The following is a 56,501-nucleotide window of genomic DNA, read 5'->3' on the forward strand; positions in this document are numbered from 1 at the left end:
AACAGCGCCGGGATGCCAAAGATGCGGCGAATGATTGCCCAAACAAAAATCGTCAGGAGCATCAATAGGATCAAGGCGAACAAGACGACGCCCAGGCTGGGCTGCATTTGATAGCCAAAGCCGGTGATGGCCACACTGCCGGGCACCGACATGATGAAGCTAGCGCCCCACGCAACGGCCAGCGAAAAGGCGACGATGATAAAGATGCGGATCATTGCGCGTCTCCTTCGGCTGGGGCGTTTTGGTTCAATAGCGCCGCGCGCATGTCAGTTTGCCACTGCTCAACCACCAGATGGGCGTTGATTTGTTCAATCAGCGGTGTTGCCACCTGCTGTATTTGCGGCGGCAATTTTTGCAAATGGCTTTGGGCAGCGCGCAGGTTTTGGGCGGCAAGTGCGGCTTCTGCTTCATCGAGCAGCACCAGCGGGTCATCGCCTTCGGCATCGAGAGGGCGCAGATTGACGGCGTCTTTGACGGCCCCCAGCAGTTTATCCTGCCACGGCGCGTCGGCAGCAATGCCTGGGCGCGCTGCCAAAAATTGGGGGCGCAGATCTTCAAATTGTGCCTTAAGGGTGTTTGCGGGGGTTAGGCCATTTTGTGCGATGACCAACACATCATCAGCGGGGGTGGCATTGGTGACGCTGGCCAATTCTTGCAAGCGCGTGGCAAAAGGCTGCCCGCTGTTGATGGCGGCATCAATCTCGCTCATCAAAATCGGCAATCGCGCCGCGGCTAACGCGCTATTGGCGGCCTGGCGAGCTGATTGGTCTTCTTCCAAAGTGGCGATTTGAACGCGAAGCGCGGCCAAATTTTCTTTGAGATCGGCGATCTGTGCATTTTGCGCGGCGATGCGCTCTTCAAACTCAACCAGTGTTGTTGCTTGCGTCGAAATCTGCGCCTCAAGCGGCGCCAGATCCACAGTCGGTGCTGCGGCCGGGGGCACGTTCACCTCCGGGTTTGCTGTCGCCCGTTCCGCAAGTTCGATTTGTGTTTGCTTTAAATTGGCCACATCTTGCTCAAGGGCCGTAAGTGCGTTTTCGATGGGTCCAAGATCGATCGGTGTCGGTTCATCCGCAGGTGTGCTTATGCTTTCCAGCTGTTGCTCAATATTTGCAATTGCCTGGTTGATGCGGTCGGTATCAATCGCTTCGATTTCACTTTGCAACGCGCCCAAATCATCGACCGTGGCAAAAGGTGTAAGGTCCACCTCTTGTGCATTTTCCAAATCAAAGATGCGCTTTTGCAGCTTGGCAATCTCCGGCTCGAGTGTTGATTGCTCAGCCCATTGGTTGAAGGGAAAGACCTTATAATAGGCCAGTCCGGCGGTGCCCGCGATGCCAAGTGCAGCGCTTAAAACAATGGCAGCGATAAAGGTGCCGGTGCCGCTGCCCTCGTCGACTGGCGCCGTTGATTTTGTCGGCTCAGAAGGCTTTCTGTTCGAATCCTTTGGAGGTGCGGATTTAGTCGACTCTGGGGCGGCAGATGTCGCTTTTTTGTCGGCGGGGTTGCCGTCAGTTGGTTTTGGTTTTTCACTTTCGGCTTGGCTTTTGGTCGAGCGCTCAGACGATGAAGCACTTTTCTTGGCTTCTGCATCCAAAATCGGCGGCCGCACGGGACCCTTTTTATTATCTTCGACCATAAAAAACCTTTTTAGCCAGTGTTTTGGTGTTTGGTTTTGGAACTTAATCTAAGAGTTCAAACAAAGTGTTTTCATTTGGTGCTTTTGCAACAAATCCGTTTTTGGCACCTTCTGCCTCAAGTGTCGCCCAGATGCTGGGTGAAAGGCAATAAAACGGCAAATCACCTATTTCTATATTATGCTTGGCACATAGATTTGCAAATTGTGTGGCGGCCCGCGCGGAATAGATCAGGACCCCGTCAATTTCCCCTTGCTTCAATTGCGTCACCACAGGTGGCGGCAAATCCTTAATGGGGATCATTTCATAGGCGGGATTTGGTTGAATGTTGACGCCGGTGTCGCGGAAATGATCTTCAAGATCTGGCTTCCGATCAATGGCGCAAGGGTAAAAATAGTTGCCGGTGAGTTCCATTTTCTCGATCAGCGCGATCAGTTCTTTTACATCACCTTTGGCGGAAAGCAGATTTGTGAAACCCGCATGAGTTGCGGCCTGGGCCGTTGTGTCGCCCACGGTGAAACAGGGCAGCAATTGATGGCCAATTTCAATATCGTCCCGCGAAAGTGCGCGCACGCTGTTGGCGGATGTGAAAATCGTTGCGGTGATTTGAAATGGTGAAGGCATATCAAGCGGCAAGATGCGCTTGGAAAAAAGCGGCACCGCCATGGGGCGGTGGCCCAAAGCCATCAGGCCGGCAACTGTTTTTTGCCCGCCGGGGAAAGGGCGGGTGACCAAAAGAGATTTACCGGCTTCGCTCATATGTCACCTTTAGGGTCACTATCTAATCTTCGCGCTTTTCGAATGTTTCAAAAAACTTGTCGCCTGCAGCGCTTTTGATGATGCTGGCCAATTCCTTGCCAATTTCTTCTGCGTCGGCAGCATGGCCAGACACCTCGGCCTCATAGACCGTTTGTCCATCCAAGGATAGAACTTGCCCAAAGATATGCAACTCATCATTTTCCAATGTGGAATAGGCGGCGATTGGGGTGCGGCAAGAGCCATCCAAACCATGCAGATAGTGGCGCTCGGCAACCATTTTGGCAGCCGTTGGCGCGTGGTTGAGCTTGCGCACCCATTCGTTTACCTGATCATCGTCTGCCCGAGTCTCGATTGCCAATGCGCCTTGGCCCGGGGCGGGGGGCATAATGGTGGGGTCGATCAATTGCTTGGCAATGTGGCTCATATCTAATCGCTTCAAGCCGGAATAGGCCAACAAGGTGGCTTCGGCCACCCCATCTTCCAGCTTTTTCATGCGGGTTTGCACATTGCCACGAAATTCAACAATCTGCAGGTCAGGCCGCTGGCGCAAAATTTGCGCGCCGCGCCGGATTGAGGAGGTGCCGAATTTGGCGCCTTGGGGAACATCGTCCAGGCTTTTGTGTCGCAGAGAAACAAAAGCATCGCGGGTGTCTTCGCGTTCCAAAAAAGCGGGCAGGATCATGCCGTCAGGCAGAATCGTTGCCACGTCTTTGGCGGAATGAACGGCCAAGTCGATCCGCTTGTCAAACAATGCCACTTCAATTTCTTTGGTGAACAAGCCCTTGCCGCCCACCTCTGATAATGGCCGGTCCAAAATGATATCACCACTGGTTTTGATCACTTCGATGGCGATCTCATCGGGGTTTAAACCGTTCTTTTGGGCCAATTCGCGACGGACCTGTTTGGCCTGCGCCAAGGCCAGCAACGAGCCGCGGGTGCCGATGGTGAGAATAGGTTTTGTGGCGGGTTCTGTTTGCAATGTTCAATCCACTTGATATAGGGCTTTAATCAATCATTTAGTGAAGGCTTAGCGAAATCAGAGCTATGGGGCAAGCAACGACCATTCTGGGCATCGAAACCAGCTGCGATGAAACTGCGGCAGCGGTTGTGCGCCGCCACGGCAATGGCCGCGCCGAGATTTTGGCCAATATGGTGCGCTCCCAGTTTGATGAGCATAAAGCCTTTGGCGGGGTTGTACCGGAAATCGCTGCCCGTTCCCATGTGCAATATATGGATCATATTGTCGCGCAAGCCCTTGCCGAGGCGCAGTTGAGCTTTGCTGATCTGGATGGGATTGCTGCGACAGCCGGGCCGGGTTTGATCGGCGGCGTGCTGGTGGGGCTGACCAGCGCCAAGGCCATGGCCTATGCCCATGATTTGCCGCTGTTGGCGATCAATCACCTAGAAGGTCACGCGCTGACACCACGTCTAACGGACGGTCTGGCATTTCCCTATCTCCTGTTGTTGGTGTCTGGGGGGCACAGCCAATTTGTGTTGGTGAAAGGCGTTGGCCAATATGAACGGTGGGGCACGACCATTGATGATGCGTTGGGCGAAGCGTTCGATAAGGTGGCCAAAATGCTTGATTTGGGCATGCCCGGCGGCCCCTTGGTGGAAGAATGGGCGCAAAAGGGTGATCCAGATCGCTTTTCTTTCCCCAAGCCATTGTTGAAAGAAAAGCGGCTCGACTTCTCTTTTTCTGGTCTGAAAACAGCCGTGCGCTTGGCCGCGGAAAAACTGGCGCCCTTAAGCGATCAGGATGTGGCTGATATTTGCGCCAGCTTCCAGGCGACGATTTTAAAAATATTGGACAATAGGTGCCGTTTGGCACTGGCGCGCTTTGAAGCAGAATTTCCTGATCAAAGGCCGCGCTTTGTGGTGGCTGGTGGTGTGGCGGCCAATAAGGCCATTGGCCAATTGCTGAAGGATTTGGCGATTGAATATGAGGCGCAAATGGTGGTGCCGCCGATTAAACTGTGTACGGACAATGGCGCCATGATTGCATGGGCGGGCATTGAACGGTTTAATCTGGGCGAGCGCGACGGCCCGGATTTTCAAGCGCGGCCGCGATGGCCTTTGGATTCTGAAGATATGGCGCTGACAGAAAAAGGGGATGCAGAGTGAGCGAGAAACCCATATTTGTGGTTGGTGCCGGGGCGTGGGGCAGCGCGTTGGCGCATATGCTCGGTCTGGGTGGCAATCGGGTGGTGTTATGTGGTCGCGACGACGTGGCCATTCGCACGATCAATGAAGAGCGCCGCAATCCGCATTATCTGAAAACCGTTGAGATGGATGCCCATGTGCAGGCGCAATTGGGCTATGAGGGCATAGAGGCGGCACTGGCCGTTTTGCTGGTGGTGCCCGCACAGGCCAGCCGCGCCGTTTTGGCGGAAATTGGAGCCGACCGCTTGGCCGGTATGCCCGTGGTTCTATGCGCCAAGGGGCTAGAGAAACAGACCTTAGAGCGCCAGAGTGAAATTTTGGCTGAAGCGTGTCCGAAAGCGGTGCCATTTGTGCTGTCGGGGCCCAGTTTTGCCGTGGATGTGGCGCAGGGCAAGCCGACGGCGGTAACGCTCGCGGGACCAAATATTGAGGCCGCGCGGCAGATCGTTGATGTGTTGGCAGGGCCAACCTTTCGCCCCTATTCCAGCGACGACATTGTAGGCGTTGAGTTGGCTGGGGCGCTCAAAAACATTTACGCCTTGGCCTGTGGGGCTGTTGACGGGGCGCAGCTTGGTTTGTCGGCGCGGTCATCGATTATGGCGCGCGCCTTTGCTGAAATGGGGCCGCTGATTGCAGCGATGGGCGGGCAACGCGAAAGCCTGAACAGTCTGGCTGGGCTGGGCGATTTGACCCTAAGTTGTACAGCGCGGGAATCACGCAATTTCGATTTCGGTTTCCGCTTGGGCGCGGGTGAAACAGTTGAGCAAATCGTAAAGAGCGGCGCGAAACTGGCCGAAGGCGTGCATTCCAGCCCGGTTGGTTTGGAACTGGCGAGAAAATATCAGGTTGAGGCGCCGATCATTGCGGCGGTGAATGCGCTATTGCGAGGCGAGGCGCCAATTGAGAGCCTGGTGGCGCAATTGATGACACGGCCCTTGCGGTCTGAATAAGATGGAGAACTAAATGTATTTTGTGGTTTCAGGACGGGATCGACCCGATGCGTTGGAATTGCGCAAGGAGACTCGTGCGGCTCACCTTGCTTACTGGAAAGATTTGGGAGATCAGTTGAAGCTGGCGGGGCCCTATCTCGACGAAGATGGCAACCCGACGGGCAGTTTAATCATTATTGATGTGCCGTCTTTAACCGCAGCGCGAACTTATGCCGAGGCCGACCCTTACGTGACACAGGGGGTTTTTGAATCCGTTGGTGTGACGGAGTGGGCCTGGGCCATCAATCCACCCGAGGAGAATGCATAATGGCCTATTGGTTGTTTAAAAGCGAACCCAACACATGGGGTTGGGATGATCAGGTGAAAAAAGGCGCGCCGGAAGAGTGGGATGGTGTGCGCAACTATCAGGCCCGCAACAATATGCGTGAGATGAAAGTGGGCGACAAAGGTTTCTTCTATCATTCCGTGAATGAAAAGCGCATTGTTGGTGTGGTGAAGGTGGCTGCGGAAGCGCACCCTGACAGCACCACAGATGACCCGCGTTGGGAGTGTGTGGACATAGAAGCCGTAGAAAGCTTTAAAACCCCCATCACGCTTGAAAATGTAAAACAGCACCCTGATCTGGAAGACATGGTATTGGTCAATAATTCACGTCTTTCTGTGCAACCCGTTACTGAGAAAGAATGGGAAATTATTTGCAAACTGGGGGGCGTAAAGCCATAATTACTCACGGGTATTAAATCGTGCTCGTCTCATCTTTTGGGGAGGAAAGAAGATGACACATTTTGTAGGTGTGAATTGGCTGGCAGTTTTGCTGGCCGCGCTGGGGAGCATGGTGCTCGGCATGGGCTGGTACTCAGCCTTGGGCAAGCAGTGGATGAATGCACTGGGCAAAACCAGAGAAGACTTGATGCCTGACGGCAAGGCATCACCAATGCCGTTTGTGGTTGCCGCCGTCTGTCAGCTCATTATGGCGTATTTTTTATTGCTGCTCACGCGCACGATTTTGGACAGCAGTGCCACGGATATCCAGATTTGGGATGCGGTCATGATTGGGGGGCACATGTGGATTGGATTTATCATGACTTCGATGGTGCTAAACCATGCCTATCAGGGCCAAAAATATACACTCACGCTGATTGATGGCGGGTATCTATTGGGTGTAATGATCGTTCAAGGCGTGATTCTGGGGCTGCTGGCATAGTTCAGCCGTCCATCTAAAAAATTTTCATAGCGATTTGAATTACTTACCGTCACGGGCCGAAGTCGTGGCGGTTTTTTTAATGATTCTTTAAAAGTATCAGATGTAACCATGAAGACGAATTTACGATTCTGTGTCGTTGTGTGATCTTCCTGCAGTCTAAATGTGTAACCAAAACGCTGTTTTCAAGAAAAATAAGTAAATGAACTGCATTCATCGAATGTTAATTGGATGGTGTAAGTATAACTTTGCTTTGATTTTCGTTATATTTTAGGTTGTAGAATTTATTTTAATTAGAGGTGCTTATGCTTGCTGTTGAAGGCGCGCAGCGGTCTTTCGATCCTGAGCGGATTGTTGTTTCAAAGACCAATCTTAAAGGTCACATCCAATATGCAAACCGAGTGTTTCTCGATCTTGCTGAATATAGTGAGCAGGAATTGCTGGGAAAACCCCACAGCATCATTCGGTCAGATGCCATGCCCCGCTGTGTGTTTAAGCTTTTGTGGGACAGGTTGCTCGCCGGGCGTGAGGTATTCGCCTATGTGGTGAATGGCACCAAAAATGGCAATCATTATTGGGTGTTCGCACATGTTACGCCAAGCCGAAATGGCAAGGGCGAAATCACTTCATTTCATTCAAATCGACGCTATGCCCGCCCAGAAGCGATTGCGCAAATCAGTTCGATTTATGAGTTGCTTCTGAATGAAGAGAAAAGTCACAAAAATCGCAAGGCAGGGCTGCAGGCCTCTTCCGAGAAATTAGATGCTATTTTGGCCGAGAAGGGCATGGATTATGATGAATTCGTATTCACTCTCTAGAGTTATTGCGGCCTCCAGTGCCTTGTTTGTGCTTTTTGTGGCCAATCTCGTATGCAGCGTGCTCAGCGCGCCGCTTTTCTTGGAGCTCACAATTGGGGCCCTGTCACTGGTTGTTCTTGCCTATTTGACGCATCAGTTTATTCGCTTACGGCGGTTTATCCGGCGCATTAAGACAACAGGCGAGGCGCTTCGCCGTGGTGATTTTGACGTGCGGCTTGTTGCCGTTGGTGCGCACGGCGAGTGCAGTGATGTTAAAGACACATTCAACGACATGATCGATGTGGCCGATGCGTTTGTGCGCGAAAGCTATTTGGCGATGCAAGCCGCCAGCGAAGGGCGCTATTATCGCAAAATTCGCAAGGAAGGCATGTTGGGTTCATACGCGCACGCCGTTGACGGGGTGAATGCGGGTATTGATCGCATGGGTGACTTTGCGGGCATGTTGGAAAGCTTGCGCAGCGAAATCGGTGAAGTTGTTGACGCGGCAGTAAGAGGCGATTTGAGCAAACGGGTTAATGCTGATTTCGGCGATGAAGGCCTTAACCAACTGGGGCAGAATGTGAATCTGTTGATGTCCACGATTGATCAGGGCATTTCCGACACGGGGACGGTGTTGTCGCATCTGGCCAAAGCGGACCTCTCCAAGCGAGTTGAAGGCAATTACCAAGGCGCATTTGCGCGATTGCAAGGGGACACCAACAAGGTGGCGGAAGAATTGACCAACATTATTGGCAGCTTGCGGTCGACTTCAGGTGCGTTGAAATCTGCCACGGGTGAAATTTTGACCGGTTCGGATGATTTGGCTGAGCGCACCATGCGCCAGGCGGCGACGCTTGAGCACACTTCTGCGGCCATGCAGGAAATTGCCGAGATGGTCGAGACCAATGCCCAGCGGGCGCAAGAAGGCTATGCGGGGTCACAACGGGCGCAAGACATCGCGCAACGGGGTGGCGATGTTATGCGTGAAGCCAATGATGCCATGGGCCGGATCAGCGACAGCTCGAAGCAAATCTCCAAAGTGATCGAGATGATCGACAATATTGCCTTTCAAACCAACCTGCTGGCGCTGAACGCCTCGGTGGAGGCCGCGCGAGCTGGCGAGGCGGGCAAAGGCTTTGCGGTTGTCGCCGTTGAAGTGCGGCGATTGGCGCAGAGCGCTGCCGATGCCTCGAATGAGGTGAAGGTCTTGATTGAAAAAAGCACAGGCGAAGTGGAAAACGGCAGCGAACTTGTTGCCCGGGCTGGCCAATCCCTTGAAGAGATTGTTCAGGCTGTCGCCAGTTTTTCAACTTTGGTGCAGGGTTTTGCAAAAGACAGTCGCACGCAAGCAGACAAAATTGAAACATTGCATGCGTCGGTACGCGAGATGGACGAAACGACCCAGCACAATGCGGCCCTGGTGGAAGAAACCAATGCAGCGATTGAGCAAACAGAGGGTCGAGCAAGCGATTTGGACTCTGTTGTGAAACGGTTCAAAACCGACAAAGAAGACATTTCTTTGCCAGAGCTACCTCAACGCACCAGCAATGTCGCTTAAAACCTGAAAAATGCCTCTAGGTATTTGATCTGATGATGGCCCTCATGCGTTTGTTTTAAAACAGGTGCGTGAGGGTTTATTTTGAGTAAGACAAAGCAAAAAGTTGTCATTTGCTGGTTTCGGCGAGATTTGAGATTGGCCGACAATCCGGCACTTTGTGCGGCCCATGAGGCCAAACTGCCTGTATTGCCCCTTTATATCGACGATCAGGGTTTTGGCGATCAGCCCAAAGCGGGCGGGGCGTCCAATGTTTGGCTGCATCATGCCCTATCGGCGCTGGACGGCAGCATGGATGGGCGGCTGGTGTTGTTTAAAGGCAGTGCCCAGTCGGTCTTCGAAACGCTTGCAGATCAATTTGACATTGCCGCTGTGCACTGGAACCGCATGTATGAGCCTGCAGCGATTGCGCGGGACAAGGCGCTAAAGAGTTGGCTGACAGAACGTGATATTGAGGTGCGCAGCCACAATGCAAGCTTGCTTTTTGAACCATGGACGATTGAGAAAAAAGATGGCGGCCCCTACAAGGTTTTTACCCCCTTTTACAAAAAAGGCTGCCTGAATGCGGATCCGCCGCGCAAGCCGATCGCCGCACCTGCGGACCTCAATCTTTGTTCAGTGCAGCCTGAGAATGCGGTCAAACTAGACGACCTTAAGCTGTTGCCTGATCGTGATTGGGGGGCGAAAATTACCAAAGGCTGGGACATCAGCGAAGCGGGTGCACGGGCCATGTGGGACACTTTCGTCGATGAAGGCTTATTCAATTATAAGCAGGGCCGTGATTTCCCGGCAAAGCCTTATGTTTCGCGGCTGTCGCCCTATTTGCATTTCGGGCAAATCTCGCCGCACCAATTGTGGGCGGCGTTAGATCACTACGATCAAGATCGGAATGTCGAACATTATCGCTCTGAACTTGGTTGGCGTGAATTCTCAGCCTATTTGCTCTATCATTTCCCCAGCTTGCCGCAAAAAAACTTTCAACCGCAATTTGAAGGGTTTAGATGGACCCCAAATGAGACATATTTGAAGCGATGGCAGCGCGGGCAGACCGGGGTGCCGATTGTCGATGCGGGGATGCGTGAGCTTTGGCGTACGGGTTATATGCATAACCGGGTGCGCATGATTGTCGCGTCCTATCTGACCAAAAATCTGCGGCAGGATTGGCGGGACGGCATGGCCTGGTTTGAAGATTGCTTGTTTGATGCAGATTTGGCCAGCAACAGTGCTTCTTGGCAGTGGGTTGCCGGCACGGGGGCTGATGCTGCGCCCTATTTTCGTGTGTTTAACCCGGCCTTGCAGGGGCAAAAATTTGATGCGGAGGGCGAGTATATTCGCACTTATGTGCCGGAATTGCGCGATGTGCCGACGCGCTATTTGTTTGCGCCGTGGGAAGCGCCGGATGATGAGCGCAAAAAATATGGGCTCGACGGCTCTAAATACCCCGAACCCATGGTGAATTTGAAAGAATCACGCAAAGCGGCGTTGGCCGCTTATGAAAAGCACAAGGATGAGCGCGCCGCTCAAATGGAATCAGAAATCTGAGGCGATGCCCTTGTTTTCCCAATCGCCATAACGTGCTGGGTCTGGTCCCTTTTTGCCGTTGATTTCTTTGGGGGCGTATTTTTGCTTCTGGTCAATTTCAGCGCGGCGGGCCTGGGCCTCAGCTAAAGCTTGCTCAGCGATTTTTGGGTCTGGTTTTTTATCCATTGTCGATCCCCTTAAATGTGGGCGGAGTTTATCAAGTGCGACCTAGGGTGCAAGCAAAATTGTGTTCAGCTTTATGTCCCATGGTTGCGGAAAGATGGTTTGGATTTGGCAGAATTCGGCCCCAATACCGATCGTGTGGGCATTTGGGCGACGCGCCAATGTCCGGTCGTAATAGCCGCCGCCATTGCCCAGCCGATATTGTGCCGCATCAACACCTAAGAGCGGCACAACAATGATGTCAGGGTCGAGCGGGGCTGAGGCGGCGGGAATGGGAATGTTGAAATGCCCCATTTGCATTTCGCTTCGCGGCGTCCAATGGTGAAATTCGAGCGGTTGATGTTTGGCGGGCATAACAGGCAGCGAAAGGATTGCGCCACGTTTATGCATATTGGCCATCCAATCGCGGAGATCTAGTTCGCCGCGAATGGGCCAGTAGGCCGCGATAACCTTGTCCTTGGGGTCACCTATGGCTTCATTTAACAGCGTACCAATTGCTGTGGCCGTGGCGCGTCGTGCGTCTAACGAAACTGCTTTGCGTTTGGCATAGAGCTCTTGGCGGGTGGCGTTGCGAAAACGGGTGACATCGCGCACTGTATCCAGGTCCACCACATGCCCATCCACCAATTGATGGCTCATGCAGCTATTTGAACCGGAAGGTGAAGGTCGGTCTGTCATATGAAGGTGTAGTCCTTTGAGATGAGTGCCGCAGTTTGGGCACAATAGGGCGGGTATCATAGCAAGGCAAATTTTCCCCCCGGGGCACTTGCCACAAGGCGTAAACATGCCCATTTAAAGGTCTGAAAGGAATTTCGAATGGTGAATGCGATCAGAACGACATTTTTGTTGGCCGTGTTGACGGGCTTGTTTATGGCAATTGGTTTTGTCATTGGCGGGCGTGGCGGCATGATGCTGGCCCTGTTGATGGCGTTGATGATGAATATGTTTTCATTTTGGAATTCCGACAAGATCGTTCTGCGGATGCAAAACGCCAAGGCGATCAGCTTTCAACAATCACCAGATTTGCACGAAATGGTGGCGCGCCTGTCGGAAAATGCAGGTATTCCTGCGCCACAAATCTATCTGATTGAAAGTGACCAGCCCAATGCGTTTGCCACCGGACGCAACCCGGAAAATGCGGCAGTGGCCGTGTCGACGGGTTTGATCAAACGGCTCAGTTACGATGAGATTGAAGGCGTGGTGGCGCATGAGTTGGCGCACATTCGCTCACGCGATACATTGACCATGACCATTACTGCAACATTGGCCGGTGCCATTTCCATGTTGGCGCAGTTTGGTCTGTTCTTCGGCGCGCGGAACAGCAATTCGCCGATCGGGCCAATTGGGTCCATCCTGATGGTCATCGTGGCGCCAATTGCGGCATTGTTGGTGCAGATGGCCGTTAGCCGTGTGCGCGAATATGAAGCGGACCGCGATGGGGCCGAGATCACCGGCAATCCAGAAGCGCTGGCGCGGGCGCTGGATAAGATTGCCAATCATGCGAAACAAATCAGCAATGTGTATGCTCGTCGCTCGCCGGGCATGGCGCATATGTACATCATCAACCCGCTTGCGGGCAAACGGGGGGACAATTGGTTCTCCACCCACCCGAATGTGAAAAACCGGGTGGCGGCGTTGATGGAAATGGCAAAAGAGCAACAGCTGTCACAAAATGAGTCGTGGCCCCGTTCTCGCCATAATGCGGCGCAACAAACGGGCCACGCACAAAGCGCACCGCGATCTGCGGGTTGGCGGGTGCCAAAAACAGCGCGAGATCAGCGCGACAATAACGACACGTCTAAAGGGCCTTGGGGTTAAATCAATATGTCAGCAAAAAGCAATACCGCCGGATTAGACGTTCGGCGGGCAGCGGCGCAGCGCCTACAATTGGTTTTGACCGGTGCGCCGTTTATTCCGTTTGGTGCCGACGATTTTGAAGATGGGCGCGAGCGGGCGCTAGCCAATCGGTTGGTGACCACTGCGTTGCGCCGACATGGCCAAATCAATCAGGTTTTGGTCAGTGTGTTGGATAAGGGCATGCCAAAGCGGGCCGGCCTTTTTGAGCCAGCCATGCGCATTGGCATTGCTCAATTGCTGTTTATGCCCGAGCAGGGTGCTCATGCGGCGTTGCATTTGGCGGTGGAAACCATCAAACGTGATCGCCGCGCCTCGCGTTTTGCAAAGCTGGCCAATGCGGCCTTGCGCTCGGTGCAACGACAGGCTGATGATTGGCCATTGCGGGTGCAAGATTTGGTGCCTGAATGGATGTTTAAGCGCTGGACCAAGCAATATGGTGAGACGCAAGCGCATAAAATGGCGGAACTGCTATTGGCGCAGCCGCCACTTGATCTGGTGTTCAAATCGGGCGTGGAACCGCAGACGGGGGCCAACGGATTTGACGGCCTTGCGGCACTGTTGCCCCAAAGTTTCCGCTTGGCGACGCGGGATGCCAGTGTTGCCGATTTGCCCGACTATGCCGATGGTCAATGGTGGGTGCAGGATTTAAGTTCAACATTGCCCGCGCGACTTGCCGGGTCGCTGGTTGGCAAGAAGGTGCTGGACTTATGTGCGGCGCCTGGCGGCAAGACGGCCCAATTGTGCGATATGGGCGGGCTTGTGACGGCTGTGGAAATTGAACCAGATCGGTTGTCACGGTTGAAAGAAAATTTGGAACGTTTGAACTTCCACGCTGAAATGCTTGAAGCGGATGCGACACAGTTGGACGGCTTGGATGAGTTTGATGTGGTCATGCTCGATGCACCGTGCAGCGCCACAGGTACGTTTCGCCGGCATCCAGAAGTGCTATGGCATCGCAAAGAAAGCGATTTTGCACATCGGGCTGCTTTACAGTCCGAAATGTTGGGGTCTGCGGCAAAAAAAGTGGCCAAAGGTGGTCAACTGATATACTGCACCTGTTCGTTGGAGCCTGAAGAGGGCGAGAATCAGATTGAGCAGTTTTTGAAACAGCATAGTGAATTTGCGCTGGCACCTATTAAAAGCGACGAGCTCGCAGGGTGGGCAGGGCCGATTGATTTAAATGGCTATGTGCGTGCATTGCCGTGTGTCGAACTGCCAAATGGCTGCACTGGCGGCACGGATGGTTTCTTCGCAGCACGTTTGCAGCGTGTGGCATAATCGCGCCGATTTTTTAAAAATTGTTCGAAATGCATTTAAGGGGTCCATTGGATGGGCCGCAAATGCTATCCTATCACCATAGAGTAAAGTTCGGGGTTTTCGATTTGGTCATTGCGGCGGGGCAAATTTCGAAGCGTATATATACGGCTGTGATGGATTCGTTCGTCACCAGCCCGCTATTTCGGTGGACATGGGCCAACGACCATATTGGCGTGGTTTCATCCAAGTTTGTGGAAGTGCGGGCGGCCGATCATTTCAGCATCAAAGACATGATGGCCGGTCGTTATGTGCTGGGCAATAAGCATGTAGACACGCAGGGCATTAGCCCCTTTGCGGTGGAACATGCATCGCCGAAATGGTCTGACGAATTGCACCGCTTTTCTTGGCTTTATCATTTTGCGGCGGCGCGGGACGAGGGCGAAAAGCGCTTCGCCATGACTTTGGCGTTGGACTGGGTGGCCCGATATGGTGCTTTTGATCCCATGGTTTGGGGGCGCGAAACCACTGCCCAACGGGTGATCAACTGGATCAAGCATTTCGATGTGTTGACCTATGGCGCAAATGAGAGCCAGCGGGATGCCATTGTGCAATCCTTATCGCGCCAGATCCAATCGCTTGAGATGCGCCAGAATTTTGAACTGCATCCCCATATTCAGGCCTTGATCCAAATGGCCCTGCTGGGCGCAGCCATTTCCTTGGGGCGCGACACCAAAGATGTTCACGAACGCATTAGCCGCCTTAATCAAACGCTGGACGCCCAACTTAGTGATTTTGGCATGCATTTGTCACGGTCAGGAGCGGTTCATTTCAATTTGTTGTTGAACCTGGTGAGTTTGCGCCAGGGCTTGGCAACTTTTTCCCCGGATGGCGCCAAGAAATTTATCGCCATCACGCGCAAAATGTATGCAGCGCTTGGCGGTTTAACCTTGAGCAATGGCGATCTGGCTTATTTCAACATGACGGGTCAAATCCCGCATGAAGACAGTTTGGCGCTTGCGGCGCGGAGTGCCACTAAAGCTGTTTTTGGCGAATCGCGCATGTTGGCCGGTTATGGCGTTTTGTTGGGTGATGAATCGAAGCTGATCGCAGATAGCGGCAAGCGGCCACCCGCGAATATGAATGATTTTATGATGGCGGGCGCGGGCAGCTTTGAATATTCCCACCGCAATGATTTGATCGTCGGCAATTGTGGCCCCGGTGATGCTGATTTGGGGGGCGATGCGCAATTGTTTAGCCTGCCTGCCGCGCACTCCGCGTTGGAGTTGGATTATCAGGGCACCCCGCCTATCAGCACGAAGAAACTTATTGATCATTTTATTGCTGCCAATGGCGAAGGGCCGATGCGGTTGGACAGCGCTGAAAACAGCCTGATTTTTGATAATAACGGCTATGAAGCGATCACGGGTGTGCAGCACAAGCGGGTTTTGACCGTGTTGCCAAATCACGGCGATGCGTTGGTGGGGCAGGATATTTTGACCTGTGATTTGTCGCACAATAATGCGCCGGATCAATTTTTGCTGCGATTCCATTTGGGCTTGGGCGTGGAAGCGCAGTTTAATGATGCAGAAAACATGATTGAGCTGACATTGCGGTCAAAGTCGAAATGGCTGTTTTTGTTTGAAGGCGCGTCAGCCATGATTGAAGACAGTGCGCGCCAAAATTTACGTACTGGGTTGGCACCAATTCAACAAATTGTGCTCTATGGCACCGTGCAGCCGAATATCGATGTGGCATGGTCTTTTGTGCCCGAAGGGCAATAATTGGTGTGTTTGGCGGGTCGTTTTTTGAAAATGGCCGAAAATGGTTTTAAATTAGCCCAGACCGTGCTAGCGAAATCCTGAATTTTGAGGCGTTGCGCCATCGGCGGCGATGCCAATTCTGACCACGCGCACAAGATTGGGGGTCGAAAAAGTGACCATGAAACGCGCCTTACTTTCTGTTTCCGACAAAACTGGTATTGCTGAATTTGCCCGCGGGCTTGTGGCTCAAGGCATTGAGCTGATTTCAACTGGCGGCACTCGCAAATTGTTGGAAGAGGAGCAAATCCCGGTTATCGACATTGCTGAGTTGACCGGGTTCCCCGAAATGATGGACGGACGTGTGAAAACGCTTCACCCGAAAGTTCATGGTGGCCTGTTGGGGCGTCGGGATAACGACAATCACAAAAGTGCGATGCGCATTCACCAGATCTCCCCGATCGATTTGGTGGTGGTCAATCTTTACCCCTTTGCGGAAACCGTAAAGTCGGGCGCGGATTACGAGACGGTCATTGAGAATATCGATATTGGTGGCCCCGCGATGATCCGCTCTGCCGCGAAAAACCATGCGTTTGTGACGGTCGTGGTTGATCCTACCGATTATGACGATGTGTTGGATCAAATCAGCTCTACTGAAGGCATGAATTTGGCCACCCGTAAAAAGCTTGCCGCTAAAGCTTATGCGCGCACGGCCGCCTATGATTCAGCAATTTCCAATTGGTTCGCCAAGGTGCTGGAAAATGACGACATGGCCTATCGCAGTTTTGCAGGCAAGCTCGATCAGGTGATGCGCTATGGTGAAAACCCGCATCAGTGGGCCGCGTTTTATAAAGATGGTTCTGACCGGTGTGGTGTGGCCAGTGCCGAGCAGGTGCAAGGCAAAGCACTTTCTTACAACAATATCAATGATACGGATGCGGCGTTTGAGCTGGTGTCTGAGTTTGATCCGAAAGTGAGTGCCGCGGTTGCGATCATCAAGCATGCCAACCCTTGCGGTGTCGGTTTGGGCGGCGATTTGTCCGAAGCTTACGATAAGGCTTTGGCCTGCGATCCGGTGTCGGCCTTTGGTGGCATTGTGGCGCTGAACAAAGAGATCGATGAAGACGTCGCGAAAAAGATCATTGAGGTGTTTACCGAGGTGATTATTGCGCCATCGGCTACGCCGCAGGCTTTGGCGATCTTTGAAAAGAAAAAGAATTTGCGCTTGTTGTTGACGGGCGGCTTGGCTGACGTGAAGGCCGAAGGTTTGACCGTCAAATCTGTCTCAGGCGGTATGCTGGTGCAATCGCGCGACAATAAAAACGTGCTTGATTGCGATATGAAGATTGTGACGAAACGCAAACCGACAGACGCCGAAATGGCTGATTTGAAGGTCGCGGCGATTGTGGCCAAGCATGTGAAATCCAACGCGATTATTTATGCTAAGGACGGCGCAACAGTGGGCATCGGTGCGGGCCAAATGAGCCGTGTTGATTCGGCGCGGATTGCACACCGTAAATCCAAGGATGCGGCCAAAGCGCTGAAAATCAAAGGTGCCCTGACCAAAGATTCAGTTGTCGCCTCAGATGCATTTTTCCCGTTTGCTGATGGCTTGCTGTCAGCTGTGGAAGCGGGCGCCACGGCAGTGATTCAGCCAGGTGGTTCCATCCGTGATGATGAAGTGATTGCAGCTGCGGATGCAGCAGGCATCGCCATGGTCTTTACGGGTATGCGCCACTTCCGGCACTAGGTGCTCGGCTAGATAGATATAGATGGCGGCACATTGTTTGTGCCGCCATTCGTTTGTTGCACACGCGATCCCAGTCACACTGACCAACTGCTCAGGAGTGCGCGAAAATCAAGGCCGGTATTCAATTGGCTGGTTTGTACAATCAAAATCGATGGCCAGCTCGTCGGCCAGATTGCGGGCAATTTCATTGGCATTGCTATATTTGCGGGCATCGACGTGCGCCACTTGGCAGGTTGCGCCCTGTTCGATCTTGGTGACCACTAAGGTTTGGCCCTCAGGGCCGCCTTCATTGTCGGTGTAATAGCGCAAGATGGTGGCATAAGGCCGCCAATCGCCGGTGCGGTTGGTGATGCGCCACTCGATTTTGGCGCCGATCGTGTTGAATTGGGGCAGCGTTTGTTGTGCGGCCACTTCATTGACCGCATTGAGGCCATAGCTGACGAAAAAACGCAGATCGCCTTCGGCAATCATAACCGGGATGCCGCGCCAGCCGGGGCAGGCGAAGGTGGCGCCAAAATCATCTGCATTGATGATGGTGCACTCGTTCAGGTCTGTATCGGTGTAGGCCACATCAATATCAGCGGCCAACGCGCTGCCAGCTAGAGTGAGCCCGCAGAGGGCAGAAAGGGCCACACCCCACAATCGTTTTCGCGCCATTATTTCCTCCAAAATATCGTCAAAGCACTTGTGTGCGCTGATTATGGCTTGCAATCACGGCGAGGGCTAGGCATTAGTGCAGGCAAAGTTTCAATATGACCAATGGAGACCGTGATGGACTTGAACGCAATTGGAGCGGGCAAAAACCCACCTGAAGAAATCAATGTGGTGATTGAAGTGCCTGTTGGTGGCGAGCCAATCAAATATGAATTTGAGAAAGAGAGCGGTGCGATTTTTGTTGATCGCTTTTTGCACACGCCAATGCGCTATCCGGGCAATTATGGTTTTGTGCCCAACACGTTGTGTGGTGATGGTGACCCGCTGGATGTTGTGGTGATGAACTCCCGTCCGATTATGCCTGGTGCGGTGATCAAATGTCGTCCAATCGGCGTGTTGATCATGGAAGATGATGGCGGCATGGACGAAAAACTGCTCGCCTTGCCGATTTCAAAGCTCACCAAATCCTATGAGCATATCAAAGACATTTCCGATATGCCTGAGATTGAAGTGCAAAAAGTTGAACATTTTTTCACGCACTACAAAGACCTTGAGCCAGGTAAATGGGCCAAGATTGAAGGCATTAAGGGCATTGAAGAGGCCCGCAAAGTGATCATGGATTCAGTGGCACTGGCGAAAAAAGAAGGCTAAGGCCTTTTCGCTGTTTTTTGATGAGAAGGCGGGCTTTGGGGCCCGCCTTTTTTGTTGGGTAGAGTTGCTCGGCAGTGGCACTTTTTCTTGCCGCCACCGGTCGCTTCGCTCCCGTCCCCGGCACCCCCGCCGATTGGTGCGTCCGCGCAAGTAATGTGCTCGAGAGCGAAAATAAGCCTATTTTCTTGTCACGAAAATGAGGCCCACGGCGCCCATGGCAAAGAGCGCGATGATCGGGGTGATGCCGACTTGTTGCGATTGGCTCAGGCTGGTCATAACCCCCACGCTCAAAGGAGCGATAAAACTTGTCGCGCGCCCGGTGAGGGCGAAAAGCCCAAACGCCTCTGCCACTTCTGTTTTTGGCACCTGCCGGATCAGCAATGTGCGCGATGCAGCCTGCAACGCGCCGCCTGCTGCGCCAATAAGTGCGCCTGCTATGTAGAAGATGAGCAATGGGGTGGAGCTGCCGTCCTCAAGGGGCAAGATGAAGAACGCTGTTTTTGTTGTTGTCGACACCACCAAAAGACAGGTCAATATCAATATATTGCAGCACAGCGTGACGACGAATTTGGGGCCCATCTTTTTGTCAGCAAAAGCACCCGCGGTGGCGCCAAGAGCGCCAGCCGCGGCGGCAATAATGCCAAAAACACCAATTTGAATGATGGAAAGGCCTAAGACACCGCCGGCATAAATGCCACCGAAGGCGTAAAGTCCATTCAAGCCATCGCGGTAAAACATGGACGATAATAAATAGGCAAAATAGCTCTTGCGTTGGGGCAGGGTTTTGAGGGTGGTGCGCAATTTGAGTAGGCCGTTGCGTACGGCATTTTTCACCGGGGCGATGCGCGGTACATCGGGGGTGAACATAAACATCGGGATCACAAAGATCACATACCATATGGCGGTTAGCGGCCCAGAGGCGCGATCGCCTTCATGTGTCATTGGGTCAAGGCCAAGGATCGGTGTGAGCCCGAAAAGTGTTGTGCCTGTCTCTGGCGAGGCGGACATCAGGGCCAGCACCACAACCAAGGCCAATACACCGCCGACATAGCCAAGCGCCCAGCCAAAGCCGGACAGGAGGCCGATATTCTCGTCCTCCGCCAGATTGGCCATCATCGCATTGTTGAACACGGTGGCAAATTCAAAGCCGATAATGGCAAGAAAGACGCCGATGACGGCATAAAACACCCCGGATTCAGTGCCGGGGGCAGCGAAATACATTAAGCAACTGCCGAGTATCGCGAATATTGAAAAGAAGGCGATGTAGGGTTTGCGTGGCCCCGTCGCGTCAGACATGGCGCCCAAAATGGGGGCCATGATGGCAATAACGAAGCCACCAATGCCAATGGCATAGCCCCACATGGCTTGGCCATCCACAGCATTTGCGCTGAGTTTGGTGGCGAAATAGGGGGCAAAAATGAAGGTGAGGATGAGGGTGTGAAACGGCTGGGCCGCAAAATCAAACAACATCCATGCGAACTGCCCGACACGTGTTCGTGCCGGGCCTTGCTCGATATTGTGCTGTATCGCCATTAGCCTTTTGCCAGATCAGAGAGCAGACCAGCCGCAACGGACAATTTTGACACGCCAAGTGTCGTGTCGGTGATGTTCTCAACCATCTCGCGGGTGCGCGAAATGTCCGCCGAACGGGCATTGTTCCAATCGGCAAAGGCCTTTTTCATGTCATCGGCATCGAAGGCCAACACATCAAGGGTGATGTCGCGTTGGGCGCGCATCAAGTTGGCCAAGGCGCGATCGAGAGCCAGGCGGTCGTAATAGTCATGCACCGCAATGGTATCAACTTGTTCGGTGATGCGCCCCAGTTTGAAGTTTGCCAATATGGCAAAATAAGCGCGCGCTGCGTTTTCAACGCTTGTATCCGCGCGCTCGGCGATGAGCACAATTTCTGTCGCCAAAGTGAGCGCAGAAAGCTGTGCGACACGTTTCGCCAATGCACTAGGCGTCCCGCCATCTTCAAAGCCCTTGGTCTGGGTTTTGACGCTTTGAGTAATAAATTCAGGCAACAATTCATCCAGCATGTCGCGGATAATATTGATCCCTTCGGCGTAGCGTTCGACCACTTTGGACAAACCATCTTCCAAGTTGACATTGCGGATAAACCAAGCGGTTTGTTGCAGCAACAGACTGCGCAGCTCATCGTAGAGCGCCAATTGGGTTTGTCCGGACATTTTGTTGTCCAGCTCATCGATCGCGGCGTTCATATCCGTTAAGCCAAAGCTGTCGCGGGCGGCGGCGTATGCAGCGGCCACTTGTGCGGGATCAGACCCTGTAGCAGAGGCCACCCGGTGCACAAAGTCAGGCCCGCCGCGATTGATCATAGCGTTTGACAATACGGTGGCAATCACTTCGCGCCGCAAGCGGTGGTTGGTGATGGTATCGGGATATGTTGCGGTGAGCGTTTCGGGGAAATAGCGGAACAGCTCCTTACCCAAATAAGGGTCATCCGGCACATCCGATTCCAGCAATTTGGCATAGAGGGTGTTTTTGGCGTAGGCCAAAATCACCGCCAATTCTGGTCGGGTCAGGCCGCGATTGTGACTTTCCCGCTCCATCAGATCGACATGTTTGGGCAAATATTCAACCTTGCGGTTCAATTGCCCTGCCGTTTCCAAGGATTTAATGAAATCTGCATGGTAGGGCAAATCGGCCACATCGCGTCGTTCAGCCAAGGAAATGGCCAGCGTTTGCAAATAGTTGTTGCGCAAGCATAATTCGGCTACTTCGTCGGTCATCCCGGCCAAGAAGCTGTTGCGTTTGGCCATATCGATGTCGCCATCGCGGACCAAGCTGCCCAACGCAATCTTGATGTTGACCTCAAGGTCAGATGAGTTCACCCCAGCGGAGTTGTCGATGGCATCGGTATTAATGCGTCCACCATTTTGGTCAAATTCAACCCGGGCCAATTGGGTGATGCCCAAATTCGCACCTTCGCCAATCACTTTGGCGCCGACTTCCTTGCCCGTGATGCGAATAGCGTCATTGGCGCGGTCGCCCGCGTCAGCATTGCTTTCGGTGGTGGCGCGGACATAGGTGCCGATGCCGCCGAACCAGAGCAGGTCCGCTTTTGCTTTCAATATGGACTGCATCAAATCATTGGGGCTGATTTCATTTTGTTCGACGCCCAGTGCGGCTTTGGCTTCGACCGATAAGGTGATCGACTTTGAGGAGCGGGGATAAATGCCACCACCTGCTGAAAGCTTGGATTGATCGTAATCCTGCCAAGATGACCGTCCCATTTCAAACAGCCGTTTCCGCTCGGCGTAAGAACTGGCCGGATCTGGATTTGGATCGATGAAAATATCGCGGTGATCAAATGCTGCGATCAGCTTGGTTTGGTCGGACAAAAGCATGCCATTGCCAAACACGTCGCCGGACATGTCGCCCACGCCGACTGCGGTGAAAGGCTGGGTTTGAATGTCATGGTCCATTTCGCGGAAATGACGCTTCACTGCTTCCCAGCCACCACGGGCGGTAATGCCCATTTTTTTGTGGTCATAGCCGACGGACCCGCCGGAGGCGAAGGCATCGCCGAGCCAGAAATTGCGTTCTTCAGAAATGGCGTTGGCGGTGTCGGAGAAAGTTGCTGTGCCTTTATCTGCTGCCACCACAAGGTAGGGATCATCGCCATCGAGCCTATTGACGTTTTCAGGCGGCACAATCTCATCCACATCGAGATTGTCCGTGATGTCGAGCAGGGAGCCGATAAAGATTTTATAACTCGCTGTGCCTTCGGCCATAAATTCTTCGCGGCTTGGGTTGGTGGGCATTTGCTTGGGCACAAATCCACCCTTTGCCCCCACGGGCACGATCACCGCATTTTTAACCATTTGCGCTTTCACAAGGCCCAGCACTTCGGTGCGGAAATCTTCTGGTCTGTCGGACCAGCGCAGGCCGCCGCGAGCGATCATGCCGCCACGCAAATGCACGCCTTCAACGCGCGGGCTATAGACGAAAATTTCGCGGAAGGGACGCGGGTCAGGCAAACCCTTGACCTTGGACGCGTCGAACTTGATGGCCAGTGCCGGGCGGCGTTCGCCATTGGGGCGCTGGAAGAAGTTGGTGCGTAAGCTTGAATCAACGAGATTGACGAAACGGCGGAAAATAGTGTCGTCGTCGAGGCTGGTGATTTGCTCGAGCGTTGCGCGAATGGTCTCACGCGCTTTTTGCTCAACCAATTGCGCGTCGCCGTTAAAGTTCGGGTTGTGCCGAGCATGGAACAGATCCACGATCGCTTTGGCGGTCAGTGGGTGTTTCGACAATGTTTCCCACATATAGCGCTGGGAATAGGTGATGTCGGTTTGCTTCAAATAGCGCGACAAAGCACGGATAATAGCGATATTGTCCCACGACATTGCGGCGAATAATGCCAGTCGGTTATAGCCATCATTTTCGGCTTCTTTATACCAGACCGCTTTGATCGCCCGCTCAATGTTGGCCGCGATCTCTGTCAAATCGCCTTCAAACTCTGCCACTTTCAGGGTCATGTCATGCAGCACACGTTCTTCTTCGTCTTCCGGACTGACCGTGTAGGTGCGTTCGTTGACCACGGTGAAGCCGAAATTCTCGAGCAAGGGAACGCGGGCGCTTAGAGGGATTGCTGTTGATCGGTGATAAATCTTGAGGGAATAGGCGTTTTCGCGGCGGGCATGTTTGTCTAGGCGCACGCCGATTTTGACGTCATCATCAAGCTGTTTGAAGTGCTCAATATCGTTGAGCGCGGCAGCATAAGGATATTTTTCCTGATAGGCGATGGTGAACGCATTCACATAGGGTGCGATCGAGCGTGGATCATCGACCAAAGAGGCAAGCCAGTCGCCATAAGAGCGGGTGAGGTTGGTGATGTGTTCTTCCAACTCATCGCGATCCGGTTGGGGTGTTTTGCCGCCATTGCGCCCCAGAATAAAATGAACCGATGCCAATTCACCTTCAGGGAAATTGGGATAGAAGGCGGAGACCCTTGCGTCATACTTTTCGGCCAAATATTCGCCCACTTGGCGGCGAATGTGCGAATTATATTTGTCGCGGGCCATAAACAGCAACACCGACACAAAGTTGTCGAACGGGTCAATGCGCGGCAACACGCGAACACGCGGACGGTCTGCCAATTCCGAAATGGTGGTGGCAAACTCGTACAGCAGTTTCTCGTCAATTTGGAATAGTTCTTCACGCGGATAATTGTCCAACGCATTCATAAGCGCTTTGCCAGAATGCGAGTTTGGCGAGTGGCCAGAACGTTGCATCACGTGCATCACCTTACGGCGCAGCAAGGGCACTGAGGTGTGAGGCGTGGCCAAGGACATCGATGTGAACAAGCCGAGAATGCGCAACTCACCGCTGAGTTCGCCTTCGTCATTATATAATTTTACGCCGACATAATCCATGTGCACGCGACGGTGCACAACGGATTTGATATTGGCCTTGGTCACCATCAAGGGATCGGCTTTTTGCAAAAAGGCCACGTGCTGATCGGTCATTTCCACATAGTCGGAACCATGGCGCAAGAAATAGAGGTCGGGGTCTTTTAAGATGCCGAGCCCGCTTTCGCGCAATGGTTCAAGATGGGGTGCGCCGTTTTCGTTTATCAGGCGATATTCGCGCATGCCCAAAAACGTGAAATTATGGTCCGCAAGCCAGCCGAGAAAGTGCATGCTTTCGGCCAAAACGGCTTCTTCGATTTTGGGTGGGTTGTCGCGATAATGGCGGACGGTTTCACCCAGTTTTTCCAGCATGGGCCGCCAGCCATTCACAGCGTGGCGCACTTGCGTGAGGGTGTTGTCCAGTTCTTCTACCAGCACTTCCTGGTTGTTGGCGCTCAGCCCGGGCCGATAATGAACGTGCAAGAGGCTTTCTTTTTGACCGCCTTCTTCAAATTTTTCGAGCACCTCGATGCCCTGCTCAGTTTTGCGCACGGGCAAAATGGGGTGGGCAAACAAGATGATATCCGCGCCCGAAGATCGAATAGCGGCCAAGCCACTATCGACAATAAAGGGCATGTCCGCATTGAAGACATCAACAATATGGTCACGGTGCAGGTCTTCTGGCACCCAATTGGAGATATGATGGCCGTTTGTTTCGCGTCGGCCGAGATGTTCATAGGCCCTGATCGCCGCATCCAGCAGTTCCGACAAATCTTTGTTCTTCAAATCGCCATCTTCGATCGAGTCCACCAGATGGCCCAAAAAGTTGAGAAAGCTTTGATCGGTGAGACTTCTAGAGTGAGCAAGTTCGATGAGCTGAGACTTGTAAGCGCTCGTGGCCTGCGCCATTTGGGTATCCCCTTTTTGATTTTAATTATGTTGAGTTTAAACAGGGATAGTAAAGAATGTCAGTAGTCTTTTTGGAGGGGTCAAAGAGAAATTGTTTGCGCGTGTGCAGACCAATTGACTGCAGCGGATGGACGATTCTCCCCGGATCGTGACTTGACCGCGCTTTGCGCGGGTTTTAGAAACGGTTTACTCAGGCAATTTTTGAACGAAAGACCGTGTAAAATGGGTAATCCTCGTACACTTTATGACAAGATTTGGGACGATCACTTGGTGGCCAATAATGAAGATGGCACGAGCCTTCTTTATATTGATCGTCACCTTGTGCATGAGGTCACGAGCCCACAGGCTTTTGAAGGGCTGCGCATGGCCAGCCGCAAAGTGCGGGCGCCGCAGCGCACCTTGGCCGTGGTGGATCATAATGTGCCGACAACTGACCGCTCTCAGGGCATTGATGATCCGGACAGCAAAATCCAGGTGGATACGCTGGCGAAAAACGCTGCCGATTTTGGCGTTGAATATTTCAACGAGTTGGATAAGCGCCAGGGCGTTGTGCACATTGTGGGGCCAGAGCAAGGCTTCACCCTGCCGGGCATGACCATTGTTTGTGGCGACAGCCACACTTCCACCCATGGTGCATTCGGCGCGTTGGCGCATGGCATTGGCACCTCGGAAGTGGAGCATGTGCTGGCCACTCAGACCCTGATTCAATCCAAAGCCAAAAATATGCGCGTGACCGTGAACGGCAAATTGCCCAAAGGCGTGACCGCGAAAGATATCGTCTTGACCATCATTGGTGAGATCGGCACCGCGGGCGGCACTGGCCATGTGATTGAATATGCCGGCGAGGCCATCCAGGAGCTTTCTATGGAAGGCCGGATGACTGTTTGTAACATGTCGATCGAAGCGGGCGCCCGTGCTGGTTTGATCGCGCCGGATGAAAAGACCTTTGAATATATTGAGGGCCGTCCGCGCGCGCCAAAAGGTGAAGCCTTTGAAATGGCCAAAGCCTATTGGAAAACACTGCACACGGATGAAGGCGCAAAGTTCGACAAGGAAATTACCCTTGATGCATCTGACTTGCCTCCAATCGTGACCTGGGGCTCAAGCCCAGAGGACGTGGTTTCCATTAATGGCGAAGTGCCGAACCCCGATGATATTGAAAATGAAAACAAGCGGGATTCAAAATGGCGTGCGCTTGATTATATGGGCCTGAAGCCGGGCACCAAGATCACCGACATCACCATTGATCGCGTGTTTATCGGCTCGTGCACCAATGGCCGGATCGAAGATTTCCGCGCTGCTGCTGAAGTGCTGAAGGGCAAAAAGGTCGCTGAAGGCGTGAATGTGATGATCGTGCCGGGCTCTGGTTTGGTGAAAGCACAGGCCGAAGAAGAAGGCTTGGACAAAATCTTCCTCGACGCGGGTTGTGAATGGCGCGAGCCGGGTTGTTCCATGTGCTTGGCAATGAATGCCGACAAACTGAAGCCAGAAGAGCGCTGTGCCTCTACCTCAAACCGTAACTTTGAGGGTCGCCAAGGCTTTAAGGGCCGGACGCACCTCGTGTCGCCGTCTATGGCTGCGGCTGCTGCAGTTGCGGGGCGGTTTGTGGATGTGCGCGACCTTTAAGCGCTGGCACCGCCACCCTAATTGACAAGAAAGCCCCTGATCAGCTTTGCTGGTGAGGGGCTTTTTGTTGGAGGGCATGGTGCAGATCACGACAACCCGTATCGGGATCATCCTGATGGCGCTGACCATGGTGGTTGGCCCTTGGTTCAGTCCACCTGGTTTTGATTGGGTGCGCCACACCACCTCCGAACAGGCCGGACAGCTCACCGCCGGGGCCTATTTGATGCGGTTTGGCTTTGTGGCGCTGGGGCTGGGCATTTTTATCGACGCGCTGGAAGTGGCAAAGCGGCGCCAATGGGCAAACAGCCTGTTTCTGGTGTTCGGCCTGGCGATGATTTTGGTGGCCGCCTTTTCAACGCGGCCGATTGATCTCACGCTCACCTATGATCTGACCGATGATTGGCTGCACAGCTTTTTCGCCACGCTGATGGGCTTTGCTTTTGGCTTTGGGGTGGGGTGGCGGATGATTTATATGCGTGCGCCGCTTGAATTGACCCTTAGCGGCTTGGCCGCGTTGGCCTCCATCGTCTTGCCGCTTCTAATGTGGCAGATGCCGGACTATGCCGGGGTTTGGCAACGCTTGATGTTTGGGATCAGTTTTGTCTGGTTTTGGCTCTATCTGCCGCCTGCACCGTCAGCCGTTAATCGCTGATCAGGGTCGCCAATTTATAGGCTTTAGCCTCTTCAGGCGTGAAATAATAAAGTCGTTGTGGCGGGGTTTCGAGGGCATGTACCCATAGGGCGCTATCCACCCCCATATCGGCCAGATGTTTGGTGATCAGCGCCGTGATGGATTGGGCGTCGGACATGGCCTGCGCCGGATTGCGGGTGGCGTTGGGATCGTTGGCGGGCACATAGATTTGATGCACGCCAAGATTGGCGCGCTGGTGCATATCGCGCTTGATGCCGGCGGCAAAAATAAGCGGGCAGGATGAGGCACAATAGCCGCCTGCCGGCACGCGCATATTCAGTTTCAACTCGCGCACCAATTTAGCTAGGGCCAGCGCATCATCAACTGAACCGCCGGGGGAGCTGATGTCCACCCAATCCACATATTCCGCCATGCGCTTGAGGTCCGGCTCCAGCCGCGCAAAGGCCCCCACATCAATCGAGCCCTGCAAGGTCAGTCGGTTGCCCGACTCGAGGGTGGCGGTCAGCGGTTGTTGCAAGGTTTCGCGTGGCAATTCCACCCGTTCGCTGGGGGAAAATTGCGGATTGTTGGGGTTGATTTCGGGCCGGTCCACTGCGGGCAGGATGGGCGTATCACCCTGTTGCGGGTTATAGGGGGCGGCGGACTGCTGGTTATAGAGCTGATCAAAATCGAGCCATAGGACCACGCCGCTGGCAAAGAGCAGCACAAAAAACACCGCCCGCATTAAGCGGCCATCATCCAGCCAAAATCGGGTTTTGGTTTTCGTGCTCATCGCCTAATGCTTTTTGTCCCTGAGGGGCGTGATATTGTCGTCGCGCTTGTCTTTTGGATCGTCCGAATCCGTTGACGTTTTGTCGTCTTCAGCATTGCTGTCCGGCTCGGGCGCTTCATCCGTGGGCAGTTTTTCGCTGGCGGCATGTTCGATGGCCTTTTGCACCTGCTCGGGCGGCAAATCTGCATTCATGTCGCGGAACAAGGCCACGGCGCGCATCATTTCTGCCGCCGTGATTTTGTCGGCCACATCAAGCGTCCGCGCTTCGCGGCGAGAGGCGGAATGCACCACCGAAAGGATCAGCACCAAGACCATAGGCAGCAAGTCGATGGAGATCGCCCCGGCCCAGGAGGGCAGGAAGTCGCGGGCATAGAGCAACACCGCTTCCGGGGTGGAGAGCGGCACAAAGCGCCGGGCGGGCACGCCGGGCTGGTTGAGAATATCCTGCGCTGCGGCCTGCAAGGCTTTGGATTGGGCCGCGACAGCCTCCATGATGGAGCGCATCACCCGATCCTGCCTGTTGGCCAGATCCTGGGTGCCGCCATCGGCGACGGGGGCAATAAAGCCTAAGGACAAATCTTCTGCCGCACGGCTTACCGAGGCGGCGATGGACGTTTCCTGCAGGGACGAAATAACGCCTGTCAGCGCCAGTGCTTCGGCGGCAAACTCATCGGCGCGGGGCTGCACTTCCCCATCGCCCGAGACCAGCGCCCGCATATTGGCCAAATGCTGTGAGCCTTGTTCAAATTGGGTGGCCGCGGTTTCGCGGGAGGCGAGGATCGAGGCGCTCAATTCGTCCAGTTGCTGTGACATCTGGGTGAGCAATTGCACCACGGAGCCGGAACCAGAGGTGCCGGTGAGGGCGCCGGACTGGCGCTCATCCTGCGCAAGCCGCGAAAAGCGCACCGAGGCGCGTTGCACGTCAGGCAATAGGCTTTGGGCGGCCAAAGCCTTATCGTGGGCTTTGTCGAGATCGGCAACATAATCTTCAAGGGTGACCGCCAAATGCTGCTCTAGGGCGGCGGAGCCAGCGAGGGCCGCAGCATTCAACCATGACGACATGGCGACAATCATGAGGCTGCCCAGCCCCATCACCGCGATCAGGGCGCCGCGCCGGGCGCTGTCGCGCATCAGGGGCAGAAAGCGCATCATGTAGGTCCAGAAGGCATAAATGCCCACGGACACAGCGGCGGAATAAACGATCGCAGCGAAGAACACCAGATCGGCGGAACCATCAATCAGGCTGCGCACGCCGAGATAGGTATAAACGCCACTGGCCAGTGCCAATGTGGCCAGCGCAAACCGCGTCATCAATTCAAGTGACTTCACGCCCTCTTTCAGGCGTGCCGCATTATTCTGATCAAGCATAGATGTGCCTTTGGTTTCCCTGTTGGCCCATTAAAACGGGAAAAACGCGGCCATAAAAGGGCAAAGGCCGCAAATGTTAAGACGCGGTTAATGGCGTGCGACGTCAGATTTGGGCGGGGCGATCAAGGTGACGACATAAAAGACCAGCCAGCCATAGACCAATGTTTCAAACAAGCGCTGGATCAACCCGACCCGGGGATTGTCCGGCATCAAGTTTGCCAACAGCACCAGCAAAATCACCGGCATGATCAGCCCCAATGGGGTCAGCAGGCTTTTGCCCAGCCATTTGCGGGCGTGCAGCGACAGGATCGCCATGCCGATAATGGCGGAGAGATAGGCGAGCAGGGCGCTGGTCATATGAATGATATGGCTTGTCGATGGGGTTGCCGGGCGGCACGCGGCATCGCAAGGGAAAAAGGAGGCAACAATGACCAGCAAAGGATAGAGCGCCAAAATCGCCAGCCCGACGGTGCCGGGCAGACTGCGGGGTAAGCTGGAAAAGACCAGCGCCAAGGCGCCAAGCAATATCAGCGCGGCGGCAAAAAAGCTGCCAAAATTGACAAGGTTGGGAAAGGGCGAATCTGCCGCCCCAAGCTCGCTCATAAATTGCGATATATGACTATAGTCGGGAAAATTTGCCCCGGCGATGGCCACGGTGACCATAATCCAGAGATAGCTCAAAATTGTCAGCACCAGGGCCAGCTTTGGCTTGTTCATTTGATCCTCCCGTCCCACATCTTATCTGGATAATGTAGGTCGGGAGAGGATCTTTGCAATGGCTGAGGAACGTTTAGAGCGTGGCGGCCAGGTCTAGCGACAGGGTTGCCATTTCTTCAAGTGAGCTCTGGCGTGCATCCGCATCAATTTCATCGCCGGTGATCAGGCAATCGGTCATGGTGCAGATGGCGATGGCTTTGCGGTTGAACTTGGCGGCGAGCGTGTAAAGCGCTGCGGCTTCCATCTCCACGGCCAGAATATCGTGGTCGAGCAAAGGCTGGTAACCCTTGGCCCCGCCTTCAACATAGAACACATCTGATGAGACAATGCCGCCAGCGTGAAATTTCATTTTACGCTCGTCGGCAAGATTGGCGGCTTTGCGCAGCAGATCAAAATCGGCGTGCGGGGCATAATGATAACGGCCAAAGGTGCCTGCATTCATGGCGCTGTCGGTGGAGGCGGCAACGCCCAACACCACATCACGCACCTTGACCTTTTCGTTCAGCCCGCCGCAGGTGCCGATGCGGATAAAGTTTTTGGCGCCGTAAAGATTGATCAGCTCATGCACATAAATGGCCAGGGAGGGTTGGCCCATGCCCGTGGCCTGCACCGAGACTTTTTTGCCTTTGTAGGTGCCGGTATAGCCGAGGCAATTGCGCACAGAATTGACCAGTTTTGCTTCGTCCAGAAAGGTTTCGGCCACCCATTTGGCGCGCAAGGGATCGCCGGGCAGCAGCACGGTTTCGGCATAGGCATCTGTGGGGGCATGGTTATGTGGCGTCATGATTTTTCCTGTTGGTCAAAATATCTGCGCATATCTAGCCACTTTTTGCGCCCAAATTCAACGATGGCGCGCGCGGGCGACTTGACGCGGTTTTGCCGCTGGTGCATTTGAAGGGTCTGGGCTTTAAAAGTGGTTCAAGCCCTGATGAAAGGATATTGCGACAGATGGATAAGTTCACAACATTGACCGGGGTTGCCGCCCCATTGCCGTTGATCAATATCGATACCGATATGATTATCCCGAAACAATATCTCAAAACCATCAAGCGCACGGGCCTTGGCGTGGCTGCCTTTGCTGAAATGCGCTATGAAGAAGATGGCAAAACCGAAAAGCCGGATTTTGTGCTGAACAAGCCAGCTTATCGCAATGCGTCCATTCTGGTCGCGGGCGACAATTTTGGCTGTGGTTCCAGCCGTGAGCACGCCCCATGGGCGCTGAAAGATTTTGGTATTCGCTGCGTGATTTCCACCAGCTTTGCTGACATTTTTTACAATAACTGCTTTAAAAACGGCATTTTGCCAATCGTGGTGACTGAAGAGCAGTTGAAAGAATTGCTGGATGATGCGTCTCGCGGGTCGAATGCGACGTTGACCGTGGATCTGGAAGCGCAAACCATTCAGGGCCCTGATGGGGGTACGGTTGAGTTTGATATTGACCCGTCGCGCAAAAATGCATTGCTGCAAGGTTTGGACGATGTGGGCCTGACCATGGAAAAAGGCGAAGCGATCTCAACATTTGAAGATAAAGTGGCTGAAGATCGGCCTTGGATCTAGTCGATGGGCATCAAGCGCATTTCCACAGGATCGCCTTTTGAGAAAAAGGCGGGATATTCCCGCGCGATTGTGGATGGTGATATGGTCTATGTGGCCGGCACCACCGGCTACGACTATGAAACCATGCAGATGCCGGACGATGTGCAGGTGCAGGCCGACAATTGCCTTTTGACCATTGAAAAAGCGTTGAAAGAGGCGGGCGCATCGCTCAAGGATGTGGTGCGCGCGCATTATTACATCACCGATGCCAATGATGCGGAAAAAGTGTTCGAGATCACCGGCAAATATTTTGCCGAGGTCCGGCCCGCGGCCACCATGGTGGTGTGTGGTTTGATCAAGCCTGAAATGAAGGTGGAAATTGAAGTCACCGCGCGCATTGGGGCAGGCGATAGCGCTTGACCTTTCCCTAAGTGGAAGCGGTTTTATGATCACGCCATAGTTTGGGGTGATCATTTATGTTTTCCTTTTCAAAAGACGCGATCCTCTTTGGTGTCGCTGTCATGCTGGCCTTTCTGGTCGCATTACACCTGATTTTTCCGCATTATCCGCTGCAGGTGGCCGCCGGGGCTTTGATGCTGATCGGGCTGGTCTATCCCATTTTACTGCTCGGCCATCATCACAGTGCCCAGCAACAGCGTGATGAAGTTTTGGCCGCATTGGTGACCTATGGGTTGGCGGTGGTTGGGTTGGCGATCTGGCCCTGGGCCGTGCCCATCGGGTTGGCGGCGCATGCGGTTTGGGATTTTATCAAACATAATACGGGTCGCGGGGCGAAAGTGGTGAGCTGGTATCCGCCCATGTGCATCGTGGTAGATTTGCTGGCCGCGGCCTATGTGATTGTGTTGCTGCTCGCCGGCTGGATTTAGCCTGCGGCGAAACAAGCACTGGTCACCTGCGTGTCGGTCAGCTATACCTCCATACGTTAGCGTATGGTGGAGAGAGTTATGCTTTATGTGTTTGCTGGGTTGGCCGATTTGATTTTGTCCCTGTTGCATGTGCTGGTGATTGTGGTGGGCGGCGACGCCTATATCTTTTTGCGCGCTGGTAGAGTGATGGCGGCGGCGGATGTGGCCGGAGACATCTGGCCTGCGCTTTTGACCTTGGCGATTGCCACCGTGTTTCTGATCTGGAGCCTGATTTGTTTTTGGGCGGCGTTCAAGGATCGGTTTGGCAAGATGGTGCGGGTGCTGGTGGGGTTGATCGGGGCGGTTTTTGTGCTGCGCGGGTCAGCGCTATTCTTTCAGTTTTTCGGGCTCACCTTGTTTTCCGATGGTGAAAGCCCGGTTTTCCGCGACTTTGCCTTTTCGTCCTTGGCGTTGGTGATTGGCGCCCTGCATCTTTATGCCGTCTATCGCAATCAGAGGCTGCGGCGTTGATCCATAAGAGCTGAGCAGAACGCATTCTGGCGGCAACGCCTTGCCATTTGCGCCGGAGAGCGCTAGCAAAGCGGCAGTTTCTAATTCAAATTCAGGATGTGACTATGGCACAAAATCATCTTTTGCTGTTGCCCGGCGATGGAATTGGCACTGAAATTATGGCTGAGGTGGAAAAGCTTATTGCGCACCTGAAAGAAAAAGGCCTTGCCGATTTTTCTTTTGATACCGGTCTTGTTGGCGGCTCTGCCTATGATGCCCACGGCCAGGCCATTTCCGAAGAGGATATGGACAAGGCGCTGAAGGCCGATGCGGTGATTTTCGGCGCAGTGGGCGGCCCGAAATGGGACGATGTGCCTTATGAGGTGCGCCCGGAAGCTGGCCTGTTGCGTCTGCGTAAAGATCTGGGTCTGTTTGCCAATCTGCGCCCGGCCATTTGCTATAGCGCCTTGGCTGATGCCTCTTCATTGAAAAAAGAGTTGGTGGAAGGCCTCGATATTTTGATCGTGCGCGAGCTGACGGGCGGTGTGTATTTCGGTGAGCCGAAAGAGATTATTGATCTGGGTGATGGCCAAAAACGCGGCATTGATACCCAAGTTTATGACACCTATGAAATCGACCGAATTGCCCGCGTGGCGTTTGATTTGGCCCGTACTCGTGACAAGCGTGTTCATTCTTCTGAAAAACGTAATGTGATGAAATCCGGCGTGTTGTGGCACGAGGTGGTGACCGAGGTGCACAAAGATTATGCCGATGTGCAGCTTGATCATATTCTCGCGGACAATTGCGCCATGCAATTGGTGCGGAACCCGAAGCAGTTCGATGTGATCGTCACAGACAATTTGTTCGGCGATATCTTGTCAGATTCGGCGGCGATGTTGACCGGCTCTTTGGGCATGTTGCCTTCAGCCTCATTGGGTGCGCCAGACGCGAACACCGGCAAACGCAAGGCGCTTTATGAACCGGTACACGGCTCTGCACCTGATATTGCGGGCCAAGGCATGGCCAACCCGATTGCGATGCTGGCCAGCTTTGCGATGGCCTTGCGCTATTCCTTTGAAATGATCGAACTGGCTGACAAGCTGGAAGGTGCAATCTCTGCTGTGCTGGATGAAGGCTTGCGCACGGGCGATATTATGCAAGAGGGCTGCAAAAAGGTCTCCACTGCAGAAATGGGCGACGCGATCATCGCCAAAATATAATTTCGACTTTGTCGGAACAATATGCCTCGCGCTGCGTTATTGGCGCGAGGTAAATGGGCAAAATAATATTTCGGCAAGCTTTGTTGACTAATCTTCGCAATGCGATACAACAACGGCGCTTGTTTAATTAACTCGGCTAACGCGACAATCATGATGCAGTTGATGCACACAACGATGATGACTGTGAAAACCATGTCTCTTTCCAGAGACGTGGCGCTTGGCGTTGGCAAGAAGGCCGAGAAGAAAACCACCGAAATCCGCTAAGCTTTCCCTGCGCGCCCCCGCCAGGGGGACAATAGGCTAGATAAAGTCAAAAGCGGGGGTGAGACAAGGAATAATCATTATGGGTTATAAGGTTGCAATCGTAGGCGCGACGGGCAATGTCGGACAAGAAATGTTGGGCATTTTGGCCGAGCGCGGTTTTCCGGCCGATGAAGTTTATGCATTGGCTTCGTCCCGCTCCATAGGGCGTGAAGTTTCATTTGGCGACAAAACGCTGAAATGCCGGGACCTTGAAACATTTGATTTCACAGGCGTCGACTTTTGCTTGATGTCCGCCGGGTCTGAAATTTCGACCAAATGGGCGGAAAAAATCGGCAAGACCGGCTGTATTGTGATCGATAACTCATCTTGCTGGCGCTACCACCAAGATGTGCCGTTGATCGTGCCTGAAGTGAACCCGCACCATCTTGAAGAATATATGGCGCAAAAAGAGCGCATGAACATTATCGCCAACCCGAACTGCTCGACTGCGCAGTTGGTTGTGGCGCTGAAGCCGTTGCACGATCATGCGAAAATCAAACGGATTGTGGTGTCGACCTATCAGTCTGTTTCTGGCTCTGGCAAAGAGGCTATGGATGAGCTTTGGAACCAGACAAAAGGCATTTTTGTCACCGATATTCCTGAGCCATCTGTCTATCCAAAGCAGATCGCGTTCAACGTGATCCCACACATTGATGTGTTTATGGAAGATGGATACACGAAGGAAGAGTGGAAGGTTTTGGCCGAGACCAAAAAGATGCTCGACCCGAAAATCAAAGTGACATGCACAGCGGTGCGTGTGCCTGTGTTTATCAGCCATGCGGAAGCCGTGAACATTGAATTTGAAAATGAAATTTCGCCTGATGAAGCGCGCGATATTTTGCGTGCAGCACCGGGCATTATGGTGATCGACAAGCGCGAAGATGGCGGCTACGTGACGCCAATTGATGCGGCTGGCGAAGATGCGACGTTTGTTTCGCGCATTCGCGAAGATGCCACCGTTGAGAACGGCTTGAACATGTGGGTGGTTGCCGACAATCTGCGTAAAGGCGCGGCGCTCAACACGGTTCAGATTGCTGAAGCGATCATCAATCGCGGCTTGTTGAACAAATAAGCATATTTCGCCGACAAGTTTTGTTATGATGAGCACCCGCTGGCATGGCCAGCGGGTGTTTTGTTTGAGGCGGTAAGATGGTCGACCAACACATCCAAATTCGTGCAGCAACGGAAAAAGATCTGCCACGTTTGGTGGAGATCTTTCGCGCTTCCCGGCAAAGGCTGTTGCCGTTCTTGCCCATTCTTTATTCCCGTGAACAGGATTTTGCGCATCTCAAAGACTTGTTGAACCGTGGTGAGGTGCGGTTGGGCCTGTCGGGTCAGCAGGTTGCGGGGTTTTTAGTGCGAATTGATCATTGGGTGGCGCATCTGTACGTACATCCCGACTTAATCGCTCAAGGGGTGGGTAAAGCGCTATTGGATGATGCCAAATCGCGCGCGCGTCGCCTTGAGCTTTGGTGCTTTGAGGCCAATTTGCGCGCGCGCCAGTTTTATGAACAGCAAGGCTTTGATCTGGTGCGCACCACGGAGGGTGAAAATGATGAAGGCCTGCCTGATCGGCTTTATCGCTGGGTGCGCGATTAGCTCTCCGCGCGCGTAAAGTCGCCCGTTTCGCCGTTCATCACCCAAAGCTCCGCCGTTGAGATATCAAACCATGCGCCGTGCAGATTGAGGCTGCCATCCTTTTCCATTTCTGAAATGTAAGGGAAGTCACGCAAATTATGGACCGATTTGCGAATGGACACACGCTCGAGCGCGTTTTGGCGTTCGGCGGGTGTCATTACGCTCTCTGTTGCCGCCACCTGTTCGGCGACCGGTGCCAGAAGGCTCATCCATTTGCCAATAAAGTCACCCTCATCAAGCTTGCTGCCGTCATTTGAAAGCGCAGCTTGAATGCCGCCACAGCGGCCGTGGCCCATCACGACAATGTCTTTAACGCCCAGGCCTTTAACGGCAAATTCAATGGCTGCGGATGTGGAGTGGTGGTTGCCATCTGGTGCATAGGGCGGCACCAGATTGGCGACGTTGCGCACCACAAACAATTCACCCGGACCAGCGGAAAAAATGGTTTCTGGCGCGGCGCGGCTGTCGCAGCAGGCGATAATCAAAACTGAAGGGTTTTGCCCCTTTTCAGCAAGTTCCTTATATCTTGCGCGTTCAGTTTCCAGTGCGGAAGATGTGAACTCTTTGTACCCTTGGATGAGTCGATCTGGAAAATTTGCCATCAGTCTCTTTGATTTGTTTGCACTTCTGATAATTTATTGATCGCCTGGATGCAGGCAAGGTCAAAAAAACATAAACAGTATGTTTCTACCACTATATTTATGGTCTGTGTTTATTTGCATGCCGTTTTAAGAAGGAATTGGAATAAATGGACATCTATCGTTTCTTGTCTGCAGATGATGATTCAAGCTTTTGTCACAAAGTAACTAAGGCCCTGACGGAGGGGTGGGTGCTCTATGGTGAGCCTAAATATTGTTTCGATCCGGACGCAGGCAAAATGCGGTGCGGCCAAGCGGTGATCAAGCAGGTCGCGGATCAGCCTTATGATCCAGATCGGAAATTAACCGATTATGAGTAACTGATCGGTCAAATGAGACTTGATTTACGCTTTACCTATAGGTAAGCGTTGGTATCCGACTTAAGGTGGATATGGTTTTCTTTGACGAATTGACGGCCAAAGGGTAATCATTGACCACACTCGACCAATGGCCGTTTGCGCGGCGAGGGCAAATAGAAGAGGCAATTGACGCCATGGCTGAACCCAATCGACCCTTATCTCCACATATTTTGATCTATAAAGAAGAAGTCACCATGGTGATGTCGATCGTGCATCGCATTACTGGTGTTGGTTTGACTGTTGGCACAGCCCTTGTGGTGTGGTGGTTGGCAGCGGCCGCGATTGGCGACGGCGCCTTTGGCGTCGCGCAGGGCTTTTTCGGCCATTGGTTCGGCAAATTGATCCTGATTGGATATACGTGGGCCTTGTTCCACCACATGCTGGGCGGTTTGCGCCACTTCGTTTGGGATCTTGGCAAGGGCTACGGGCCTGAGCGATACACCATGGCGTGGGCAACCCTTGGTGGATCTGTCATTCTCACGGGCATTGTCTGGCTGTTTTTGATTTAGCGCTTTGGGGGGCTAGAAATGAGTTTTCGTACACCTTTATCTCGGGTGACTGGGCTTGGGTCCGCCAAGAGCGGCACTGAGCATTTTTGGAATCAGCGCCTAACGGCGTTGGCCAATGTGCCGCTGATGCTTTTTTCCGTTTGGTTGGTGATCAGCCTTGTTGGTGCCGATCGGGCGCAGATGGTGGCCACGTTCGCCAATCCGTTTATCACTGGCTTTGCCATTCTCGCCATTGTCTCCGCATCTATTCATATGCGTTTGGGGCTGCAAGTGGTGATCGAAGATTATGTGCACACTGAAAGCACCAAATGGCTGCTGTTGATGCTCAACAGTTTCTTTGCGTTTGGCGTGGCGATTATCGCCACCGTGTCACTGTTGAAATTGAGTTTTGGAGGTTAGGCCCGCAATGGCAAAGCATGGCGATTATGAAGTTATCGACCACGAATTTGACGTGGTTGTTGTTGGTGCTGGCGGCGCGGGCTTGCGGGCAACGCTTGGCATGGCTGAGCAGGGTTTGCGCACGGCGTGTATTTCAAAAGTGTTTCCCACGCGGTCGCACACAGTTGCGGCGCAGGGCGGCATTGCCGCATCCTTGGGCAATATGGGCCCGGATAGCTGGCAGTGGCATATGTATGACACAGTCAAAGGCTCTGATTGGCTGGGCGACAATGACGCGATGGAATATCTAGCACGTGAAGCGCCAAAGGCCGTTTATGAGCTAGAGCATTATGGCGTGCCATTTTCACGCACCGAAGAGGGCAAGATTTATCAGCGTCCATTTGGTGGGCATATGCAAAATTTCGGCGAAGGCCCACCAGTGCAGCGCACATGCGCGGCGGCTGACCGGACAGGTCACGCGATTTTGCATACGCTTTATGGCCAATCCTTGCGCAACAATGCGCAGTTTTTCATTGAATATTTCGCCACCGATCTGTTGATGAGCGAAGATGGCGAGTGTCAGGGCGTGATCGCCTGGAAATTGGACGATGGCACCATTCACCGTTTCCGCGCCAAGCAAACCGTGTTGGCGACGGGCGGTTATGGCCGTGCCTATTTCTCTGCGACGTCTGCTCACACTTGTACGGGTGATGGCGGCGGCATGGTGGCCCGTGCGGGCTTGCCGTTGCAGGATATGGAGTTTGTGCAGTTCCACCCCACAGGCATTTATGGCGCAGGTGTGTTGATCACCGAGGGTGCGCGCGGTGAGGGTGGTTATCTGACCAACTCAGAAGGCGAACGCTTTATGGAGCGCTACGCGCCAAACGCCAAAGATCTGGCGTCGCGCGATGTGGTTTCACGCTGCATGACTATGGAAATTCGTGAAGGCCGCGGTGTTGGCCCGAACAAGGACCATATTTTCTTGCACCTTGATCACCTTGATCCAGATGTGCTGGCCGAGCGCTTGCCGGGCATCACCGAAAGCGCGAAAGTGTTTGCGGGCGTCGATTTGACCCGTGAGCCGATCCCTGTGATCCCAACCGTTCACTACAATATGGGCGGTGTGCCGACCAATTATTGGGGTGAGGTGCTTAACCCAACCGAAGACAATCCAGATGCAATCGTACCCGGCCTGATGGCTGTGGGCGAGGCAGGCTGTGCTTCTGTGCACGGGGCCAACCGCTTGGGTTCAAACTCACTTATCGATTTGGTGGTGTTTGGCCGGGCAGCTGCTATTCGTGCGGGCAAAGTGGTGGATAAAGAAGCCGCTGTACCTGACGTGAATGAAGCCAGCTTTGAAAAGGCTATGGCACGCTTTGATCGGTTGCGTCATGCGGATGGATCGATTTCGACCGCACAATTGCGTGACAAGATGCAACGGGCAATGCAGGAAGATGCGGCCGTGTTCCGCACCGAAGAGACATTGCAATCAGGCGTCAAGCGCATGACCGAGATTTGGGGTGAGATGGCCGACGTCAAGGTGCATGACCGCTCTATGATCTGGAACACAGATTTGGTGGAAACACTTGAGCTTGAAAACCTGATGGCCAACGCGATGACCACTGTTGTTTCAGCCGAGGCCCGCAAGGAAAGCCGGGGCGCGCATGCGCGGGAAGATTATCCTGATCGTGACGACAAGAACTGGCGTCAGCACTCGATTTCCCGCCTGTCTGAAGATGGTAAGGTCGAATTGTCTTTGCGCGAAGTCCATGTGGACCCGATCTCTGAAGAAGTGGATTTGGCAAAGATCGCACCGAAAGCGCGGGTTTACTAAAATGCGCTTTCGTTTTGGTTTGATAGCGGCAACAGGTGTTGCGGCGGTGGTGTTGGCGGGGTGCTTTGTCACTGACGAGCCAACAGCACGGCGCGCGGAAACCTGGGGCGGCGAAACAAACCGGGACGAAATGGGCAAAGGGGTAACCGCTGAAGCACAAAGTGGCGGTGCGCAGAACATCGGACACATTCCCGAGCAAGACTTGGCTGGCTTTTGGATTTTGGCTGACAATTCAGATCGGGAGTGTCTGGTGGAGTTGCGGATTGGCATGCAAAATGGCGCCGCCGTGCGCAGCGCTGTGCCCACACCGGAATGTGTGAAAGGCATGCGCAATGTGGCGGGATGGGCTTTGGCCGATAGCAAGATCGTGCTGTTTGACGAAAAGACCCGTCAAATCGGCATGTTTGAGGCGGCCACCACATATCGCTATCAGGGTGAGTTCACCATCACCACTGGTGCAAGCTATCCGGCAACGTTTGTGCGGAGCGCGTAGATGGGTGCCGATGCGGGCTATTCCGGGACGCCACTGCCGAAAAAGCTTGGCTTAAAGGATGGCCACAAAGTGATGTTTTTGGATTTGCCGCAAAGCCAACAGGCGCTGAAAAGCGCGCGCGAGTTTGAGTTGGTGGCAGAATGTGGTTGGGACGATTTGACTGCAGATATCACGCGATTTGACGTGGTACATGGCTTTACGAAAGCGAAAAGCCAACTTGAGAAGAATATGCCGCTGATGCAGCGGGTGATCGTGCCGGATGGCATGATTTGGATTTCATGGCCCAAAAAGGCCGCTAAAGTTGAAACGGATGTCACAGAAGATGTGGTGCGGGCGCTGGCGCTTCAAACTGATCTTGTTGATGTCAAAGTCTGTGCTGTTGATGCGATTTGGTCCGGGTTAAAGCTCGTCATTCGCAAAGATCAGCGGCATTTACACTAGGGAGCCGATAAGAATGGTTCAATTGACCCTGCCTAAAAATTCACAGCCCAAAAAGGGCAAGACATGGCCGAAACCTTCGGGCAGCAATGTGCGTGAATTCCATATTTATCGCTATGATCCGGATAGCGGCGATAATCCACGTATCGACACTTATTTTGTTGATTTGGACGATTGCGGCCCCATGGTGTTGGATGCGCTGTTGTACATTAAAGACAAGGTGGACCCCACTTTGACTTTGCGTCGGTCTTGCCGTGAGGGGATCTGTGGGTCTTGCGCCATGAATATTGGCGGCCTGAACACGTTGGCGTGTACCAAGGGCATTGATGAGTTTAAGGGCCCGATCAATGTCTATCCATTGCCGCACATGCCGGTGGTGAAGGATTTGGTGCCGGATTTGACCAATTTTTACGCCCAGCACCGCTCCATTAAGCCTTGGTTGCAAACCAAGACCCCAGAGCCACGCACAGAATGGCTGCAAGCGCGGGAAGACCGCGAAAAGCTCGACGGGCTCTATGAGTGTATCCTTTGTGCTTGCTGCTCTACCTCTTGCCCAAGCTATTGGTGGAACGGCGACCGCTATTTGGGGCCAGCAGTGTTGTTGCAGGCCTATCGTTGGTTGATTGATAGTCGCGATGAAGCGACAGGCGAGCGGTTGGACGATCTGGAAGATCCGTTCCGGCTTTATCGCTGCCACACAATTATGAACTGCACCAACACTTGTCCAAAAGGGTTGAACCCGGCCAAGGCGATTGGTGAGATCAAAAAGATGATGGTTGAACGCGCTGTTTAGCCACGAGACGAAAACCGCCTCTTTGGGGCGGTTTTCTTTTGAAAGGGCGGAGATGAGCCTTACAACAATTGCAAAGATTGACGATTTGGGCGAGGCACGCTTGTTGATCTTGGCGCTCAAATCGCACGGGTTTCATCCCATTGAGGGCAATGAGGTCGGCTTGGCGGGCTTTGCTGGCGCCATCGGCCCAAGCGGGGTGCCCATTGTGGTGCCGGGTAGCGAAGCGGAAGACGCCAAGCTTTTGCTCGATAGTTTGCGTGAAGACTTCAAAAAAGAGTCAATTCCGGATCAATCCGACCAAGAGACGTAAACTCGCCACATTCCTGACTAGAACACAATAAGGCCTATTCGCCATAGACGGCGCTTGATGTGGGCAATGGGCTTGACAAACTTATGGTTGATGGCCTTTTAACCTTTTTCAAGCAGGCTTACAGAACATTCCGCACCAAGGAGATCCGTGCATGGCGAAAAATATTGTGAAACTTGTTCAACTGGGGTGCGTTGTTGGTGTCTTCGCGCTGGCCGGGTGTACAACCACACGTTCGCCATTTACATCATCCTCTCGTAATGCGCCGCCGCCTGAACAATTGACGCCGGTGAGCACTGGCACAGTGAACCAGTCGGAATTGCCGCCCGCAGATGGCAGCCAGCCTCAATCACAAGACCCGCAATTGGCCGGCAATCAAACGGTAGATGGCGAAGCGCAGTCATTGTTTGGCGAGAGCGATGGATCGTTCGTGTCGCTTGACGATGTCAATGAGAACACAAATGTGGCTGGTCGCGATTTGACCGGGCCATTGACGGTGTTGAAGCTCTTGGGTGTGTGGACGGTACAGGCGGGTGAAGAAACGTGTCGCCTCAATTTGACACAATCGGCCAAGGGATCGACTGGACGCTACCGTGCGTCTGCGCCAAATTGTGCGTTGCCAGCAGTTGCTGCGGTCAGCTCATGGCAGTTGGCAGGCAATCAGGTGCAATTGTTTAACGAGCAAGGCCAAATGATCGGTAATCTGCTGCAAAATGGGGACCGCTTTGTGGGCACCATGGCAGGGGGCCAGGGCATTTCCATGGTCGGCTAACGCCAAGCGGGTAAACGCCTTTATGGGGCAAACATTTTTCGCGCATTATGAAAAGCTGGTCGCTGATCAGGTGCTTAAGCCTGATCCGGCACAAGCCGATATTGTGCGCCATTTTGACCAGCTTGCGTCCGATCTGCGCAGCCATCAGGACAATAAGCCAAATTTGATCCAGCGTCTGCTGGGCCGCGATCATGCAGCCGATGCGCCCAAGGGCCTTTATATTTGGGGCGATGTGGGGCGCGGCAAAACCATGCTGATGGATTTGTTTTTCAACCATATTGATATCAAGAAAAAGCGCCGCGTGCATTTTCATGAATTTATGGCGGAAGTGCATGAGGCGATTACCGCCTATCGCAAAAGCGATGACGGCAAAGACCGGGGTGGGCGAGATCCCATTCCGCATGTGACCGGGCCGATCATCGATTCCACCAAATTGCTGTGTTTTGACGAATTTCACGTCAATGACATCACCGATGCCATGTTGCTTTCGCGCTTGTTCGAACAATTGTTCGCCGCAGGCATTGTGGTGGTGGCCACATCGAATGTACCGCCAGATGGTCTTTATAAAGACGGGCTGAACCGACAATTGGTGTTGCCCTTTATTGCGCTGCTTAAACAGCAAACACATGTGCTGCGCCTAGATGTTGATCATGATTATCGGCGAGAGAAGCTGGAAGAGCAGCCGATCTATTTCTTTGGTCATGACGAGGAGGCGCGGGCCGGGTTGGATCGCGTGTGGCGCAATTTGACTGGTGGACAGGCGGGGGAGCCTGAAGAGATCAATTTGCTGGGGCGGCGCTTTGAAGTGCCGCAGCAGGCCATGGGCGTGATGCGAATCGGGTTTAAGCAATTGTGTGAAGCGCCGCTGGGCGCGCGCGATTATTTGCGGCTTTCGCACCATTATCACACCTTTATCATTGATGAGATCCCCTATTTGGATCGGGCGCGCAGCGATGCGGCCAAGCGATTTATCCTGCTGATCGATACTTTATATGATCGCGGGTGCAAGTTGGCGGCCTCTTTTGCGGCCCCTTTGAACGAGTTAAGTGGCGACGATAAAACGGCTTTTGAATTTCAACGCACCCTGTCGCGTTTGATGGAAATGCGTTCTCTTGAATATTTGGGCGCACCGCTCAATGATGTGGAAGAGACGGATGAGAATTCAGGTGAGGCGTGACAGGTCTGGAAACGCTGGGTTTAGGGTGCAACTAATACGAAGGGTTCACTTGCACAACTAGTCACTTAGCGTTATTGAGGGACTGGAAACAACTTACTTTACCTATAGGGAAACTTGGGAAATGGCTCGTAAAAAAATCGCTCTGATCGGCGCCGGACAGATCGGTGGCACCTTGGCTCACTTGGCTGCTGCAAAAGAACTTGGTGACGTAACCTTGTTTGATATTGTTGATGGTGTGCCGCAGGGCAAAGCGCTTGATTTGGCACAATCTGCGCCGGTAGACGGTTATGACAGCCGTTTGAAAGGCACTTCAGAATATAAAGACATCGCTGGTGCGGACGTTGTGATCGTAACCGCAGGCGTGCCGCGTAAGCCGGGCATGAGCCGCGATGATTTGTTGGAAATCAATTTGAAGGTGATGGAACAGGTTGGCGCGGGTATTGCAAAATATGCACCAGACGCCTTTGTGATCTGTATCACCAACCCGCTGGATGCCATGGTTTGGGCATTGCAGCGTTTCTCCGGTTTGCCTGCCAACAAAGTTGTGGGCATGGCTGGCGTTTTGGATAGCTCGCGCTTCCGTCACTTTATCGCGGATGAATTTGACGTATCTGTACAAGACGTAACCGCATTCGTATTGGGCGGCCACGGCGACACGATGGTGCCATTGACACGCTATTCCACTGTTGCCGGCATTCCACTGACAGATTTGGTCAAAATGGGCTGGATCACCAAAGAGCGTTTGGAAGAGATCGTTCAGCGCACACGTGATGGCGGTGCGGAGATCGTGGGCTTGTTGAAAACAGGTTCAGCTTTCTACGCCCCAGCGACATCTGCGATTGCGATGGCTGAAAGCTATTTGAAAGACAAGAAGCGCGTTCTGCCTTGTGCGGCTTACCTGAAGGGTGAGTTCGGCGTGAAAGGCATGTATGTCGGCGTACCAACCGTAATTGGTTCGGACGGCGTTGAGCGGGTTGTTGAGATCTCCTTGACCAAATCTGAGCAAACTCAATTTGATAAGTCTGTCGCGTCTGTCGATGGTCTTGTTGAGGCGTGCAAGAAAATTGCACCGAAATTGGCGTAACGCGCGCTTAAACTTGAATCGCGAAACCAACGGAGTGATGCGATGAACATTCATGAATATCAGGCCAAGAAGCTCTTGGCCTCCTATGGCGCGCCAGTGGCCAAAGGTATTCCAATTTTTTCAAAAGAAGAAGCGCGCAAAGCGGCTGAAGAATTGGGTGGCCCATTGTGGGTGGTAAAAAGCCAAATTCACGCTGGTGGTCGCGGCAAAGGTAAATTCAAAGAATTGCCTGAAGATGCCAAAGGTGGCGTGCGTCTTGCTTTTGATTTGGACGAAATGCAGGCCCATGTGGACGAGATGCTCGGCAACACATTGGTGACCAAGCAGACTGGCCCAGCTGGCAAGCAAGTGAACCAGCTTTATTTGGAAGATGGCGCGGACATTGAGCGCGAGCTATATCTTTCGCTGTTGGTTGATCGTGTAACCGGCCAGGTTGCCTTTGTGGTCTCCACTGAAGGCGGCATGGATATTGAAGCGGTTGCCGAAGAAACCCCTGAGAAAATCCACAATATTTCAATCGACCCAGATGCTGGCGTAACTGAAGCCAACGCGTCTGCGATTTGTGATGCGTTGAAATTGGATGGTGATGCGCGTGCCGACGGCATGAAGCTGTTCCCCATTCTTTATAAGGCGTTCACTGAAAAAGACATGAGCCTTCTGGAAATCAACCCGCTGATCGTGATGAAAGACGGTCATTTGCGCGTGTTGGATGCCAAGGTTTCTTTTGACGGCAACGCCTTGTTCCGCCATCCGGACATTGTTGAACTGCGTGACCTGACTGAAGAAGACGACAAAGAGATCGAAGCCAGCAAATATGATTTGGCTTACATCGCTTTGGACGGCACCATCGGTTGTATGGTGAACGGCGCTGGCTTGGCCATGTCGACCATGGACATCATCAAGCTTTATGGCGAAGAGCCTGCCAACTTCCTTGACGTTGGGGGCGGCGCGAACGCTGAAAAAGTGACTGCAGCCTTTAAAATCATCACGGCTGACCCGAATGTTAAAGGCATTTTGGTCAACATCTTTGGTGGCATTATGCGCTGCGACGTGATCGCAGAGGGCGTTTTGACCGCGGTGAAAGAAGTTGGATTGGACGTGCCTTTGGTTGTGCGTCTTGAAGGCACGAAGGTTGCGGAAGGCAAAAAGCTCATTGAAGAGAGCGGCTTGAACGTGATCCCAGCAGATGATCTTGACGATGCGGCGCAGAAAATTGTTGCTGCAGTGAAAGGGGCGTAACCAATGTCTATTTTGATCAATAAAGATACAAAAGTGTTGGTTCAGGGCCTGACCGGTAAAACAGGTACGTTCCACACTGAGCAAGCACTTGCTTATCACGGCACCAAAATGGTGGGCGGCATTCACCCGAAAAAGGGTGGCTCCACCTGGACAGGTAATGTGGGCGACGGCACACAGGATCTGCCCGTGTTTGCCAGCGTTGCAGAAGGTAAAAAAGAAACAGGCGCAAATGCGTCAGTTGTTTATGTGCCACCTGCAGGTGCAGCAGCCGCGATCATGGAAGCGATTGAAGCTGAGATCGAGCTGATCGTTTGCATCACCGAAGGCGTGCCTGTGATGGACATGGTGAAGGTGAAAGCGGCGCTTGAGAAATCAAACTCACGTTTGATCGGGCCAAACTGCCCCGGCGTTTTGACACCGAACGAATGTAAAATCGGCATTATGCCCGGTAACATTTTCTCCAAAGGTTCAGTGGGCATTGTGTCGCGTTCAGGCACATTGACGTATGAAGCTGTGTTCCAAACAACCAATGCAGGCCTTGGCCAGTCCACAGCTGTGGGCATCGGTGGTGACCCGGTTAAGGGCACTGAATTTATCGACATGCTCGATATGTTCCTGGATGATGATGAAACCGAAAGCATCATCATGATCGGTGAAATTGGTGGTTCTGCGGAAGAAGAAGCAGCTGAGTTCATCAAGCAGGAAGCCAAAAAAGGCCGTTCGAAGCCGATGGCTGGCTTTATTGCTGGTTTGACAGCTCCTCCAGGGCGTACAATGGGCCATGCGGGTGCTGTGATTTCTGGCGGCAAAGGTGGCGCGGAAGACAAGATCGCCGCCATGGAAGATGCAGGCATTAAAGTGTCTCGCTCTCCCGCCAAAATCGGTGAAACGCTTTTGGAAGTCCTTAAGGGCTAAAAAATCAAATTATTGCGCGGGGTTAGCGTTAATTGAAACCTAACGCCTCCCGCGCGATACTAAACTGGACGCAGCTCGTGACAGCTGCATATTTTGTTGGAATAGGGGACGACGAGGTCACGCCTCGCCAGGCAGGTCAATGACACGACAAGAACAGAACTCAGCGTTTCTGCTCACATCTTTTCTCTATGGCGGCAATGCCGGCTATATTGAAGAGCTTTACGCCAAATACCAAGAAAATCCCGCCAGCGTTGACGACACGTGGCGGTCTTTTTTTGCCGAGCTCAAGGATAATGCTGAGGACGTCAAAAAGAGTGCGTCCGGCCCATCTTGGGAGCGTTCAGATTGGCCTCGCGCCGAAGGCGGCGAGCTGGTTGCCGCCCTTGATGGCGACTGGAGCCGCTTTGAAGCCAAGGCGGAAAAAGCGGTGCGCGACAATGCCAAAGCCAAAGGCATCGCGATTGATTCTACCCAAGTGCAGCAGGCCACGCGGGACTCTATTCATGCCATCATGATGATCCGCGCTTATCGTATGCGCGGCCATTTACATGCGGATCTTGACCCGTTGAACCTTTCAGATCGGGCGCATGCGCCTGAGCTTGATCCGGCTTCATATGGCTTTAGCGAAAAAGACTATGATCGCAAGATCTTCATCGATTATTATTTGGGGCTGGAATATGCCACGATCCCCGAAATGCTCGAGATTTTGCGCCGGACTTATTGTTCGACCTTCGGCATTGAATTTATGCACATCTCCGATCCAGAAGCCAAAGGCTGGCTGCAGGAGCGGATTGAGGGGCCAGACAAAGAGATCGCCTTCACCAAAGAAGGTAAGATCGCCATTTTGAAAAAGCTGATTGAAGCGGAAGGCTTTGAGAAGTTTTTGGACGTGAAATATACCGGCACCAAGCGGTTCGGCCTTGATGGCGGCGAAAGCCTGATCCCCGCGCTCGAGCAGATCATCAAGCGTGGCGGCGCTTTGGGCGTTAAAGACATTGTGTTGGGCATGGCCCACCGCGGGCGGTTGAACGTTTTGACCCAAGTGATGGGCAAAACCCACCGCGCCTTGTTCCACGAATTTAAGGGCGGCGCGCCGCACCCGGACGATGTGGAAGGGTCGGGCGACGTGAAGTACCACCTTGGTGCTTCGTCTGACCGCGAGTTTGATGGCAACAATGTACACTTGTCATTGACCGCGAACCCGTCGCACTTGGAAATTGTGAACCCGGTTGTGTTGGGCAAGGCCCGCGCCAAGCAGGATCAGCACAATGCGGAAAACGGCATTTTTGTACCGCCGAAGGAAACTGATCGCTCAAGCGTTTTGCCCTTGCTGCTGCATGGTGATGCGGCGTTTGCCGGGCAGGGCGTTGTGGCTGAATGTTTCGGCCTATCTGGCCTGCGCGGCCACCGTACTGGCGGTTCGATCCACTTTGTGATCAACAACCAGATCGGCTTTACCACGGCGCCGATGTATTCGCGCTCCTCGCCTTATCCAACAGATGTGGCGAAAATGATCGAAGCGCCAGTGTTCCATGTGAATGGCGATGATCCTGAAGCGGTAACGTTTGCGGCGAAGATTGCGATTGAATATCGCCAAAAGTTCAAAAAGCCGGTGGTGATCGACATGATCTGCTATCGTCGTTTTGGCCACAATGAAGGCGACGAACCTTCCTTCACTCAGCCGGAAATGTACAAAGCAATCCGTGCGCACCGGACCACGTTGCAAACTTATGCAGATAAGCTGGTGCAAGATGGCGTGGTCAGCGAAGACGAAGTGGATAAGTTCATTTCTGAGTGGCGCAGCTTTTTGGAAGAAGAGTTCGCTGCAGGTGATGAGTATAAGCCCAATAAAGCCGACTGGATGGATGGGGCCTGGAAAAACATCAAGCACGCCGAAGACGGCGCGCGACGTGGTAATTCCGGTGTCGATGTCGACCATTTGAGAGAAATTGGCACCAAAATCACAGACATCCCAGAAGGCTTTGAAGCCCACAAAACCATCAAACGGTTTATGAAAAACCGTAAGAAGGTGATTGAGGCGGGCGAGGGCATTGACTGGGCCTTAGGCGAAGCCTTGGCGTTTGGCTCATTGGCCACAGAGGGCCATCCGGTCCGCTTGTCCGGTCAGGACTGTGAGCGCGGCACCTTCTCGCAGCGCCACACAGTGTTGCATGATCAAACCGATGGCAGCATGTATACGCCCTTGAACAATATTCAAGATGGTCAGGCACGCTATGAAGTGATCAATTCCATGCTGTCTGAAGAAGCTGTGTTGGGTTTTGAATATGGCTACTCGCTGACGGAACCGAATGCACTGACCATTTGGGAGGCGCAGTTTGGCGACTTTGTGAACGGTGCACAGGTGGTGATCGACCAATTCATCTCGTCAGGTGAACGCAAATGGTTGCGGATGTCTGGCCTCGTGATGATGTTGCCGCATGGTTATGAGGGCCAAGGCCCTGAACACTCATCGGCCCGTTTGGAGCGCTTTTTGCAGCTTTGTGCAGAAGACAATATGCAAGTGGCGAACTGCACGACACCAGCCAACTATTTCCATATTTTGCGGCGCCAGCTAAAGCGCGATTTCCGCAAGCCTTTGGTGTTGATGACGCCAAAAAGCCTGTTGCGGCATAAGCGGTGCGTCTCCTCGCTTGAGGAGATGGGGCCAAACTCCACATTCCACCGCTTGTTGTGGGATGATGCGGAGACGCCGGGTGGCAAAACCGAGATCAAGCTGCAGGCCGACGACAAAATCCGTCGTGTGGTGCTGTGTTCGGGCAAGGTTTACTATGACTTGCTGGAAGATCGCGAAAAGCGCGGCATTGATGATGTTTATTTGATGCGGTTGGAGCAACTTTATCCATTCCCTGCCAAGGCATTGCATGATGAGTTGTCACGCTTCAAAAATGCTGAAATTGTGTGGTGTCAGGAAGAGCCAAAAAATATGGGTCCTTGGGCCTTCATTCAGCCTTATGTTGAATGGGTGTTGGAACAGATGGATCGCGCGGGTGAACGTCCACGTTATGTGGGCCGTGCTGCTTCTGCTTCAACTGCGACAGGCTTGATGCGTAATCATTTGGCCCAATTGCAGGCCTTCCTGGACGAAGCTTTTGCCGAATAACGCGAATTGATTGGAAGATAATATGTCCCAAGAAATTAGAGTGCCCACATTGGGTGAAAGCGTCACAGAGGCCACGATTGGCCAGTGGTTTAAAAAAGTTGGCGATCAGGTCAAAACTGATGAGCCAATTGTTGAGTTGGAAACAGATAAGGTCACCATCGAAGTGCCAGCGCCTAGCGATGGTGTTTTGGAAGCAATAAGCGCAGAAGTGGGTGAAACAGTTGAGGTTGGCGCCTTGATTGGGGCCATTGGAGCCAGCGATGAAAATGCAGCTCCAGCGCAATCCGATGATGATCAAGACAATGATGATAATGCCGAGACAAGCGAGGCTTCGATGGCGGACGAGAACAAATCCAGCGGTGACGCTGAAATAATTGAGCTTTTGGTGCCAAGTTCTGGCGAATCTGTGGTGGAAGCTGATGTGGGCGAATGGTTCAAATCAGTGGGCGACAGCGTTGATGCTGACGAAGCCGTTGTTGAACTTGAAACTGACAAAGCTGCTATGGATGTGCCTGCACCGCAAGCGGGCAAGATCGTAGAGATCGTGGCACAAACAGGTGAAACTGTTGAAGTTGGCGCTGTACTTGCAAAAATCGCTGTTGGTGAAGGTGCTGCCTCTGCCCCGGCGCAAAGCAGCGCACCAAAAGAAGAGAGCAAAAGCGAAAAGCCAAGCGATTCTGGTGATATGCCGCCGGCACCATCGGCACAAAAGATGATGAAGGAAAAAGGCGTTGATGCGGGTGACGTAGAAGGCTCAGGCAAGCGCGGTCAAATCTTGAAAGAAGATGTGATGTCTGCGGTGTCCAATTTGGGCGCCAAGCAAGAGAGCGCACCAAAGAAAGCTGCGGCATCAGCACCGCGTGAAGATGGTGAAGGCGAAGAGCGGGTGAAAATGACCCGGTTGCGCCAAACCATTGCACGCCGTTTGAAAGATGCGCAGAACACTGCGGCCATGTTGACCACCTTTAATGAGGTGGACATGAAGCCCGTGATGGATTTGCGTAAATCTTACAAAGAGCTGTTTGAGAAAAAGCACGGCGTAAAGCTTGGTTTTATGGGCTTTTTCACGAAAGCTGTTTGCCACGCGTTGAAAGAAATTCCAGCGGTGAATGCAGAGATTGATGGCACGGATATTGTTTACAAAAACTACGCCCATATTGGCGTGGCTGTGGGCACGGAAAAAGGTTTGGTTGTGCCGGTTGTGCGCGATGCGGACCAGATGTCGATTGCTGAGATTGAGCAAGAAATCGGTCGCTTGGGTGTTGCTGCCCGCGATGGTGATTTGTCTATGGCCGATATGCAGGGCGGTACGTTCACTATTTCAAATGGTGGTGTTTACGGCTCCTTGATGTCAACGCCGATCCTCAATGCGCCACAATCTGGCATTTTGGGTATGCACAAAATTCAAGAGCGTCCCGTGGTGGTGAATGGTGAGATCGTTATCAAGCCGATGATGTATCTGGCGCTTTCCTATGACCACCGGATTGTGGACGGCAAGGAAGCGGTGACCTTCCTGGTGCGCTTGAAAGAAAGCTTGGAAGATCCTCAGCGCTTGGTGCTTGATCTTTAATGAATATTGGGGGCGCGATCGGTTTGATGGCGCCCCTATACGATAAGCGTTTTAAAACGCATTATAAGGGACGCGTCTGATGCACGCCTATTGGGTAGAGTTTATCGGCCTTATGGCCGTTTTTGGTTTGGCCGCAATCATGCCGGGCATTGATTTTACCATGGTGCTGCGCCAATCCATCGCCAATGGCCGCAAAGCCGGCATTTTCACCAGCCTTGGCATTGCATCTGCTGTGTTTGTGCACGCCACCTACACCATTTTGGGTGTCGGGCTGATCATTTCTCAATCCATCTTGGCGTTTAACATTATCCGGTTTTTGGGCGCAGCCTATCTGCTCTATTTGGGCATTCAGTCGTTGCGTGCGCCCGCGCCGGAACCGGCCAAACTTGATGTCGGCGCAGTCAACGCCAGCCAGAGCATTTTCAAAAGCTTCGGCATTGGATTTTTGACCAATCTGCTGAACCCAAAGGCCACGATCTTTTTCGTATCGGTGTTCACCACTTTGGTCAGCTTGTCGACCCCGATCCACATTCAATTTGGCTATGTGAGCGTGATGGCGTTTGTGCTGTTCAGTTGGTTTTCGCTGGTGGCGGTTTTCTTCACCACGCCGAAAGTGCGCGCTGGATTTTACGCCATGGGCAAATGGTTTAACCGCGCCACGGGTGCTGTGTTGATTGGCATGGCAGCGAAAGTGGCGCTGACACAACGATAACAAGTTTAAGAAGGCGAGCACATCGCCTCCATAAGGGTTTTAAATAAGAGAGGCATTTATGTCAGAACAATTTGATCTCACCATTATCGGCACCGGCCCTGGCGGCTATGTGGGTGCCATCCGTGCGGCACAATTGGGCATGAAGGTTGCCGTTGTCGAAAAACGCGCAACTCATGGCGGTACGTGCCTCAATATTGGCTGCATCCCTTCAAAAGCCTTGTTGCACGCGTCTGAGCTTTATGAAGAAGCGGGCCATAATTTCGCCAAGCTTGGTATTGCCGTTGACGGGCTAAATGTCGATCTGCCGGGCATGTTGAAGCATAAGGATGAAACCGTTAAGTCCAACACTGGCGGTATCGAGTTTTTGTTGAAGAAAAACAAAATCACCGCGTTCCATGGCTTGGGCAAAATTGAAGGTCCGGGCAAAGTTTCCGTGACCTCTGATGAGGGTGAAACCCAGACGATCGACACGAAAAATATCGTTATTGCCACCGGTTCAGATTCAGCGAACCTGCCGGGTATTGAAATTGACGAAAAGCGCGTGGTGACTTCAACAGGTGCGCTTGATCTTGAAACTGTGCCAGAAAAAATGATCGTTGTGGGTGCGGGCGTGATCGGCCTTGAACTTGGCTCTGTTTGGTCGCGCTTGGGCTCAGAAGTGACGGTAGTGGAATATTTGGACCGCATCTTGCCGGGCATGGACGGGGAAGTGGCGAAAAACTTCCAACGGACGCTGAAAAAGCAGGGCTTTAAATTCAAGCTCTCCACCAAAGTGACCAATGTTGATACATCGGGCGATAGCTTGAAAGTAAGTGTTGAACCAGCCGCTGGCGGCGACGCAGAAGAGCTGGATGCTGATGTGGTGTTGGTGGCGATTGGTCGTACGCCATATACCGAAGGGCTTGGCCTTGAAGAAGTTGGCGTTGAGCTTGACGAACGCCGTCGGGTGAAAATCGACAATCACTATAAAACCAATGTGGATGGCATTTACGCCATCGGCGACGTGGTTGTTGGCCCGATGTTGGCGCACAAAGCCGAAGATGAAGGCGTTGCCATTGCGGAGATCCTGGCCGGCCAGGCGGGGCACGTGAATTATGATGTGATCCCCGGTGTTGTTTACACCAGCCCGGAAGTGGCTTCGGTTGGCAAGACCGAAGAGGAAGTCAAAGATGCGGGCATCGACTATAAGGTGGGTAAATTCCAAATGACCGCCAATGGCCGCGCCAAAGCCATGTTGGCAACAGATGGGTTTGTGAAAATCATCGCCGACAAAAACACCGACCGCGTGTTGGGCGCCCATATTGTGGGCAAAGGCGCTGGCGAGATGATCCATGAGCTGGCGGTGTTGATGGAGTTTGGTGGTTCGGCTGAAGATTTGGCCCGCACCTGCCACGCCCACCCCACCATGTCTGAAGCCGTGCGCGAAGCAGCCCTCGGCTGTGGTGATGGCACCATTCATATGTAGGTTTGTATCTTTAAGTGAATCAATGAATGCCGGGTCTCGACCCGGCATTTTTTGTTTATCGCTTCTGCGCCAGCAACAGCGTCAAGCCAAAGCAATCCGGGTCTTCGGGCACAAAATCAACAACCGACATATGGCAGGCGGCGAGCCGGTCTTTATATTCACCTGGCGACAGGCTGGCGTGATAGATGGGGTCATCGCCCACCTGACCCACTACTTCGCCCTCTTGCGGGCCGACGGTTAGCAAAAGAGCGCCCTTTGGCTTCAGGTGTGCGGCCAGTTGCGGCAACAGGGTGCGCTGCTCGGTTTTGGTGAGGTGGAAGAAGCTGTTCCAGCCAACAATGCCATCAAATTTTTCTGGCATATCCATGGCCCGCATATCGGCCAGATGCCAACTGCCTTGCGGCAGGTTTTGTTGCGCCATGGCGATCAATTTGGGGCTGGCATCGATGCCGGTCACCTGTGCGCCTTGATTTAGCAGATGGGCCGCGATGGGCAGACCGGCCCCGCAGCCCATATCCAGAATGGCAGGCGCGGGCGGCAATAGGCCCAAAAAGCGATCCAGCCAAGTGGCCTCAATATTGCTTTTTGAACGTTGGGCCACAAATTTGTCGGCATTCCGCTCGTAGATGTCCCGCGTTTGTGTCGCCAAACTTGTCAGGTCGGCATTGTCGTCTGACATGATTGCTTGCAGCCCTAACGTTCCAGCGGCACACGTTTGACGGCAAAACCATCATTGCGTAGGCCCTCAACCAAGCCCGTTTCACCGATCAGGTGCAATGCGCCAACGGCCAAAAATGTGGATTGTTCGTCCATCAGCCGTGCGGCGTTTTCCACCATCAAATCATTTCGGGCATCCAAAAGCGCTTCTTGGAAGGCAGCCCAATCATCGTCAAAACCATCATATTTTCCCGTATAGTGCAGCTGTACGGGAATGATCATGCCGATCTGTTCGCTGAGATAAAGCTCGTTCATGGTTTGCAGCACCGCATCATAAATGCCTTCATCATAAAGCTGGGCGACATTTTCGATGGAGCGGATGAACATGGCCTCATTGATGGCGGCGATGGCTTCAAGCTGGCTTTCAATGGTCTCAAGGCTCACCACCGGAATATCTTTGCTTTTCGCCAGAGCGATAAGGCTTGTGTCGAGCACTTGCGCGCCGGGCCCACCCCACTCCATGTCGCATTGGGTAAAGGACAAAGTGGTGGCCCCGATCCAGGGTTGTAATGGATTGATGGTGTCAAAATCCATGCCCAAACCATTGAGATATGCATCGATGGATGCGATGGTTTCGGGCGATAAATCGTCGGCGAGGGTTTCGCCTTGCGGTTGCAGCAATAATTGTGGGCGTTTGCCGATCACCGCGCCAACGGCGCTGGGGTCGTCGGCATTTTCGATCTCAACCGCCACGACATCGGCACCTTCCAATGCGGCGCGCACGTTTGAGGGGATATCTAGAATGCGCGGATCGGCTTTGTGTAAGGTGCCGAACACGTAAGATGTGTGAGACAAGGCCTCGTGGCTGACTTCCCAAAAAACGCCCTCGGGATTTGCATATTGAGCAGCTTCGCGCTGCAGTGCTTCATATGTTGAGGGCTCATTTTGTTTGAGCTCGGCGACCAAATTGCGTGCGTCGCAGGCGGCGAAGCCAATGCTGGTGGAAAGGCCGAACAATAGGCCCGAAAGCAATATCTTTTTCATAAATACATCTTTTTTTGAATTGATCCCATTGGGGGATATTGATGGTGCATTATGGCTGTTTTTTAAGCGCCGGTGTGCCTGCAGGCAATTTGCGGGCCCGATGGTCCATAAGCGTAAACAAAAGAACACCGCATAATACTAGGGCAGCGCCCAGCCCGTGATAGATGGAAAAGGGCTCGCCCAAAATGGTGATGGCCAGCACGATGGTGACAATTGTAGACACATTGCCCAAAACCGCTGTGGGCTCCGGACCCACCATGCCGATGGAAATGGCAATCAAATAAGCGGGCGCCACTGTCGAAATGGTGCCGATGGCCAACATCAGCCACATGGCGTTTTGCGACAGGATCAGATCGGTGAATTCATGGGTGGCCAAAAAGTGCAGGATCACCATGCCGCCCGCAGCGCTCATTGCGATCGAGGTGAACAGGCGTGCGCCGATCTGATCAATCAATGGCTTGGCCAATAGCTGATAGATGGCAAAGGCGAGGGCAGCGCCCAACACCAACAGGGCGCCGATCACGGTGTCGCGTCCCTCCAGCTGCAAATCGTGCGCAAAAATGAGCGCAAGCCCGCCATAGGAAATGCCCAATGCCAGCATGGCGACGGCGCTGATTTTGCGGCGCTGCCATAGGGCGCCAATAACCACCACGAAGATGGGATAGGTCAACAAAATCAGGCGGTCAAACTGGGCGGAAATATAGTTGAGGCCTGCAAAATCGAGATAGGAGGCAACGTAGTAGCCGATGACGCCGACGGCGCAGACTTTGAGAACCATCGACCAGCTCAAAACCGGTTGCCCGCCATTG

The 56,501-nt window shown here is 53.2% G+C and carries 56 protein-coding genes (2 of these 56 cut by a window edge); 39 read left to right on the forward strand and 17 right to left on the reverse strand.

Annotated features, from left to right (window positions below):
• The 4 genes in view from G549_RS0116275 to hemC are tightly spaced (at most 43 nt apart) and all read right to left on the reverse strand, a layout consistent with a single transcriptional unit that may run on beyond the window.
• A protein-coding gene (locus G549_RS0116275) for a heme biosynthesis protein HemY (RefSeq protein WP_027835912.1) crosses the window boundary here: on the reverse strand, positions 1-215 show its beginning. It extends 1,177 nt beyond the left edge of the window; the window shows 215 of its 1,392 coding nt (coding positions 1-215); the start codon lies at positions 213-215; its stop codon lies beyond the left edge, outside the window.
• Complete coding sequence (locus G549_RS0116280; RefSeq protein WP_027835913.1) at positions 212-1,639, reverse strand: hypothetical protein; 1,428 nt, start codon at positions 1,637-1,639, stop codon at positions 212-214. The genes G549_RS0116275 and G549_RS0116280 overlap by 4 nt, the downstream gene beginning before the upstream one ends.
• Before the next feature lie 43 nt (positions 1,640-1,682).
• Positions 1,683-2,396: a uroporphyrinogen-III synthase gene (locus G549_RS0116285; RefSeq protein ID WP_027835914.1), complete on the reverse strand. Its 714-nt coding sequence runs from the start codon at positions 2,394-2,396 to the stop codon at positions 1,683-1,685.
• Between the two features lie 22 nt (positions 2,397-2,418).
• A complete protein-coding gene (gene hemC, locus G549_RS0116290) occupies positions 2,419-3,375 on the reverse strand; it encodes a hydroxymethylbilane synthase (RefSeq protein ID WP_027835915.1) in 957 nt (318 codons plus the stop codon).
• Positions 3,376-3,440: 65 nt separating this feature from the next.
• Here hemC and tsaD point away from each other — a divergent pair, with 65 nt between their 5' ends.
• The 8 genes from tsaD (at position 3,441) to G549_RS0116330 (ending at position 10,604) form a co-directional block, all read left to right on the forward strand.
• Positions 3,441-4,520, forward strand: a complete 1,080-nt coding sequence (gene tsaD / locus G549_RS20745) for a tRNA (adenosine(37)-N6)-threonylcarbamoyltransferase complex transferase subunit TsaD (protein ID WP_051214003.1) — start codon at positions 3,441-3,443, stop codon at positions 4,518-4,520.
• Entirely contained in the window at positions 4,517-5,509 is a 993-nt protein-coding gene (locus tag G549_RS0116300; protein WP_027835916.1) for an NAD(P)H-dependent glycerol-3-phosphate dehydrogenase, read from the forward strand. The genes tsaD and G549_RS0116300 overlap by 4 nt, the downstream gene beginning before the upstream one ends.
• A 13-nt stretch (positions 5,510-5,522) precedes the next feature.
• Positions 5,523-5,816: a YciI family protein gene (locus tag G549_RS0116305; protein ID WP_027835917.1), complete on the forward strand. Its 294-nt coding sequence runs from the start codon at positions 5,523-5,525 to the stop codon at positions 5,814-5,816.
• Positions 5,816-6,232 (forward strand): EVE domain-containing protein, encoded by a 417-nt coding sequence (locus G549_RS0116310; RefSeq protein ID WP_027835918.1) that lies wholly within the window; start codon positions 5,816-5,818, stop codon positions 6,230-6,232. Before G549_RS0116305 ends, G549_RS0116310 begins: the two co-directional genes overlap by 1 nt.
• 52 nt (positions 6,233-6,284) lie before the next feature.
• The gene (locus G549_RS0116315) at positions 6,285-6,713 is read left to right on the forward strand and encodes a DUF1761 domain-containing protein (RefSeq protein WP_036223100.1); all 429 of its coding nucleotides are present in this window, start codon (positions 6,285-6,287) and stop codon (positions 6,711-6,713) included.
• A gap of 302 nt (positions 6,714-7,015) precedes the next feature.
• Positions 7,016-7,528, forward strand: a complete 513-nt coding sequence (locus G549_RS0116320) for a PAS domain-containing protein (protein ID WP_027835920.1) — start codon at positions 7,016-7,018, stop codon at positions 7,526-7,528.
• Positions 7,506-9,065, forward strand: coding sequence for a methyl-accepting chemotaxis protein (locus G549_RS20750; RefSeq protein ID WP_169449670.1), 1,560 nt, complete (start codon positions 7,506-7,508; stop codon positions 9,063-9,065). Before G549_RS0116320 ends, G549_RS20750 begins: the two co-directional genes overlap by 23 nt.
• Positions 9,066-9,146: 81 nt before the next feature.
• Entirely contained in the window at positions 9,147-10,604 is a 1,458-nt protein-coding gene (locus G549_RS0116330; RefSeq protein WP_027835921.1) for a cryptochrome/photolyase family protein, read from the forward strand.
• Here G549_RS0116330 and G549_RS20755 read toward each other — a convergent pair.
• Together G549_RS20755 and G549_RS0116340 are read right to left on the reverse strand one after the other, a co-directional pair.
• Positions 10,593-10,769 carry a DUF1674 domain-containing protein gene (locus G549_RS20755; RefSeq protein ID WP_036223104.1) on the reverse strand — a complete coding sequence of 59 codons (177 nt, stop codon included), beginning with the start codon at positions 10,767-10,769 and terminating at the stop codon, positions 10,593-10,595. The two genes, G549_RS0116330 and G549_RS20755, sit on opposite strands and share 12 nt — an antisense overlap.
• A 42-nt stretch (positions 10,770-10,811) precedes the next feature.
• Positions 10,812-11,444 carry a 5-formyltetrahydrofolate cyclo-ligase gene (locus G549_RS0116340; protein ID WP_027835922.1) on the reverse strand — a complete coding sequence of 211 codons (633 nt, stop codon included), beginning with the start codon at positions 11,442-11,444 and terminating at the stop codon, positions 10,812-10,814.
• A 141-nt stretch (positions 11,445-11,585) separates the two neighbouring features.
• Here G549_RS0116340 and htpX point away from each other — a divergent pair, with 141 nt between their 5' ends.
• The 4 genes from htpX (at position 11,586) to purH (ending at position 17,387) form a co-directional block, all read left to right on the forward strand.
• Positions 11,586-12,584 carry a zinc metalloprotease HtpX gene (gene htpX, locus G549_RS20760; RefSeq protein ID WP_084634232.1) on the forward strand — a complete coding sequence of 333 codons (999 nt, stop codon included), beginning with the start codon at positions 11,586-11,588 and terminating at the stop codon, positions 12,582-12,584.
• Positions 12,585-12,590: 6 nt separating this feature from the next.
• The gene (locus G549_RS0116350; RefSeq protein ID WP_036223107.1) at positions 12,591-13,901 is read left to right on the forward strand and encodes an RsmB/NOP family class I SAM-dependent RNA methyltransferase; all 1,311 of its coding nucleotides are present in this window, start codon (positions 12,591-12,593) and stop codon (positions 13,899-13,901) included.
• A 152-nt stretch (positions 13,902-14,053) separates the two neighbouring features.
• Positions 14,054-15,661 carry a heparinase II/III family protein gene (locus tag G549_RS0116355; RefSeq protein ID WP_027835924.1) on the forward strand — a complete coding sequence of 536 codons (1,608 nt, stop codon included), beginning with the start codon at positions 14,054-14,056 and terminating at the stop codon, positions 15,659-15,661.
• A 109-nt stretch (positions 15,662-15,770) separates the two neighbouring features.
• The gene (purH, locus tag G549_RS0116360) at positions 15,771-17,387 is read left to right on the forward strand and encodes a bifunctional phosphoribosylaminoimidazolecarboxamide formyltransferase/IMP cyclohydrolase (protein WP_051214009.1); all 1,617 of its coding nucleotides are present in this window, start codon (positions 15,771-15,773) and stop codon (positions 17,385-17,387) included.
• 108 nt (positions 17,388-17,495) lie between these two features.
• Here purH and G549_RS0116365 read toward each other — a convergent pair whose 3' ends face one another.
• On the reverse strand, positions 17,496-18,044 hold the full coding sequence (locus G549_RS0116365; protein ID WP_027835926.1) for a hypothetical protein: 549 nt from the start codon (positions 18,042-18,044) through the stop codon (positions 17,496-17,498).
• A 114-nt stretch (positions 18,045-18,158) separates the two neighbouring features.
• On the opposite strand from G549_RS0116365, the gene ppa reads away from it, so the two are divergent.
• Positions 18,159-18,692 carry an inorganic diphosphatase gene (gene ppa, locus G549_RS0116370; protein ID WP_027835927.1) on the forward strand — a complete coding sequence of 178 codons (534 nt, stop codon included), beginning with the start codon at positions 18,159-18,161 and terminating at the stop codon, positions 18,690-18,692.
• Positions 18,693-18,869: 177 nt separating this feature from the next.
• Here the strand turns inward: ppa and G549_RS20765 are convergent, their stop codons facing one another.
• Positions 18,870-20,225 carry an MFS transporter gene (locus G549_RS20765; RefSeq protein ID WP_036223114.1) on the reverse strand — a complete coding sequence of 452 codons (1,356 nt, stop codon included), beginning with the start codon at positions 20,223-20,225 and terminating at the stop codon, positions 18,870-18,872.
• On the reverse strand, positions 20,225-24,979 hold the full coding sequence (locus G549_RS0116380; protein WP_027835928.1) for an NAD-glutamate dehydrogenase: 4,755 nt from the start codon (positions 24,977-24,979) through the stop codon (positions 20,225-20,227). The genes G549_RS20765 and G549_RS0116380 overlap by 1 nt, the downstream gene beginning before the upstream one ends.
• A gap of 222 nt (positions 24,980-25,201) precedes the next feature.
• Here G549_RS0116380 and leuC point away from each other — a divergent pair, with 222 nt between their 5' ends.
• Positions 25,202-26,605 (forward strand): 3-isopropylmalate dehydratase large subunit, encoded by a 1,404-nt coding sequence (leuC, locus tag G549_RS0116385; protein WP_027835929.1) that lies wholly within the window; start codon positions 25,202-25,204, stop codon positions 26,603-26,605.
• A 79-nt stretch (positions 26,606-26,684) separates the two neighbouring features.
• Positions 26,685-27,257, forward strand: a complete 573-nt coding sequence (locus G549_RS0116390; RefSeq protein ID WP_169449671.1) for a DUF998 domain-containing protein — start codon at positions 26,685-26,687, stop codon at positions 27,255-27,257.
• Here G549_RS0116390 and G549_RS0116395 read toward each other — a convergent pair.
• From G549_RS0116395 to deoD, 4 genes are all read right to left on the reverse strand, one after another.
• A complete protein-coding gene (locus tag G549_RS0116395; protein ID WP_027835931.1) occupies positions 27,247-28,029 on the reverse strand; it encodes a COG3904 family protein in 783 nt (260 codons plus the stop codon). The two genes, G549_RS0116390 and G549_RS0116395, sit on opposite strands and share 11 nt — an antisense overlap.
• 3 nt (positions 28,030-28,032) lie before the next feature.
• Positions 28,033-29,397 (reverse strand): hypothetical protein, encoded by a 1,365-nt coding sequence (locus tag G549_RS20770; protein ID WP_084634222.1) that lies wholly within the window; start codon positions 29,395-29,397, stop codon positions 28,033-28,035.
• A gap of 87 nt (positions 29,398-29,484) precedes the next feature.
• A complete protein-coding gene (locus G549_RS20775) occupies positions 29,485-30,114 on the reverse strand; it encodes a DUF998 domain-containing protein (RefSeq protein ID WP_051214011.1) in 630 nt (209 codons plus the stop codon).
• Between the two features lie 73 nt (positions 30,115-30,187).
• Positions 30,188-30,898: a purine-nucleoside phosphorylase gene (gene deoD / locus G549_RS0116410; RefSeq protein WP_027835932.1), complete on the reverse strand. Its 711-nt coding sequence runs from the start codon at positions 30,896-30,898 to the stop codon at positions 30,188-30,190.
• A gap of 164 nt (positions 30,899-31,062) precedes the next feature.
• Between deoD and leuD the strand changes: the two genes are divergently transcribed.
• The 7 genes from leuD to G549_RS20785 all read left to right on the forward strand — a co-directional run bounded on the left by leuD (position 31,063) and on the right by G549_RS20785 (position 36,148).
• Positions 31,063-31,671 (forward strand): 3-isopropylmalate dehydratase small subunit, encoded by a 609-nt coding sequence (gene leuD, locus G549_RS0116420; RefSeq protein ID WP_027835933.1) that lies wholly within the window; start codon positions 31,063-31,065, stop codon positions 31,669-31,671.
• A 3-nt stretch (positions 31,672-31,674) separates the two neighbouring features.
• Complete coding sequence (locus G549_RS0116425; protein ID WP_027835934.1) at positions 31,675-32,070, forward strand: RidA family protein; 396 nt, start codon at positions 31,675-31,677, stop codon at positions 32,068-32,070.
• A 56-nt stretch (positions 32,071-32,126) separates the two neighbouring features.
• The gene (locus G549_RS0116430) at positions 32,127-32,537 is read left to right on the forward strand and encodes a hypothetical protein (protein ID WP_027835935.1); all 411 of its coding nucleotides are present in this window, start codon (positions 32,127-32,129) and stop codon (positions 32,535-32,537) included.
• Positions 32,538-32,615: 78 nt separating this feature from the next.
• Entirely contained in the window at positions 32,616-33,047 is a 432-nt protein-coding gene (locus G549_RS20780; protein ID WP_027835936.1) for a hypothetical protein, read from the forward strand.
• 104 nt (positions 33,048-33,151) lie between these two features.
• Positions 33,152-34,246: a 3-isopropylmalate dehydrogenase gene (gene leuB / locus G549_RS0116440; protein WP_027835937.1), complete on the forward strand. Its 1,095-nt coding sequence runs from the start codon at positions 33,152-33,154 to the stop codon at positions 34,244-34,246.
• Positions 34,247-34,589: 343 nt separating this feature from the next.
• The gene (locus G549_RS0116450) at positions 34,590-35,621 is read left to right on the forward strand and encodes an aspartate-semialdehyde dehydrogenase (RefSeq protein WP_027835938.1); all 1,032 of its coding nucleotides are present in this window, start codon (positions 34,590-34,592) and stop codon (positions 35,619-35,621) included.
• Positions 35,622-35,698: 77 nt separating this feature from the next.
• Entirely contained in the window at positions 35,699-36,148 is a 450-nt protein-coding gene (locus G549_RS20785) for a GNAT family N-acetyltransferase (protein ID WP_084634223.1), read from the forward strand.
• On the opposite strand, the gene G549_RS0116460 is transcribed toward G549_RS20785, so the two are convergent.
• Positions 36,145-36,789, reverse strand: coding sequence for a carbonic anhydrase (locus G549_RS0116460; protein WP_027835939.1), 645 nt, complete (start codon positions 36,787-36,789; stop codon positions 36,145-36,147). The genes G549_RS20785 and G549_RS0116460 overlap by 4 nt on opposite strands.
• A gap of 146 nt (positions 36,790-36,935) precedes the next feature.
• Between G549_RS0116460 and G549_RS0116465 the strand changes: the two genes are divergently transcribed.
• From G549_RS0116465 to lpdA, 17 genes are all read left to right on the forward strand, one after another.
• Positions 36,936-37,145 (forward strand): DUF1737 domain-containing protein, encoded by a 210-nt coding sequence (locus G549_RS0116465; protein WP_027835940.1) that lies wholly within the window; start codon positions 36,936-36,938, stop codon positions 37,143-37,145.
• Positions 37,146-37,318: 173 nt separating this feature from the next.
• The gene (sdhC, locus tag G549_RS0116470) at positions 37,319-37,693 is read left to right on the forward strand and encodes a succinate dehydrogenase, cytochrome b556 subunit (protein ID WP_036223341.1); all 375 of its coding nucleotides are present in this window, start codon (positions 37,319-37,321) and stop codon (positions 37,691-37,693) included.
• Between the two features lie 18 nt (positions 37,694-37,711).
• Positions 37,712-38,092: a succinate dehydrogenase, hydrophobic membrane anchor protein gene (sdhD, locus tag G549_RS0116475; RefSeq protein ID WP_027835942.1), complete on the forward strand. Its 381-nt coding sequence runs from the start codon at positions 37,712-37,714 to the stop codon at positions 38,090-38,092.
• Between the two features lie 7 nt (positions 38,093-38,099).
• Complete coding sequence (gene sdhA, locus G549_RS0116480; RefSeq protein WP_027835943.1) at positions 38,100-39,905, forward strand: succinate dehydrogenase flavoprotein subunit; 1,806 nt, start codon at positions 38,100-38,102, stop codon at positions 39,903-39,905.
• 1 nt (position 39,906) lies between these two features.
• Positions 39,907-40,398, forward strand: a complete 492-nt coding sequence (locus G549_RS0116485; RefSeq protein WP_027835944.1) for an AprI/Inh family metalloprotease inhibitor — start codon at positions 39,907-39,909, stop codon at positions 40,396-40,398.
• Positions 40,399-40,839, forward strand: a complete 441-nt coding sequence (locus tag G549_RS0116490; protein WP_027835945.1) for a hypothetical protein — start codon at positions 40,399-40,401, stop codon at positions 40,837-40,839.
• Between the two features lie 13 nt (positions 40,840-40,852).
• On the forward strand, positions 40,853-41,629 hold the full coding sequence (locus G549_RS0116495; RefSeq protein WP_027835946.1) for a succinate dehydrogenase iron-sulfur subunit: 777 nt from the start codon (positions 40,853-40,855) through the stop codon (positions 41,627-41,629).
• Between the two features lie 52 nt (positions 41,630-41,681).
• The gene (locus tag G549_RS20790; RefSeq protein WP_036223122.1) at positions 41,682-41,939 is read left to right on the forward strand and encodes a hypothetical protein; all 258 of its coding nucleotides are present in this window, start codon (positions 41,682-41,684) and stop codon (positions 41,937-41,939) included.
• Positions 41,940-42,090: 151 nt separating this feature from the next.
• Positions 42,091-42,708, forward strand: coding sequence for an AprI/Inh family metalloprotease inhibitor (locus tag G549_RS0116505; protein ID WP_027835948.1), 618 nt, complete (start codon positions 42,091-42,093; stop codon positions 42,706-42,708).
• A 22-nt stretch (positions 42,709-42,730) separates the two neighbouring features.
• On the forward strand, positions 42,731-43,885 hold the full coding sequence (gene zapE, locus G549_RS20795) for a cell division protein ZapE (RefSeq protein WP_051214013.1): 1,155 nt from the start codon (positions 42,731-42,733) through the stop codon (positions 43,883-43,885).
• A 121-nt stretch (positions 43,886-44,006) separates the two neighbouring features.
• Entirely contained in the window at positions 44,007-44,969 is a 963-nt protein-coding gene (mdh, locus tag G549_RS0116515) for a malate dehydrogenase (protein ID WP_027835949.1), read from the forward strand.
• 42 nt (positions 44,970-45,011) lie between these two features.
• Positions 45,012-46,208 carry an ADP-forming succinate--CoA ligase subunit beta gene (gene sucC / locus G549_RS0116520; protein ID WP_027835950.1) on the forward strand — a complete coding sequence of 399 codons (1,197 nt, stop codon included), beginning with the start codon at positions 45,012-45,014 and terminating at the stop codon, positions 46,206-46,208.
• Positions 46,209-46,211: 3 nt separating this feature from the next.
• On the forward strand, positions 46,212-47,123 hold the full coding sequence (sucD, locus tag G549_RS0116525; RefSeq protein WP_027835951.1) for a succinate--CoA ligase subunit alpha: 912 nt from the start codon (positions 46,212-46,214) through the stop codon (positions 47,121-47,123).
• 139 nt (positions 47,124-47,262) lie between these two features.
• Positions 47,263-50,244 (forward strand): 2-oxoglutarate dehydrogenase E1 component, encoded by a 2,982-nt coding sequence (locus tag G549_RS0116530; RefSeq protein WP_027835952.1) that lies wholly within the window; start codon positions 47,263-47,265, stop codon positions 50,242-50,244.
• Positions 50,245-50,266: 22 nt separating this feature from the next.
• A complete protein-coding gene (gene odhB, locus G549_RS0116535) occupies positions 50,267-51,814 on the forward strand; it encodes a 2-oxoglutarate dehydrogenase complex dihydrolipoyllysine-residue succinyltransferase (RefSeq protein WP_027835953.1) in 1,548 nt (515 codons plus the stop codon).
• A gap of 79 nt (positions 51,815-51,893) precedes the next feature.
• Positions 51,894-52,526 (forward strand): LysE family translocator, encoded by a 633-nt coding sequence (locus G549_RS0116540; protein WP_027835954.1) that lies wholly within the window; start codon positions 51,894-51,896, stop codon positions 52,524-52,526.
• Positions 52,527-52,584: 58 nt separating this feature from the next.
• Complete coding sequence (gene lpdA / locus G549_RS0116545; RefSeq protein ID WP_027835955.1) at positions 52,585-53,991, forward strand: dihydrolipoyl dehydrogenase; 1,407 nt, start codon at positions 52,585-52,587, stop codon at positions 53,989-53,991.
• A 55-nt stretch (positions 53,992-54,046) separates the two neighbouring features.
• On the opposite strand, the gene G549_RS0116550 is transcribed toward lpdA, so the two are convergent.
• The 3 genes in view from G549_RS0116550 to G549_RS20800 are tightly spaced (at most 49 nt apart) and all read right to left on the reverse strand, a layout consistent with a single transcriptional unit that may run on beyond the window.
• Positions 54,047-54,670 carry a class I SAM-dependent methyltransferase gene (locus tag G549_RS0116550; RefSeq protein WP_051214015.1) on the reverse strand — a complete coding sequence of 208 codons (624 nt, stop codon included), beginning with the start codon at positions 54,668-54,670 and terminating at the stop codon, positions 54,047-54,049.
• A 14-nt stretch (positions 54,671-54,684) separates the two neighbouring features.
• Complete coding sequence (locus G549_RS0116555; RefSeq protein ID WP_027835957.1) at positions 54,685-55,692, reverse strand: TraB/GumN family protein; 1,008 nt, start codon at positions 55,690-55,692, stop codon at positions 54,685-54,687.
• 49 nt (positions 55,693-55,741) lie between these two features.
• Positions 55,742-56,501: the 3' portion of a DMT family transporter gene (locus G549_RS20800; protein WP_051214017.1), read on the reverse strand. 206 nt of this gene lie beyond the right edge of the window; only the last 760 of its 966 coding nucleotides appear in the window; its start codon lies beyond the right edge, outside the window; its stop codon occupies positions 55,742-55,744.

The sequence above is a fragment of the Maritalea myrionectae DSM 19524 genome (assembly GCF_000423365.1).
Classification (GTDB): Bacteria; Pseudomonadota; Alphaproteobacteria; order Rhizobiales; family Devosiaceae; genus Maritalea; species Maritalea myrionectae.

What these genes read in the sequence shown, in the direction of transcription:
- G549_RS0116280 (WP_027835913.1), bottom strand. Translation starts at nt 1,639, where the DNA reads ATGGTCGAAGATAATAAAAAGGGTCCCGTGCGGCCGCCGATTTTGGAT.
- G549_RS0116285 (WP_027835914.1), bottom strand. Translation starts at nt 2,396, where the DNA reads ATGAGCGAAGCCGGTAAATCTCTTTTGGTCACCCGCCCTTTCCCCGGC.
- tsaD (WP_051214003.1), top strand. Translation starts at nt 3,441, where the DNA reads ATGGGGCAAGCAACGACCATTCTGGGCATCGAAACCAGCTGCGATGAA.
- G549_RS0116305 (WP_027835917.1), top strand. Translation starts at nt 5,523, where the DNA reads ATGTATTTTGTGGTTTCAGGACGGGATCGACCCGATGCGTTGGAATTG.
- G549_RS0116310 (WP_027835918.1), top strand. Translation starts at nt 5,816, where the DNA reads ATGGCCTATTGGTTGTTTAAAAGCGAACCCAACACATGGGGTTGGGAT.
- G549_RS0116315 (WP_036223100.1), top strand. Translation starts at nt 6,285, where the DNA reads ATGACACATTTTGTAGGTGTGAATTGGCTGGCAGTTTTGCTGGCCGCG.
- G549_RS0116320 (WP_027835920.1), top strand. Translation starts at nt 7,016, where the DNA reads ATGCTTGCTGTTGAAGGCGCGCAGCGGTCTTTCGATCCTGAGCGGATT.
- G549_RS20750 (WP_169449670.1), top strand. Translation starts at nt 7,506, where the DNA reads ATGAATTCGTATTCACTCTCTAGAGTTATTGCGGCCTCCAGTGCCTTG.
- G549_RS20755 (WP_036223104.1), bottom strand. Translation starts at nt 10,769, where the DNA reads ATGGATAAAAAACCAGACCCAAAAATCGCTGAGCAAGCTTTAGCTGAG.
- G549_RS0116340 (WP_027835922.1), bottom strand. Translation starts at nt 11,444, where the DNA reads ATGACAGACCGACCTTCACCTTCCGGTTCAAATAGCTGCATGAGCCAT.
- G549_RS0116350 (WP_036223107.1), top strand. Translation starts at nt 12,591, where the DNA reads ATGTCAGCAAAAAGCAATACCGCCGGATTAGACGTTCGGCGGGCAGCG.
- G549_RS0116355 (WP_027835924.1), top strand. Translation starts at nt 14,054, where the DNA reads ATGGATTCGTTCGTCACCAGCCCGCTATTTCGGTGGACATGGGCCAAC.
- purH (WP_051214009.1), top strand. Translation starts at nt 15,771, where the DNA reads ATGCCAATTCTGACCACGCGCACAAGATTGGGGGTCGAAAAAGTGACC.
- G549_RS0116365 (WP_027835926.1), bottom strand. Translation starts at nt 18,044, where the DNA reads ATGGCGCGAAAACGATTGTGGGGTGTGGCCCTTTCTGCCCTCTGCGGG.
- ppa (WP_027835927.1), top strand. Translation starts at nt 18,159, where the DNA reads ATGGACTTGAACGCAATTGGAGCGGGCAAAAACCCACCTGAAGAAATC.
- G549_RS20765 (WP_036223114.1), bottom strand. Translation starts at nt 20,225, where the DNA reads ATGGCGATACAGCACAATATCGAGCAAGGCCCGGCACGAACACGTGTC.
- G549_RS0116380 (WP_027835928.1), bottom strand. Translation starts at nt 24,979, where the DNA reads ATGGCGCAGGCCACGAGCGCTTACAAGTCTCAGCTCATCGAACTTGCT.
- leuC (WP_027835929.1), top strand. Translation starts at nt 25,202, where the DNA reads ATGGGTAATCCTCGTACACTTTATGACAAGATTTGGGACGATCACTTG.
- G549_RS0116395 (WP_027835931.1), bottom strand. Translation starts at nt 28,029, where the DNA reads ATGAGCACGAAAACCAAAACCCGATTTTGGCTGGATGATGGCCGCTTA.
- G549_RS20770 (WP_084634222.1), bottom strand. Translation starts at nt 29,397, where the DNA reads ATGCTTGATCAGAATAATGCGGCACGCCTGAAAGAGGGCGTGAAGTCA.
- G549_RS20775 (WP_051214011.1), bottom strand. Translation starts at nt 30,114, where the DNA reads ATGAACAAGCCAAAGCTGGCCCTGGTGCTGACAATTTTGAGCTATCTC.
- deoD (WP_027835932.1), bottom strand. Translation starts at nt 30,898, where the DNA reads ATGACGCCACATAACCATGCCCCCACAGATGCCTATGCCGAAACCGTG.
- leuD (WP_027835933.1), top strand. Translation starts at nt 31,063, where the DNA reads ATGGATAAGTTCACAACATTGACCGGGGTTGCCGCCCCATTGCCGTTG.
- G549_RS0116425 (WP_027835934.1), top strand. Translation starts at nt 31,675, where the DNA reads ATGGGCATCAAGCGCATTTCCACAGGATCGCCTTTTGAGAAAAAGGCG.
- G549_RS0116430 (WP_027835935.1), top strand. Translation starts at nt 32,127, where the DNA reads ATGTTTTCCTTTTCAAAAGACGCGATCCTCTTTGGTGTCGCTGTCATG.
- G549_RS20780 (WP_027835936.1), top strand. Translation starts at nt 32,616, where the DNA reads ATGCTTTATGTGTTTGCTGGGTTGGCCGATTTGATTTTGTCCCTGTTG.
- leuB (WP_027835937.1), top strand. Translation starts at nt 33,152, where the DNA reads ATGGCACAAAATCATCTTTTGCTGTTGCCCGGCGATGGAATTGGCACT.
- G549_RS0116450 (WP_027835938.1), top strand. Translation starts at nt 34,590, where the DNA reads ATGGGTTATAAGGTTGCAATCGTAGGCGCGACGGGCAATGTCGGACAA.
- G549_RS20785 (WP_084634223.1), top strand. Translation starts at nt 35,699, where the DNA reads ATGGTCGACCAACACATCCAAATTCGTGCAGCAACGGAAAAAGATCTG.
- G549_RS0116460 (WP_027835939.1), bottom strand. Translation starts at nt 36,789, where the DNA reads ATGGCAAATTTTCCAGATCGACTCATCCAAGGGTACAAAGAGTTCACA.
- G549_RS0116465 (WP_027835940.1), top strand. Translation starts at nt 36,936, where the DNA reads ATGGACATCTATCGTTTCTTGTCTGCAGATGATGATTCAAGCTTTTGT.
- sdhC (WP_036223341.1), top strand. Translation starts at nt 37,319, where the DNA reads ATGGCTGAACCCAATCGACCCTTATCTCCACATATTTTGATCTATAAA.
- sdhD (WP_027835942.1), top strand. Translation starts at nt 37,712, where the DNA reads ATGAGTTTTCGTACACCTTTATCTCGGGTGACTGGGCTTGGGTCCGCC.
- sdhA (WP_027835943.1), top strand. Translation starts at nt 38,100, where the DNA reads ATGGCAAAGCATGGCGATTATGAAGTTATCGACCACGAATTTGACGTG.
- G549_RS0116485 (WP_027835944.1), top strand. Translation starts at nt 39,907, where the DNA reads ATGCGCTTTCGTTTTGGTTTGATAGCGGCAACAGGTGTTGCGGCGGTG.
- G549_RS0116490 (WP_027835945.1), top strand. Translation starts at nt 40,399, where the DNA reads ATGGGTGCCGATGCGGGCTATTCCGGGACGCCACTGCCGAAAAAGCTT.
- G549_RS0116495 (WP_027835946.1), top strand. Translation starts at nt 40,853, where the DNA reads ATGGTTCAATTGACCCTGCCTAAAAATTCACAGCCCAAAAAGGGCAAG.
- G549_RS20790 (WP_036223122.1), top strand. Translation starts at nt 41,682, where the DNA reads ATGAGCCTTACAACAATTGCAAAGATTGACGATTTGGGCGAGGCACGC.
- G549_RS0116505 (WP_027835948.1), top strand. Translation starts at nt 42,091, where the DNA reads ATGGCGAAAAATATTGTGAAACTTGTTCAACTGGGGTGCGTTGTTGGT.
- zapE (WP_051214013.1), top strand. Translation starts at nt 42,731, where the DNA reads ATGGGGCAAACATTTTTCGCGCATTATGAAAAGCTGGTCGCTGATCAG.
- mdh (WP_027835949.1), top strand. Translation starts at nt 44,007, where the DNA reads ATGGCTCGTAAAAAAATCGCTCTGATCGGCGCCGGACAGATCGGTGGC.
- sucC (WP_027835950.1), top strand. Translation starts at nt 45,012, where the DNA reads ATGAACATTCATGAATATCAGGCCAAGAAGCTCTTGGCCTCCTATGGC.
- sucD (WP_027835951.1), top strand. Translation starts at nt 46,212, where the DNA reads ATGTCTATTTTGATCAATAAAGATACAAAAGTGTTGGTTCAGGGCCTG.
- G549_RS0116530 (WP_027835952.1), top strand. Translation starts at nt 47,263, where the DNA reads ATGACACGACAAGAACAGAACTCAGCGTTTCTGCTCACATCTTTTCTC.
- odhB (WP_027835953.1), top strand. Translation starts at nt 50,267, where the DNA reads ATGTCCCAAGAAATTAGAGTGCCCACATTGGGTGAAAGCGTCACAGAG.
- G549_RS0116540 (WP_027835954.1), top strand. Translation starts at nt 51,894, where the DNA reads ATGCACGCCTATTGGGTAGAGTTTATCGGCCTTATGGCCGTTTTTGGT.
- lpdA (WP_027835955.1), top strand. Translation starts at nt 52,585, where the DNA reads ATGTCAGAACAATTTGATCTCACCATTATCGGCACCGGCCCTGGCGGC.
- G549_RS0116550 (WP_051214015.1), bottom strand. Translation starts at nt 54,670, where the DNA reads ATGTCAGACGACAATGCCGACCTGACAAGTTTGGCGACACAAACGCGG.
- G549_RS0116555 (WP_027835957.1), bottom strand. Translation starts at nt 55,692, where the DNA reads ATGAAAAAGATATTGCTTTCGGGCCTATTGTTCGGCCTTTCCACCAGC.